The sequence below is a fragment of the Aurantimonas marina genome, assembly GCF_017183135.1.
Lineage (GTDB): Bacteria > Pseudomonadota > Alphaproteobacteria > Rhizobiales > Rhizobiaceae > Aurantimonas > Aurantimonas marina.
Genome location: NZ_JADDXW010000004.1, coordinates 228370 through 285130, shown reverse-complemented (window position 1 = coordinate 285130; position 56761 = coordinate 228370). Strand labels below are relative to the sequence as shown.

Annotated in this window: 55 protein-coding genes (2 of these 55 running past the window's edge); 27 read left to right on the top strand and 28 right to left on the bottom strand. The window is 63.4% G+C overall.

Annotation, left to right across the window (positions count from 1 at the left end; genetic code table 11):
* From ING15_RS07230 to mazG, 8 genes are all read left to right on the top strand, one after another.
* A protein-coding gene (locus ING15_RS07230) for a septal ring lytic transglycosylase RlpA family protein (RefSeq protein ID WP_232845615.1) crosses the window boundary here: on the top strand, positions 1–269 show its 3' portion. The gene continues 838 nt to the left of window position 1, outside the view; only the last 269 of its 1107 coding nucleotides appear in the window; its start codon lies off the left edge, out of view; the stop codon is at positions 267–269.
* A gap of 124 nt (positions 270–393) precedes the next feature.
* Entirely contained in the window at positions 394–1590 is a 1197-nt protein-coding gene (locus ING15_RS07225) for a D-alanyl-D-alanine carboxypeptidase family protein (protein WP_206454105.1), read from the top strand.
* Positions 1591–1611: 21 nt separating this feature from the next.
* Positions 1612–2295, top strand: coding sequence for a dTMP kinase (gene tmk / locus ING15_RS07220; protein WP_206454104.1), 684 nt, complete (start codon positions 1612–1614; stop codon positions 2293–2295).
* Positions 2292–3356, top strand: a complete 1065-nt coding sequence (locus ING15_RS07215) for a DNA polymerase III subunit delta' (RefSeq protein ID WP_206454103.1) — start codon at positions 2292–2294, stop codon at positions 3354–3356. Before tmk ends, ING15_RS07215 begins: the two co-directional genes overlap by 4 nt.
* Before the next feature lie 114 nt (positions 3357–3470).
* Positions 3471–5015 (top strand): methionine--tRNA ligase, encoded by a 1545-nt coding sequence (gene metG, locus ING15_RS07210; protein WP_206454102.1) that lies wholly within the window; start codon positions 3471–3473, stop codon positions 5013–5015.
* Positions 5016–5017: 2 nt separating this feature from the next.
* Positions 5018–5812, top strand: a complete 795-nt coding sequence (locus ING15_RS07205) for a TatD family hydrolase (RefSeq protein WP_206454138.1) — start codon at positions 5018–5020, stop codon at positions 5810–5812.
* Positions 5813–5830: 18 nt separating this feature from the next.
* Positions 5831–6640, top strand: coding sequence for an MBL fold metallo-hydrolase (locus ING15_RS07200; RefSeq protein ID WP_206454101.1), 810 nt, complete (start codon positions 5831–5833; stop codon positions 6638–6640).
* A 263-nt stretch (positions 6641–6903) separates the two neighbouring features.
* Positions 6904–7764, top strand: a complete 861-nt coding sequence (gene mazG / locus ING15_RS07195; protein WP_206454100.1) for a nucleoside triphosphate pyrophosphohydrolase — start codon at positions 6904–6906, stop codon at positions 7762–7764.
* Between the two features lie 22 nt (positions 7765–7786).
* Here the strand turns inward: mazG and ING15_RS07190 are convergent, their stop codons facing one another.
* From ING15_RS07190 to ING15_RS07145, 10 genes are all read right to left on the bottom strand, one after another.
* On the bottom strand, positions 7787–8143 hold the full coding sequence (locus tag ING15_RS07190; RefSeq protein ID WP_206454099.1) for a TfoX/Sxy family protein: 357 nt from the start codon (positions 8141–8143) through the stop codon (positions 7787–7789).
* 17 nt (positions 8144–8160) lie between these two features.
* Complete coding sequence (gene sufA, locus ING15_RS07185) at positions 8161–8538, bottom strand: Fe-S cluster assembly scaffold SufA (RefSeq protein WP_206454098.1); 378 nt, start codon at positions 8536–8538, stop codon at positions 8161–8163.
* Positions 8539–8659: 121 nt separating this feature from the next.
* Complete coding sequence (locus tag ING15_RS07180) at positions 8660–9079, bottom strand: VOC family protein (RefSeq protein ID WP_206454097.1); 420 nt, start codon at positions 9077–9079, stop codon at positions 8660–8662.
* Positions 9080–9099: 20 nt separating this feature from the next.
* The gene (locus ING15_RS07175) at positions 9100–9516 is read right to left on the bottom strand and encodes an SUF system Fe-S cluster assembly protein (protein ID WP_232845614.1); all 417 of its coding nucleotides are present in this window, start codon (positions 9514–9516) and stop codon (positions 9100–9102) included.
* 23 nt (positions 9517–9539) lie between these two features.
* Positions 9540–10790, bottom strand: a complete 1251-nt coding sequence (locus ING15_RS07170; RefSeq protein ID WP_206454096.1) for a cysteine desulfurase — start codon at positions 10788–10790, stop codon at positions 9540–9542.
* A gap of 96 nt (positions 10791–10886) precedes the next feature.
* The gene (gene sufD, locus ING15_RS07165) at positions 10887–12137 is read right to left on the bottom strand and encodes a Fe-S cluster assembly protein SufD (protein WP_206454136.1); all 1251 of its coding nucleotides are present in this window, start codon (positions 12135–12137) and stop codon (positions 10887–10889) included.
* Positions 12138–12139: 2 nt separating this feature from the next.
* A complete protein-coding gene (gene sufC, locus ING15_RS07160) occupies positions 12140–12895 on the bottom strand; it encodes a Fe-S cluster assembly ATPase SufC (protein ID WP_206454095.1) in 756 nt (251 codons plus the stop codon).
* Positions 12896–12906: 11 nt separating this feature from the next.
* Positions 12907–13122, bottom strand: coding sequence for a hypothetical protein (locus tag ING15_RS07155; RefSeq protein ID WP_206454094.1), 216 nt, complete (start codon positions 13120–13122; stop codon positions 12907–12909).
* A complete protein-coding gene (gene sufB / locus ING15_RS07150; RefSeq protein ID WP_206454093.1) occupies positions 13122–14651 on the bottom strand; it encodes a Fe-S cluster assembly protein SufB in 1530 nt (509 codons plus the stop codon). Before sufB ends, ING15_RS07155 begins: the two co-directional genes overlap by 1 nt.
* A gap of 138 nt (positions 14652–14789) precedes the next feature.
* Positions 14790–15983, bottom strand: a complete 1194-nt coding sequence (locus ING15_RS07145) for a cysteine desulfurase family protein (RefSeq protein WP_206454092.1) — start codon at positions 15981–15983, stop codon at positions 14790–14792.
* Between the two features lie 192 nt (positions 15984–16175).
* Here ING15_RS07145 and ING15_RS07140 point away from each other — a divergent pair, with 192 nt between their 5' ends.
* On the top strand, positions 16176–16850 hold the full coding sequence (locus ING15_RS07140; RefSeq protein WP_206454091.1) for an alpha/beta hydrolase: 675 nt from the start codon (positions 16176–16178) through the stop codon (positions 16848–16850).
* Positions 16851–16882: 32 nt separating this feature from the next.
* Here the strand turns inward: ING15_RS07140 and ING15_RS07135 are convergent, their stop codons facing one another.
* Positions 16883–18037 carry an anhydro-N-acetylmuramic acid kinase gene (locus ING15_RS07135; RefSeq protein WP_408628683.1) on the bottom strand — a complete coding sequence of 385 codons (1155 nt, stop codon included), beginning with the start codon at positions 18035–18037 and terminating at the stop codon, positions 16883–16885.
* Positions 18038–18135: 98 nt separating this feature from the next.
* On the opposite strand from ING15_RS07135, the gene tyrS reads away from it, so the two are divergent.
* Positions 18136–19389 (top strand): tyrosine--tRNA ligase, encoded by a 1254-nt coding sequence (tyrS, locus tag ING15_RS07130; protein WP_206454090.1) that lies wholly within the window; start codon positions 18136–18138, stop codon positions 19387–19389.
* Positions 19390–19431: 42 nt separating this feature from the next.
* Here tyrS and ING15_RS07125 read toward each other — a convergent pair whose 3' ends face one another.
* Positions 19432–22071 (bottom strand): hypothetical protein, encoded by a 2640-nt coding sequence (locus ING15_RS07125; protein WP_206454089.1) that lies wholly within the window; start codon positions 22069–22071, stop codon positions 19432–19434.
* On the opposite strand from ING15_RS07125, the gene ING15_RS07120 reads away from it, so the two are divergent.
* The 4 genes from ING15_RS07120 to ING15_RS07105 all read left to right on the top strand — a co-directional run bounded on the left by ING15_RS07120 (position 22042) and on the right by ING15_RS07105 (position 25588).
* On the top strand, positions 22042–22848 hold the full coding sequence (locus tag ING15_RS07120; RefSeq protein ID WP_206454088.1) for a hypothetical protein: 807 nt from the start codon (positions 22042–22044) through the stop codon (positions 22846–22848). The two genes, ING15_RS07125 and ING15_RS07120, sit on opposite strands and share 30 nt — an antisense overlap.
* Complete coding sequence (locus ING15_RS07115) at positions 22845–23324, top strand: peroxiredoxin (protein ID WP_232845613.1); 480 nt, start codon at positions 22845–22847, stop codon at positions 23322–23324. Before ING15_RS07120 ends, ING15_RS07115 begins: the two co-directional genes overlap by 4 nt.
* Complete coding sequence (locus ING15_RS07110; protein ID WP_206454086.1) at positions 23321–24148, top strand: ferritin-like domain-containing protein; 828 nt, start codon at positions 23321–23323, stop codon at positions 24146–24148. The genes ING15_RS07115 and ING15_RS07110 overlap by 4 nt, the downstream gene beginning before the upstream one ends.
* A gap of 102 nt (positions 24149–24250) precedes the next feature.
* The gene (locus ING15_RS07105; RefSeq protein ID WP_206454085.1) at positions 24251–25588 is read left to right on the top strand and encodes a M23 family metallopeptidase; all 1338 of its coding nucleotides are present in this window, start codon (positions 24251–24253) and stop codon (positions 25586–25588) included.
* A gap of 33 nt (positions 25589–25621) precedes the next feature.
* On the opposite strand, the gene prfB is transcribed toward ING15_RS07105, so the two are convergent.
* From prfB to ING15_RS07090, 3 genes are all read right to left on the bottom strand, one after another.
* A protein-coding gene (prfB, locus tag ING15_RS07100; protein WP_206454084.1) for a peptide chain release factor 2 occupies positions 25622–26750 on the bottom strand; the annotation gives its coding sequence in 2 pieces (ribosomal slippage) (positions 25622–26680 and positions 26682–26750; 1128 coding nt in all).
* 126 nt (positions 26751–26876) lie between these two features.
* Complete coding sequence (locus ING15_RS07095; RefSeq protein WP_206454083.1) at positions 26877–29321, bottom strand: penicillin-binding protein 1A; 2445 nt, start codon at positions 29319–29321, stop codon at positions 26877–26879.
* A 167-nt stretch (positions 29322–29488) separates the two neighbouring features.
* Positions 29489–30772: an N-acetylmuramoyl-L-alanine amidase gene (locus tag ING15_RS07090; protein WP_206454082.1), complete on the bottom strand. Its 1284-nt coding sequence runs from the start codon at positions 30770–30772 to the stop codon at positions 29489–29491.
* Positions 30773–31540: 768 nt separating this feature from the next.
* Between ING15_RS07090 and ING15_RS07085 the strand changes: the two genes are divergently transcribed.
* A complete protein-coding gene (locus ING15_RS07085) occupies positions 31541–34375 on the top strand; it encodes an Rne/Rng family ribonuclease (protein ID WP_206454081.1) in 2835 nt (944 codons plus the stop codon).
* 114 nt (positions 34376–34489) lie between these two features.
* Here ING15_RS07085 and ING15_RS07080 read toward each other — a convergent pair whose 3' ends face one another.
* Positions 34490–35641: a pyridoxal phosphate-dependent aminotransferase gene (locus tag ING15_RS07080; RefSeq protein ID WP_206454134.1), complete on the bottom strand. Its 1152-nt coding sequence runs from the start codon at positions 35639–35641 to the stop codon at positions 34490–34492.
* 136 nt (positions 35642–35777) lie between these two features.
* Between ING15_RS07080 and ING15_RS07075 the strand changes: the two genes are divergently transcribed.
* From ING15_RS07075 to aat, 6 genes are all read left to right on the top strand, one after another.
* Positions 35778–37160: a M48 family metalloprotease gene (locus ING15_RS07075; RefSeq protein ID WP_206454080.1), complete on the top strand. Its 1383-nt coding sequence runs from the start codon at positions 35778–35780 to the stop codon at positions 37158–37160.
* A complete protein-coding gene (locus ING15_RS07070; RefSeq protein WP_232845612.1) occupies positions 37118–37969 on the top strand; it encodes a DsbA family protein in 852 nt (283 codons plus the stop codon). The genes ING15_RS07075 and ING15_RS07070 overlap by 43 nt, the downstream gene beginning before the upstream one ends.
* Positions 37970–38087: 118 nt before the next feature.
* Positions 38088–38525, top strand: a complete 438-nt coding sequence (gene aroQ / locus ING15_RS07065; protein ID WP_206454079.1) for a type II 3-dehydroquinate dehydratase — start codon at positions 38088–38090, stop codon at positions 38523–38525.
* 29 nt (positions 38526–38554) lie between these two features.
* On the top strand, positions 38555–39043 hold the full coding sequence (gene accB / locus ING15_RS07060; protein ID WP_206454078.1) for an acetyl-CoA carboxylase biotin carboxyl carrier protein: 489 nt from the start codon (positions 38555–38557) through the stop codon (positions 39041–39043).
* A gap of 10 nt (positions 39044–39053) precedes the next feature.
* Positions 39054–40403 (top strand): acetyl-CoA carboxylase biotin carboxylase subunit, encoded by a 1350-nt coding sequence (accC, locus tag ING15_RS07055; RefSeq protein WP_206454077.1) that lies wholly within the window; start codon positions 39054–39056, stop codon positions 40401–40403.
* A gap of 4 nt (positions 40404–40407) precedes the next feature.
* Complete coding sequence (gene aat, locus ING15_RS07050) at positions 40408–41076, top strand: leucyl/phenylalanyl-tRNA--protein transferase (RefSeq protein WP_206454076.1); 669 nt, start codon at positions 40408–40410, stop codon at positions 41074–41076.
* Here aat and ING15_RS07045 read toward each other — a convergent pair.
* The 9 genes from ING15_RS07045 to ING15_RS07005 all read right to left on the bottom strand — a co-directional run bounded on the left by ING15_RS07045 (position 41016) and on the right by ING15_RS07005 (position 47612).
* On the bottom strand, positions 41016–41423 hold the full coding sequence (locus tag ING15_RS07045; protein WP_206454075.1) for a DUF2155 domain-containing protein: 408 nt from the start codon (positions 41421–41423) through the stop codon (positions 41016–41018). The two genes, aat and ING15_RS07045, sit on opposite strands and share 61 nt — an antisense overlap.
* A 185-nt stretch (positions 41424–41608) precedes the next feature.
* Positions 41609–41989: an NADH:ubiquinone oxidoreductase subunit NDUFA12 gene (locus ING15_RS07040; protein ID WP_206454074.1), complete on the bottom strand. Its 381-nt coding sequence runs from the start codon at positions 41987–41989 to the stop codon at positions 41609–41611.
* 103 nt (positions 41990–42092) lie between these two features.
* Positions 42093–42596: a GNAT family N-acetyltransferase gene (locus ING15_RS07035; RefSeq protein ID WP_206454073.1), complete on the bottom strand. Its 504-nt coding sequence runs from the start codon at positions 42594–42596 to the stop codon at positions 42093–42095.
* Positions 42593–44092: an Asp-tRNA(Asn)/Glu-tRNA(Gln) amidotransferase subunit GatB gene (gene gatB, locus ING15_RS07030; protein WP_206454072.1), complete on the bottom strand. Its 1500-nt coding sequence runs from the start codon at positions 44090–44092 to the stop codon at positions 42593–42595. Before gatB ends, ING15_RS07035 begins: the two co-directional genes overlap by 4 nt.
* Before the next feature lie 106 nt (positions 44093–44198).
* Positions 44199–44465 carry a chorismate mutase gene (locus ING15_RS07025; protein WP_408628682.1) on the bottom strand — a complete coding sequence of 89 codons (267 nt, stop codon included), beginning with the start codon at positions 44463–44465 and terminating at the stop codon, positions 44199–44201.
* A 75-nt stretch (positions 44466–44540) separates the two neighbouring features.
* Positions 44541–46022, bottom strand: coding sequence for an Asp-tRNA(Asn)/Glu-tRNA(Gln) amidotransferase subunit GatA (gatA, locus tag ING15_RS07020; protein WP_206454070.1), 1482 nt, complete (start codon positions 46020–46022; stop codon positions 44541–44543).
* A gap of 4 nt (positions 46023–46026) precedes the next feature.
* Entirely contained in the window at positions 46027–46488 is a 462-nt protein-coding gene (locus tag ING15_RS07015) for a GNAT family N-acetyltransferase (RefSeq protein WP_408628681.1), read from the bottom strand.
* A 6-nt stretch (positions 46489–46494) separates the two neighbouring features.
* Positions 46495–46782, bottom strand: a complete 288-nt coding sequence (gatC, locus tag ING15_RS07010; RefSeq protein ID WP_206454069.1) for an Asp-tRNA(Asn)/Glu-tRNA(Gln) amidotransferase subunit GatC — start codon at positions 46780–46782, stop codon at positions 46495–46497.
* 128 nt (positions 46783–46910) lie between these two features.
* Positions 46911–47612 carry a metal-dependent hydrolase gene (locus ING15_RS07005; protein ID WP_206454068.1) on the bottom strand — a complete coding sequence of 234 codons (702 nt, stop codon included), beginning with the start codon at positions 47610–47612 and terminating at the stop codon, positions 46911–46913.
* A 99-nt stretch (positions 47613–47711) separates the two neighbouring features.
* Here ING15_RS07005 and ruvX point away from each other — a divergent pair, with 99 nt between their 5' ends.
* The gene (ruvX, locus tag ING15_RS07000; RefSeq protein ID WP_206454067.1) at positions 47712–48182 is read left to right on the top strand and encodes a Holliday junction resolvase RuvX; all 471 of its coding nucleotides are present in this window, start codon (positions 47712–47714) and stop codon (positions 48180–48182) included.
* On the opposite strand, the gene ING15_RS06995 is transcribed toward ruvX, so the two are convergent.
* The 3 genes from ING15_RS06995 to ING15_RS06985 form a co-directional block, all read right to left on the bottom strand.
* Positions 48143–48481 carry a DUF6105 family protein gene (locus ING15_RS06995; RefSeq protein ID WP_206454066.1) on the bottom strand — a complete coding sequence of 113 codons (339 nt, stop codon included), beginning with the start codon at positions 48479–48481 and terminating at the stop codon, positions 48143–48145. The two genes, ruvX and ING15_RS06995, sit on opposite strands and share 40 nt — an antisense overlap.
* A complete protein-coding gene (locus ING15_RS06990; protein WP_206454065.1) occupies positions 48481–49038 on the bottom strand; it encodes a hypothetical protein in 558 nt (185 codons plus the stop codon). Before ING15_RS06990 ends, ING15_RS06995 begins: the two co-directional genes overlap by 1 nt.
* A 184-nt stretch (positions 49039–49222) precedes the next feature.
* Positions 49223–50908 (bottom strand): acyl-CoA dehydrogenase family protein, encoded by a 1686-nt coding sequence (locus ING15_RS06985; protein ID WP_206454064.1) that lies wholly within the window; start codon positions 50906–50908, stop codon positions 49223–49225.
* Positions 50909–50955: 47 nt separating this feature from the next.
* On the opposite strand from ING15_RS06985, the gene ING15_RS06980 reads away from it, so the two are divergent.
* From ING15_RS06980 to topA, 5 genes are all read left to right on the top strand, one after another.
* Positions 50956–51909: an aspartate carbamoyltransferase catalytic subunit gene (locus ING15_RS06980; RefSeq protein ID WP_206454063.1), complete on the top strand. Its 954-nt coding sequence runs from the start codon at positions 50956–50958 to the stop codon at positions 51907–51909.
* Positions 51906–53222: a dihydroorotase gene (locus ING15_RS06975; protein ID WP_206454062.1), complete on the top strand. Its 1317-nt coding sequence runs from the start codon at positions 51906–51908 to the stop codon at positions 53220–53222. Before ING15_RS06980 ends, ING15_RS06975 begins: the two co-directional genes overlap by 4 nt.
* A gap of 2 nt (positions 53223–53224) precedes the next feature.
* A complete protein-coding gene (gene plsY, locus ING15_RS06970) occupies positions 53225–53833 on the top strand; it encodes a glycerol-3-phosphate 1-O-acyltransferase PlsY (RefSeq protein ID WP_206454061.1) in 609 nt (202 codons plus the stop codon).
* Positions 53830–54966: a DNA-processing protein DprA gene (gene dprA, locus ING15_RS06965; protein ID WP_206454060.1), complete on the top strand. Its 1137-nt coding sequence runs from the start codon at positions 53830–53832 to the stop codon at positions 54964–54966. The genes plsY and dprA overlap by 4 nt, the downstream gene beginning before the upstream one ends.
* Positions 54967–55382: 416 nt before the next feature.
* Positions 55383–56761, top strand: partial view of a type I DNA topoisomerase gene (gene topA / locus ING15_RS06960; protein WP_206454059.1) — the 5' portion only. Its footprint extends 1372 nt past the window's final position; the window shows 1379 of its 2751 coding nt (coding positions 1–1379); the start codon lies at positions 55383–55385; its stop codon lies off the right edge, out of view.

Here is a 56761-nt window from a genome sequence, read left to right as displayed (position 1 = left end):
CGTCGTCGCCGGCGGCGGCGGGCGCCGCAATGGCGATGGAGGGAATAGCCGACACGTCCGAGCGCATCGTGATCGGTGTCGTGGATGGCCCCCTTGTGGAGCGGTTTCGTCGCCTCGGCCGTGCACACGGCCGTTTGAGCGAAGAGACGGTGCCTGAAACCGACCTGGTTTCGATGAGCCTTGTGGTCGCACCCGGGCAGGACACCGACACCGTCCTTCGGCAGCTCTGGCAAGCCGGCGCCGACGAGGCCTTCGTCGTTCGGAACTGATCGCGGCCGGCATCCACTGGCCATCCGGCGCGAATTCTTGCGATCGAAACACCCGATAGCCTAGTTTGGGGTCGAGCGCGGCGTCGGGGCGCGTTCGCGACGGCCTCTGGGGAAGATGGTGTCCATGATTCGATCAGGTTTCCTCAAGACGCGAATTCTGTTCGCCGCATGTATTCTGGCGGCGACGGTCGCATCGAATCCGGCATTTTCGCAGGAACCGGCGGCGGAATCGCGGATCGAAACGGCGGCAAAGCAGGCGCTCCTGGTCGACGGCGAAACGGAGACGGTGCTGTTCCAGAAAGATCCCGACGCGCCGTTTCCCCCCGCATCCCTCGCCAAGATGATGACGATGGAGATCGTGTTCGCGGCATTGCGTGCCGGCGAGTTGCGCCTGGATACGGAGTTTCCGATCAGCGAACACGCCTGGCGCACCGGCGGCGCCCCGTCGGGGTCTTCCACCATGTTTGCCAAGCTGAACTCCCGCGTTCCGGTCGAGGCGTTGATCCGCGGCACCATCGTCCAGTCGGCGAACGACGCGGCAATCGCCATTGCGGAGGGGATGGAGGGGTCCGAGGAGGCCTTTGCGCAGAGGATGAACGAGCGCGCCCGCGAATTGGGAATGACCGCCTCGCGTTTCGTCAATCCGACCGGGCTTCCGGCTGACGGCCAAGAGGTCACGGTGCGCGACCTACTGACTTTGGCGCGCCATATCCGGGCGACATATCCCGAGTTATACAAGATCTATGCCGAGCCCGCCTTCGAATGGAACGGGATTTTCCAGCGCAATCGCAATCCGCTTCTGGCGATGGAACTCGGCGCCGACGGCATGGGAACCGGCTATACGGAAGCGTCGGGTTATGCCCTCGTCGGTGTGACGCAGAAGGGCGGCCGGGTGACCTTGCTGGCTATGAGCGGCCTCGAGACCTCCAAGGAGCGCGCCGAGGAGGCACGAAGGTTGCTGACCTGGGCCGAGGAGGCCTTCGAGCCCCGCACCCTGTTCGAGAGCGGCGCGAGCATTGGCGCCGCAAACGTCTTCGGGGGCAGTTCGGGCAGCGTCCCGCTCGCCGTCCGCCAACCCGTCACGCTGATGGTTCCGGTTGATGCGCCGGATCGTGTCTCGGCCCAAATCCGCTACAATGGACCGCTGATCGCGCCGATCGAGGAAGGCGACAGGGTTGCTTCGCTGGAAATCCGCGTCGATGAGGACATAGTGCTGACCCAGGCTCTTTATGCTGGCACGTCCGTCTTCGCCGGGGACTTTGCCGACCGCGCGATGGGAGCGGTCAAGGAACTGGCCGTCGGCTGGCTCCGCGCCTTTTGATCTGAAAGATTCGGACGCCCATTGACCAGTTTTTTCATCACATTCGAAGGCGGCGAGGGCAGCGGCAAGACGACGCAGATCGCCCGTCTTGCCCGCCACCTGGAAGCCCAGGGCCGCATCGTGGTGACCACACGCGAACCCGGCGGTTCGCCCGGCGCCGATGCGATCCGGCACGTCATTCTGTCTGGCGCGGCCGAGGAACTCGGGCCAGAAGTTGAGGCCATTCTGTTCGCCGCGGCGCGAGCCGATCATGTGGCGGCCGTGGTGCGACCGGCGCTCGAGCGCGGCGAAGTCGTTCTGTGCGATCGGTTTCATGATTCCACGCGCGTCTATCAATTCCTCGACTCCCCGCTCGACCGTCACCTGATGAAACGTCTCGAACAGGCGGCGACGGCGGGGCTTTATCCGGATTTGACGATCATCCTCGACGTTCCCGCCGGCATCGGTGCGGAGCGCGCCCGCGAGCGACGACAAGGCGACAAGGCCGACCGGTTCGAGAAGGAGGACGAGGCGCTGCACGAAAGACGACGGCAGGCCTTCCTGGATATCGCCGCCGAGGAGCCGGATCGCGTCGTCGTCGTCGATGGAACCCGTCCGGAGGGTGTGGTCGCCGCGGAAATCGCCGGCATCGTCGACGATCGGCTGGAAGCGGCGCGGTTTGACGCAATTTGCCAATCTCTGAATGCGGGGCAGGGCACGTCATGAACGACCTGTCGCTTGAAACGCCGGAAGCCCACGACGATCTCGACGGCGTGCCGCCGCCGCCGGCAACGCTGACACTGTCGGGCCATGAGAACGAATGGCGGGAACTCGTCGCGGCCGGGGCCAGCGGACGTCTGCACCACGCATGGCTTTTCCAAGGACCGCGAGGCATCGGTAAGGCCACGACAGCCTTCGCTTTCGCGCGGCATCTGCTGGCCGGGCCGCAGCCGGGCCAGCCGGAAGCGGCCACGCCGGTGTTCTCGCCTGACGACGCAACCATCCGCCAGATCGCCCTCGGCACGCATCCCAACCTGATCCACATCGCCCGGCCACCGATCGAAAAAGGCACAGGCTTCAGGACGCAGATCACCGTCGATGAGGTTCGCAAGCTCAACCGCTTCTTTCACGCCACGGCATCGGGTTCCAATTGGCGGATCGCGTTGATCGATCCGGCCGACGACATGAACCGCAGCGCGGCCAATGCGCTTCTCAAGATCCTGGAGGAGCCGCCGCCGCGGTCGCTCTTCCTGATCACCAACCACACTCCCGGCCGGCTGCTTCCGACGATACGCTCCCGTTGCCGGCTGTTGCAGTTCAAGCCGCTGGATGAGGACAACCTTGCGGCGACACTCGCCCGTTGCCTGCCGAGCGCCGACGCGGAGGAAATTCGCGCCGCGGCAAGGATTGCCGAGGGCAGCGTCCGTGAGGCGATCTCGCTGATCGCCCACGGCGGGATCGAGATTCGCGCCGCCCTGGACCAGCTGCTCCAAGCCGACAGGCCCGACTGGAATGCCATCCATTCCCTGGCCGACGCCATGACACCCAAGGGGCGGGAATCGGCTTATGAGCTGCTTGTCGCGGCGCTGCTCTCCGCGATCGCCGAAGCCAGCGAGACCTGCCTTCGGGCCGGCGACGGGGAGGGGGCGGCGGCGCTCGCCTCGCTGTGGCAGGACGAAACCACGCGGCTTCGCGAAGCCGCCGCCTATAATCTGGACCGCAAGCAGGCCCTTCTCACGCTGTTCGATGGGTTCTATCACCGGCGCGCCCGGCACCGGGCCGCCTGATACCAGGCCCGTGTCCGTCCCGATCACGCGACGCGGCCGATTGAGCCGTTTGGCGCAATGCTCTATGTCGCGGGAACGACATTGCTTCCCGCACCGGAATTGACGAAAGCCCCGATGGCCGAACGCTTCTATCTGACCACCGCGATCTCCTATCCGAACGGTCGCCCGCATATCGGCCACGCGTATGAGTTGATCGCGACCGACGCGCTGGCGCGTTTCAAGCGGCTCGACGGCTACGACGTGTTCTTTCTGACCGGCACCGACGAGCACGGCATCAAGATGCTGCAGAGCGCGCGCGACCAGGGGGTGACGCCGCGCGAGCTGGCCAAGCGCAATTCCGCTGAGTTCGAGCGCATGGCCAAGGCGCTCGGCGGCACGAACAACGACTTCATCCGCACCAGCGAGAAGCGGCACGTTGCAGCGAGCCAGGCGATCTGGACGAAGATGGCGGCGGCCGGCGACATCTACAAAGGCGCCTATTCTGGCTGGTACTCGGTGCGCGACGAGGCCTATTACGGCGCCGACGAAACCACCGTCGGCGAGGACGGCAAGCGCCGCGGTCCGCAAGGCTCGCCCGTCGAGTGGGTCGAGGAGGAAAGCTATTTCTTCCGGCTCTCGAATTTCCAGGAGCGTCTTTTGGCGCACTACGAGGCTCATCCGGACTTCGTCGGCCCGGCCGAACGGCGCAACGAGGTCGTCTCCTTCGTTCGTTCCGGCCTGAAGGACCTTTCGGTTTCCCGCACGACCTTCGATTGGGGCATTCCGGTGCCGGACGACGAAAAGCACGTCATGTATGTGTGGGTCGACGCGCTGACGAACTATCTGACGGCGACGGGATTTCCGGGTGAGGGGGAGCGGACATCCTTCTGGCCCGCCGATCTGCATGTGATCGGCAAGGACATCGTGCGGTTTCACGCGGTCTATTGGCCGGCCTTTCTGATGTCGGCGGGGATACCACTGCCGCGGCGCGTCTTTGCCCACGGCTTTCTGTTCAACCGCGGTGAGAAGATGTCGAAATCGGTCGGCAACGTCATCGATCCGTTCGCGCTGATCGACGTCTACGGCCTTGATCGGCTGCGCTATTTCCTCTTGCGCGAAGTGCCGTTTGGCCAGGATGGAAATTACTCGCATGACGCCATCGTCAACAGGACGAATTCCGAGCTCGCCAACGATCTGGGGAATCTGGCCCAGCGCTCGCTGTCGATGGTCGCCAAGCACTGCGCCGGCGCGGTGCCGACGCCAGGTCCTTTGAGCGAAGCCGATGAAGCCATCCTGTCAGCCGCGAGCGGCCTTTTGCCGAAGGCGCGCGAGGCGATCGACCGGCAGGAACTGCACGTGGTCCTTGCCGCGATCATTGCGGTCGTCAGCGAGGCGAACCGATATTTCGCTGGACAGACGCCTTGGGCGTTGCGCAAGAGCGACCCGGCGCGCATGGAGACCGTCCTCTATGTCACGGCCGAGGTAATCCGACGAGTGGCGATCCTGCTGCAGCCCTTCGTGCCGGAGAGCGCCGCCAAGCTGCTCGACACACTCGGCGTGGCCGAAGACGAACGAAGCTTCACCGAGCTGACGCCGGACGTCGCGCTGACGCCGGGCCAATCCCTTCCGGCGCCGCAACCGGTATTTCCGCGTTTTGTCGAGGCGGAGACGCCCGCGTGACGATGCCGTTTCTGGTCGACAGCCATTGCCACCTCGATTTCCCTGATTTTGACGGTGAGCACGTCGAATTGCTCACTCGCGCAAAGGCAGAAGGTGTTGGTTTGTTCGTGACGATCTCGACCCATGTGGCGCGGATCGAGCGATTGAAACAGTTGACCCGCGCGCACGCGCAAATCTTCGCCTCGGTGGGAACCCATCCGCACAACGCCGCCGCAGAGCCCGATACGCCCGTGGCGGAGTTGGTGCGGCTGAGCCAGGACGAAAAGATCGTGGCCATCGGCGAAGCCGGCCTCGATTACTTCTACGACAAGGCCCCGCGAGACATCCAGGAGACAGTTTTTCGGCGCCATATCGAAGCTGCGCGCGAAACGTGTCTGCCGCTCGTCATTCACTCGCGCGATGCCGACGCCGACATGATCGGTATTCTGGAGGACGAAAGCGGGAAGGGGGCCTTCCCCTTCATTCTCCACTGCTTTTCCTCCGGCCGCGGGCTCGCCGAGGCCGGAATCGCGCTCGGCGGCTATGTGTCGTTTTCCGGAATTCTCGCGTTCAAGAAATCCGAGGAGATCCGCGCCATCGCCGCTGATATGCCGATGAACCGGCTGCTCGTCGAGACGGACGCGCCATATCTCGCACCGCCGCCGTATCGCGGCAAGCGAAACGAACCAGCTTACGTGCGTCACACAGCAGAGGTTCTAGCCGAAACTAAGGGCGTTGATCTCAGCGAAATCGCGCAACAAACGTCGGACAACTTCTTTGCCTTGTTCCAGAAAATTCCCGATCCGCGCAGCGGCTGAGCGGCGGAGGCATTCTCAGTGAGTGACATGCTGCGATTGACGGTCCTCGGCTGCGCATCCTCGCCGGGCGTGCCCCGGATCAATGGTGATTGGGGCGCCTGCGACCCGACCAACCCCAGAAATCGGCGCACCCGCAGCGCCGCTCTCATCGAACGCATTGGCGTCGCCGGTCGAACCGTCGTCGCAATCGATTGCGGGCCGGATTTTCACCAGCAAATGCTCAGTTCATCCGTTAGACGTCTCGACGCCGTCGCCCTGACGCATCCACATGCAGATCATATTCACGGCATCGACGATCTGCGCGGCTATATGCTCGCACAGCAGACGCGGATCCCGGTCTATGCCGACGCCGCGACCCACGATCGCGTGCTCGAGGCGTTTCGCTACTGTTTCGAGACACCGTCGGGCAGCAACTATCCGCCAGTTGCCCGACACATCGCCATCACTGCCGGCGAGAGCTTCGAGATCGACGGCCCCGGCGGGTTGCTGACGCTGACGCCGTTTCGGCAAGAGCATGGTTCGATCCACTCGCTCGGGTTCCGCGTCGGGCCGATCGCTTACTGCAGCGACGTTAGCGAATTCCCCGATGAAGCGCTCGCGGCGATCGACGGCGTCCGGCACGTCGTCATCGACGCACTCCAATACAAGCCGCATCCGAGCCATCTGACCGTTGCGCAGGCGCTCGCATGGATCGACCGCTTCAGTGTCGAGGGCGCAACGCTGACACACATGCACACGCCGCTCGACTACGACACGCTCTGCGGCGAACTGCCGGCGCATGTACGGCCGGGATATGACGGCCTGACAATTGAATTCCCGCTGGACTGAGGTCTGTCCCGATACGGACCGACCCAGTCATCCGGCGGTGGTGTGTCCGCCGCCACCGCTACGCCAAACATCTATCGCTCATCGATTTGGTTCCATAATATATCTTATGCCACTCATGAATCAGCCCAACTGAGTCATTGCCTCACCCATAGCGTGGTGTTCCGACCGTCGGAGCGCGGAAGTTGCGGCGGCCCTTCCCCCTTGCGTTCGTCGTCGCTACTGCGGGATCAGTGAAAGGACAACATGAGTCGGGAGTCGGAGCCATGACGCCATCCAAGGACATCGCGCGTCTGATCGAGATCATGGAAGCGCTGCGCGACCCAGAAACCGGGTGTCCGTGGGATATCGAGCAGAATTTCGCGACGATCGCGCCCTATACGGTCGAGGAAGCCTATGAGGTCGCCGACGCGATCGAGCGCGACGACATGGTCGATTTACGTGAGGAATTGGGCGACCTACTGCTTCAGGTCGTCTATCACGCCCAGCTCGCTGCCGAACAAGGTCTGTTCGATTTCGGCGACGTCGTCGAGACGATCACGCGAAAGATGGTCCGCCGGCATCCACGTGTGTTTGGTGACGCCGTCGCGCGCTCGGCCCGCTCGGCCAAGGGCCAGTGGGAAAGGATCAAGGCGGAGGAAAAGGCCGAGAGAGCAGCATTGCGGGCAAAACTTGCCGGCGACGCAAACCTACCCACCGGTGCGAACGGCGCCGACCGGCCCCGGCATCTCGACGGGATTCCCGCCGCGTTCCCAGCGCTGACGCTGGCGCTCAAGGTGCAGAAGAAGGCTGCCGACACCGGCTTCGACTGGGACCGGCCGGAGCCGATCCTCGAGAAGATCGACGAGGAACTGGGCGAATTTGCAGAGGCGATCGCAGCCCATGACCGAGATGCAAGCGAGGCGGAACTCGGCGACCTTTTGTTCAGCGTCGTTAATCTCGCCCGCTTCCACGAGATCGATCCGGAACTGGCGCTGAGACGCTGCGTGCGCAAATTCCGGGACCGGTTCGGCTTTATCGAGGAGCAGCTCGAAACGACCAACCGATCGCTGAATTCGGCGAGTCTCGACGAGATGGAGGCCTTGTGGGTGGCGGCGAAGCGCCGATCGGCTCCCTCGCCAGACTGAGGCGCCAGGCGACGGAAGTCTTCTATTTTGCCTTGGCTGCTCGTTTTGGACGTAGCGACTGCTGGGAGGCGCGCCGCGAAGCCGCATTGGCGATGGCGATCCAACCGCCGGCCTCGTCCTGATCGTCTAGTGCGGACTCCGGCATGCGGTAATAGGGCATGCGGGTCGGCGCCCGGCCCTCGCGCGCATAGGTCCAGCGCGCCAGATCGGCCGCCTCGTAGATGGGCTCACTGACCGCATCGCTCTTCAAATAGAGTTCGCCCCGCACCACGACGGCGACGATCCGATCTCCGGAGTAGACCCCCTGCCCGCCGAACATCCTGCGAACGCGAACATCAGCAAGCGAGACGAAGAGGTCCCGCAGGAAATCCTCGTCCATCCGATTGCCTTTCGCCGTTAGCCAGCGTGACCGGCAAGCGCCGCCAGATCCGCCTGCTTTAGTTCGACCGACTCGCCGCACCCGCAGGCCGAGGTCTGATTGGGATTGCGGAAGGTGAAACCGGAGCGCAGCACGGTCTCCTCGTAATCCATCTCGGTGCCGAGCAGGAACAGGACGGCCTCCGGGGCGATGAACACCCGCGCCCCGTCCTTTTCGATGGAGTCTTCGCCCGGTTTCGCTTCTGTCGCCAGATCGACCGTGTATTCCATGCCGGCGCAGCCGCCCTTCTTGATGCCAACGCGAAGGCCAAGGGCATCCTCGCCTTTGGTGGCCAGAACCGCCTTGACGCGGTCGGCGGCGGTGTCTGTCATGCTCATGACGGTGAAACGGCCCATGGCGGTTTCCTTTTCGGCTGTCCAAGTGTCGGGCGGAGTCTACACCAAAGATGGGAGGTCTGGCGACAGCGCGCAAGCTGAACGCAATGTCCGCAGTCGAGGTGTGAAATCAACACCCTGCCTATGTCCGCGCCCATAGCTCGCGCGTGGCGAGTTCCGCTGCATGGCCGTCGGGATCGCGGAAATAAAGACTGTGCCCCCGCCCCTTCGACCACGTCACTTCGCTTTCGATCGAGACGCCACATGCCGACAGATGCTCGCGCCATGTATCGAGTGAGCCATCCGGTATCGCCAGCGCGAAATGGATGGGGCCGCTGCCGTCATGCGGCGGGATCGTACCGCCGGGCGTCGTTACGGCTTCGCGCGTCGACCCGCGCGCGAAAAGGATCAGAACCGTTCCGTCCGGCATACGGAAGACACTGATCCGATCTTCCGCGAACAATGGCGACAGGCCCAGAACGCGCCCGTAGAAATCACGCGATCGCTCCATGTCGTCGACATAGAGGCAGGTTTCCAGAAGCCCTGCGAGTGGAGGAGCCATCGGGGCGCTCGTGTCGCTGCTCAGAACCAGCCGACGGCGACCTGCGCCTCTTCGCTCATGCGCTCCGGCGTCCACGGCGGGTCGAAGACGAGGTCGACCCGGACCTGGCCAACGCCGGCGACGGAAGCGACGGCGTTCTCGACCCAGATCGGCATTTCGCCGGCGACGGGGCAACCGGGCGCCGTCAGCGTCATCTCGACATCGACATTGCGCTCGTCGTCGATGTCGATCTTGTAGATCAGGCCGAGTTCGTAGATATCGGCCGGAATCTCCGGATCATAGACGGTCTTCAGCGCGCCGACGATGTCGTCGGTGAGGCGTGTCAACTCCTCCGCGGGCAGCGCCGACACGGGCGCCGCGTCCTCGGGGGCCACCGCACCGTTCGCGTTCGGAGTGTCGTCGTTCGCCGGCATCTTGATCTCGGCTTCGTCGGTCATGAATTGATCCTCAGGCCCGGTCGTCAGGCAAAGAAGCGCCTGGCTTTTTCGAGGGCTTCCGCGAGGCGGTCGATTTCCGCCAGCGTGTTGTACATACCAAATGATGCCCGGCATGTGGAGGTCGCGCCGAAACGCTTCAAGAGCGGCTGGGCGCAGTGGGTCCCGGCCCTGACCGCGACGCCCTCGCGGTCGATCACCATCGACACGTCATGGGCGTGGATGCCTTCCAGATCGAAGGAGACGATCGCCCCCTTGTCCGGCGCATCGCCATAGATCCGGACCGAATTCACCGCCTTCAGCCGCTCATGCGCGTAATCCCTGAGGCTTTCCTCATGGGCCGCGATCTTCTCGCGCCCGATCATGTTCATGTAGTCGATCGCGGCGCCGAGCCCGATCGCCTGGACGATCGGTGGCGTGCCGGCCTCAAAGCGGTGCGGCGGCGCATTGTAGGTCACGGTCTCCTCGGTGACCTCGACGATCATCTCGCCGCCGCCGTTGAACGGCCGTGTGCGCTCGAGCATCTCGCGCCGACCGTAAAGAATTCCGATCCCGGTCGGGCCATAGAGTTTGTGACCAGTGAGCACATAGAAATCGCACCCGATGTCCTGGACGTCGACCGGCATGTGGACGGCGGCCTGGCTGCCGTCGACAAGAACCGGAATGCCCTTGGCGTGAGCGAGCGCGGTCACCGCCTTCACGTCGACGACCGTGCCCAGCACATTCGACATATGGGTCGTCGCCACCAGCTTGGTGCGCGGTGTGATCGCCTTTTCAAAGGCCTCGATGTCGATCGATCCGTCGTCTTCCACCGGCACGAAGACGAGCTTGGCGCCATTCCTCTCGCGAATGAAGTGCCAGGGCACGATATTGGAGTGGTGTTCCATGATGGTCAGGACGATCTCATCGCCCTCGCCGATCTCGTTCATCCCGTAGCCATAGGCGACGACGTTGATCGCCTCGGTCGCCGAGCGGGTGAAGACGATTTCCTCGCTGCTCGCGGCGTTGAGGAAGTCGCGCACCTTGTCCCGCGCGCCTTCGAATTCCTCGGTCGCCTTGTTCGACAGGAAATGCAGCCCGCGATGGACGTTGGAATAGTCTTCGCTATAGGCCTTCTGGATTGCGTCGAGAACGGCGCGCGGCTTCTGCGCCGAGGCGCCGTTATCGAGATAGACCAGCGGCTTGCCGTAGACCTGTTTCGACAGGATGGGAAAATCCCGGCGCACGGCTTCGACGTCGTAAGCCCCGATGTCAGCGGCTATCGCTTCGGCCTTCATGGAAACGAACTCCCGTGGCGAACCCGGAGGCTCGCGAAACTAGGCTGGATCTGATCAGGGCCGCCCAATTGCGACCGGATGAAAAAGCAGCGACGATCAGTGGCTCCGTTCGAGCCAGGTGTCGATGCGTTGCATCAGTGCATCCTCGGCGGCCTCGTGTTCCAATTCCTCGACGATTTCGGCGACGAAAGCCTTCACCAGAAGTGCTCGGGCCGACTGTTCGGGGATGCCGCGCGACATCAGGTAGAACAGATGGTCTGCGTTGATCTCGCCGGCGGTCGCGCCATGACCGCACTGCACGTCGTCGGCGAAGATCTCCAGTTCCGGCTTGGCCGAGAAATCGCCGTCGTCCGACAGGAGCAGCGTGTTGCAGGCCATCTTGGCGTCGGTCTTCTGCGCCTCCTTGGCCACCTTGATCATGCCTTGGAATACGCCGTGACCGCCGGTGACGACATTGCGGAACGTCTCGGTTGCCGTCGTATGCGGAGCGGTGTGCCTCAAGGTGGTCGTCACGTCGATATGCTGGCCTTTCTCGATGAGATTGACGCCGCGGATCTTGATCTCGCCGCCCTCGCCCATGGTCTCGGCATGCACCTCATAGCGCACCAGCGCGCCGCCCGTGTTGAGCACGAACATCCGGAACGAGGCGTCGGTGCCGAGTTCGACATTGAGCTGGCCGAGATGCGCGGCCGACGGGCCCTTGGCCTGATCGACGATCCAGAGCACATCGGCGCCCTCGCCGATCGCCAGATGCGAGATGCCTGTGGATGGCGTCGACGACGCCGTGCCCTCGATCCGTTCGACGAACACCGCTTTCGCGCCGTCGCCGACGGTGCAGCGCGCCAGGCCATGCGAGCGATCACCTGCCTGGGAACGCAGTTCCAGCGGCGTGGTCACGTCGGTATTCGGCGCGACCTCGATGGCGACGGCCGCCGCGCCGAAGGACGCGTTCAAAAGCCGGATCGTATCGACCGGCCGGTCGAGGTGGTTCGGCGATCGGCTCCAATCCGCCGATTCCGTAATCGCCGAAACCGTGACGCCCGCCGGTGCCGCGCCATTGTCAGGCGCGCCGATCTCGACGACATGGCTGTTCGGCAGGAGCGGCGACAGCAGCGTCCCTCCCTCGCCCGACGGGACCGCGGCTGTTGTGCACTTGTCGTCCAAACGACTCATCAACAAGCGAAGATCCGTGTAGTGCCACGCTTCGACGCGCCGGTTCGGTAGGCCATCGCGGCGCAGCGCCTCGACCGCCGGATCCTTGGCGTCAGCGACAACGCCGGTGCTTTCGGCACGCTCGATCAGCGCCGTTTCCGCCGGCGTCCGCGGGTTCATCTGATGCACATTCATCGTCACGCCGCCTCGTCGATGATCTGGCTGTAGCCCTCGTTTTCGAGCTGCAGCGCCAGTTCCTTGTCGCCGCTCTTGATGATCCGTCCCTTGTAGAGGACATGCACCGTGTCCGGCACGATGTAATCGAGCAGACGCTGATAGTGAGTGATCACGAGGAAGGACCGCTCCGGCGAACGCAACGCGTTGACCCCGTCGGCGACGATTTTCAACGCATCGATGTCGAGGCCGGAATCGGTCTCGTCCATGACGCAGAGCTTGGGCTCCAGCAACGCCATCTGCAGGATTTCGGCGCGCTTCTTCTCGCCGCCGGAAAATCCGACATTGAGCGGGCGCTTCAGCATCGCCGCGTCGATCTTGAGATCGGCCGCCGCCGCCTTCACCCGGCGCATCAGGTCCGGCGTCGTCAACTCGCCCTCGCCGCGCGCCTTGCGCTGGGAATTGAGCGCCGTCTTGAGAAACGTCATCGTGGCGACGCCCGGTATCTCCAGCGGATACTGGAAGGCGAGGAAAACGCCGGCGGCAGCACGCTCGGCCGGGTCCATCTCGAGGATCGATTCGCCGTTGTAGAGGATGTCGCCCTCGGTCACTTCGTAATCGCTGCGACCGGCGAGAATGTAGGACAGGGTCGATTTGCCGGAGCCGTTCGGCCCCATGATCGCGGCCACCTCGCCGGCTTGGACCGTCAGGTCGACGCCACGCAGGATTTCAGTCTCGTCGTCCGCCACGCGGGCATGAAGGTTCTTGATTTCAAGCATCGGTCTTTTCTTCAACGTTCGGTTTTATCGGCGACGTCGGCCGATTGGATTTCTGTCAGAAGACGATCGCGCTCGTTCTGAAGCGCTTCAAGTTCATCGGCGACGGTCGAGTCGGTAGCATTTCCCCGCGCCATCCCGATCGCCTCCTGGGCCTGCTCGATCTCATCTTCGATGGCGCGCAGCTGTTCGTCGCGGGCGACATCCTGCGGCGCGTTGGGGCGCGACATTATCCGACCGAGCCCTCGAGGCTAATGCCGATCAGCTTTTGCGCCTCGACGGCGAATTCCATCGGCAATTGCTGGATCACGTCACGGACGAAGCCGTTGACGATCAGCGCCACCGCCTCCTCCTCCGGGATACCGCGCTGCATGCAGTAGAACAGCTGGTCGTCGGAGATCTTCGACGTGGTCGCCTCGTGCTCGAACTGCGCGGTGGCGTTCTTGGTCTCGATATAGGGGACCGTGTGCGCGCCGCACTCGTTGCCGATCAGAAGCGAGTCGCACTGGGTGAAGTTGCGCGCGTCGGCCGCCTTGCGGTGGGCCGAGACCTGGCCGCGATAGGTGTTGTTCGAGCGCCCGGCGGAAATCCCCTTCGAGATGATGCGGCTGGTGGTGTTCTGGCCGAGATGCAGCATCTTGGTGCCGCTGTCGATCTGCTGGCGACCGTTGGAGACGGCGATCGAGTAGAACTCGCCCTGCGAGTGGTCGCCGCGCAGGATGCAGGACGGGTACTTCCAGGTGATCGCCGAGCCGGTCTCGACTTGCGTCCACGAAATCTTCGACCGCTTGCCGCGACAATCGCCACGCTTGGTGACGAAATTGTAGATGCCGCCCTTGCCGTCCTTGTCGCCCGGATACCAGTTCTGGACCGTTGAATATTTGATCTCGGCGTCGTCGAGCGCGATCAGTTCGACCACGGCGGCGTGGAGCTGGTTCTCGTCACGCTGGGGCGCGGTGCAGCCCTCCAGATAGGAAACGTACGAGCCCTCGTCGGCGATGATCAGCGTGCGCTCGAACTGGCCTGTATTCTTTTCGTTGATCCGGAAATAGGTCGACAGCTCCATCGGGCAGCGAACGCCCTTGGGGATGTATACGAAGGACCCGTCGGTGAAGACCGCCGAATTCATCGTCGCGAAGAAGTTGTCCGAGACCGGGACCACCGAACCAAGATATTTCTGGACCAGGTCGGGATGCTCGCGGATCGCCTCGGAGATCGGCATGAAGATCACGCCGGCCTTCTGCAGCTCCTTCTTGAACGTCGTAGCGACCGACACCGAATCGAACACCGCATCGACCGCGACGCGCGAGGAGCCGTTTGCGCCCGGCGGTGTCAACGCATTCTCGTCGTACTCCGATGGTTCCGCCGGCTTCACGACACCAGCCAGAATCTCCTGTTCGCGCAGGGGAATACCCAGCTTTTCGTAAGTGCGCAGGATTTCCGGATCTACTTCGTCCAACGAGGCCGGCCCCGACATCGACTTGGGCGCAGCGTAATAATGAATGTCCTGAAAGTCGATTTCCGGATATTCGAGCCGCGCCCAGCTTGGGCTTTCCATCGTCTTCCAGCGCTCGAAAGCCTGGAGACGCCAATCCAGCATCCATTGCGGTTCGTTCTTCTTGGCCGAGATCAGCCTGATCGTGTCTTCGGTGAGGCCCTTCGGGGCGACATCCATCTCGATCAGCGTCTCGAAGCCGTATTTGTATTGATCGACGTCGATCTTTCGGACCTGATCGATGGTCTCCTGGACTGCAGGCATTCCAATTCTCCATACTCGCCGGATTCAAGGTCCGGTGGTTGGGCGTGTGCCGCGGCGATATTATCGACGCGGCACTTAACATAGCAACGATGCGTCCTGCTTTTTAGGCTCCCGGAGCCGCAGTGCAAGATTGAATCCTCATGCCGCGTGATCTTGTCGGTGCGCGAGCGTGACGCGATTGGCCAATCCGGCGTATTCCCTGACGAACCGGTCGAGATCGTCCGCGCTCGTTTCGTAACCGAAACTGACGCGGATGGCCCCCTCCTCGGCCGAGATGGCAAGGCCTGCACTGACCATAGCGGCAACGACGTGGCTGCGGCCGACCTTGCCCGACGAACACGCCGACCCCGCCGAAATCGCAATACCGGCGAGGTCAAGTGCCATCTGCGCCGTTTCGCTGCGAAGCCCTGGCGCCGCGATTGCTACCGTGTTCGGCAGCCGTTCCGCCTCCGCGCCGAGCACGACGGCGCCCGGAAGCGCTTTACGAATGGCCGCTTCGAGATGACGGCGCAGTGTCGCGAGTTTGTGCGGCATGGACTCGATGATACGTTCGCGAGCCACGTCGGCGGCCACGCCAAAGCTTGCGATCGCCGGAACCGGTTCGGTGCCGGCCCGCCGCCCCGTCTCCTGTCCGCCACCACGCATCAACGGAAACGGACGCGTCGTGGAATGACGAAGAACCAGAGCGCCGACGCCCTTGGCCGCGCCGAGCTTGTGGCCGGAGACCAGCAACACGTCGGCTCCCGTCTCGGCGAGGTCGATCGGTATGCGTCCGACCGCCTGCACGGCGTCGATCACCAGCCGGACGGGACGGCCCGCGATCGCCGCATGGATGCGATCCAGAGGCTGCAGGACGCCGGTTTCGGAATTGGCCAGGGTCAGCGCCAGCTGGCCGACATTGTCCTCGCCGAGCCCGACGACCCAGGCCGCAAGCGCCTCGCAATCAACGATGCCATTCGCATCCACCGGCAAACGAGTCACTTGATCCGCCGCGAAGCTGCCGCCTTCGCGTATGCAGTGGTGGTCGGTGTCGATGACGGCGAGCTTTTGGATCGCCGTCTCCCGCCCGTCGATCAACCATCGTGGTGTGAGGGCTGTCATGGCCGCCTCGCTCGCTCCGCTGGTGAAGACGAGGTTGGCCGGATCGCAGGACAGGAGCCGGGCGACCGCCCGGCGCGCATCCTCCACGAGGGCCCGCGCATGGCGCCCCTCGCTATGGACCGACGACGGATTGGCGGCCTCGAGTGCCGACAACAGCGCGTCCCGCGCCTCCTCGAGCAGGGGCGCCGTCGCGTTGTAATCCAGATAGAGGCGTCGCTGGCTTGCGGTCATTCGCTCTCGCAGCGGTTCGATTTCGTGATCCGTCGGCGCAAAATTCTTGAATTTTCGGCAGCGCTTGGACTAAAAGACGCCTTCGACGTCGGCCGGTAGTTTTGAATCATTCTAAACTAGAGCTTACGAGGCCGCTTGGGCTTCGTCAAGAAGCGTCCCGCCGAGCAATCCTGCTCGCCAAGGAAGACAATTATGCCCGAAGTGATCTTCAATGGCCCAGCCGGCCGCCTTGAAGGCCGGTACCAGGCCGCCAAGGAGAAGAACGCCCCGATCGCCATCGTGCTGCATCCGCATCCGCGGTTTGGCGGTACGATGAACAATCAGATCGTTTATCAGCTTTTCTATATGTTCGTCGAACGCGGCTTCACGACGCTGCGCTTCAACTTCCGCGGTATCGGCCGCAGCCAGGGGGAATTCGATCATGGCGCCGGCGAACTGTCGGACGCCGCTTCGGCACTCGACTGGGTGCAGAGCCTGCATCCCGATTCCAAGCAGTGCTGGGTGGCCGGCTATTCCTTCGGCGCCTGGATCGGCATGCAGCTGTTGATGCGGCGTCCGGAGATCGAGGGCTTCTTCTCGATCGCCCCGCAGCCGAACTCCTACGATTTCTCGTTCCTCGCGCCCTGCCCGTCGTCTGGTCTGATCATTCATGGTGATCAGGACCGTGTCGCACCGCCCAAGGACGTGCAGACGCTCGTCGACAAGCTGAAGACGCAAAAAGGTATCGTCATCACACAGAATACGATGGAGGGTGCGAACCACTTCTTCAGCGAACATACCGACCAGCTGCTCGCCGAATGCGCCGATTATCTCGATCGACGGCTGGCCGGCGAATTGTCGGACCCCAGACCCAAACGACTGAGATAGGCAGAGGCCTCCGCCCAAAGCGTCTTGCAATGTCAAACCGACGCGGCACGCCTTGAATCGGGCCGCACGAGGCTGCCCCCGCTCGATGGCTCGCGGCAGCCGGTCGTCGTCGGCCATGTCAGCGGGCGCCCGTCGAGCGAGCGGACCGCCAGATAGGCCCAGGCCTCGGCCTCCATCGCGTCGCCGTCGAAGCCGGCCTCCTCGGCCGTGACGACCCGAGCATGCGGCGCGGCGCCATCGCGAAGATCATCCATGATCGCCGGGTGCCGCCGTCCACCGCCGCAGACGATCCAGAGTTTCGGCGGCTCGGGAAAATGTGCCGCCGCTTTGAGGATGGCCTGTGCGCTGACGAAGCAAAGGGTGCGGGCGACATCCTCCAACGAGCCGGTGCGGGGCGGCGGAACGGCAAAATCGAAGCGGTCGAGTGACTTCGGCGCCGCCCGGGCGAAGAAATCGGCGGACAGATAGCGTTCGGAAAGCGCGGTCAGGATACCGCCCTCGCTGGCGATCGCGCCGTTCTGATCGAAGGGAATCCCCGCCTCGCGGTCTAGCCACTGGTCGAGCAAGGCGTTGCCGGGACCAGAATCGAAAGCGATCGGGTCATGCTCGCCGTCCAGATAGGTGACGTTGGAAATGCCGCCGATATTGACGAAGACGACCGGAAGGTCCCGGTATTCGGCCAGCAGATTCTTCGCCAGCGACGCATGATAGGCGGGAACCAGGGGGGCGCCCTGCCCGCCCTGGGTCATGTCGTTCGCGCGCATGTCGAAGACGACCGGCAGATGAAGCAGATCTGCAAGCAGCCCACCGTCCCCGAGTTGCACCGTCAGCGCCTTGTCGGGACGATGCAGCACGGTCTGGCCATGGAAACCGATGATGTCGACCGTTGCCGGGTCGATCCCGCAATCAGCGAAGAAGCGCCGCACCGCCTCCGCGTGGCGCCGGGTCACTTCGGCCTCCAAGACTTGCAGATCACCGGGACGATCGGTCTGGCGGATGATCGACTTCGCGGTTTCGAGCCCTTCGGCCAGACGGCGCCGGAATCCGACGTCGTAGTTATAGACCCGCGCCGGCCCACGTTTCACGAGGCCGTCTCCGTCGGTGTCGAGGAGCGCCACGTCGATCCCGTCGAGCGAGGTTCCGCTCATCAGGCCGATCGCGCGGCGTTGGGGCGTATCCGTCAAAATCGGCTCCGCATCTGGAATTGTTGGTCAGGGCTGTTAAACGGCTTTCGACGAACGGAGGAACCTCAGCGTTCCCACGAACCTCTCAGGATCACTATCCCATGACCGGTTTCAAGTCCGAGTTTCTGGCGACCCTCTGCGAACGCGGTTTCATTCACCAGACATCCGGCGACTCCGCCCTCGATGAGCTGTTCCGCACCGAAACAGTCACCGGCTATATCGGTTTCGATCCGACGGCAGCCAGCCTCCATGTCGGATCGCTGATGCAGATCATGATGCTGCACTGGATGCAAAAGACCGGCCATCGCCCGATCGCGTTGATGGGCGGCGGCACCGGCATGATCGGCGACCCGTCCTTCAAGGACGAAGCGCGCAAGCTTCAGACCGAAGAGGGGATCCAGCGGAATCTTGCCGGGATCAGGCGCTCCTTCGAGCGCTATATCCGCTTCGGCGAGGGTCCGAACGATGCCGTCATGGTCGACAATGCCGACTGGCTTCTCGACCTCAACTACGTGTCGTTCCTGAGAGACGTCGGACGCCACTTCTCGGTCAACCGGATGCTCTCCTTCGATTCGGTCAAGCTTCGGCTCGGTCGGGAGCAATCGCTGTCCTTCCTCGAATTCAACTACATGATCCTGCAGGCCTACGATTTCGTCGAGCTTTATCGCCGCTTTGGCTGCCGGCTGCAGATGGGCGGCTCGGACCAATGGGGCAATATCGTCAACGGCATCGACCTTGGCCGGCGCATGGATGGCGCGGAGCTGTTTGCCCTCACCTCGCCGCTCCTGACCACGGCCTCGGGCGCCAAGATGGGCAAGACCGCCAGCGGCGCGATCTGGCTCAATGCCGACATGCTCTCGCCTTACGACTTCTGGCAGTATTGGCGAAACACCGAGGACGCCGACGTCGGCCGCTTCCTCAAGCTGTACACGACACTGCCGATGGACGAGATCGCGCGACTGGAAGCGCTTGGCGGCTCGGAAATCAACGAGGCGAAGAAGCGCCTCGCCAACGAAGTCACGGCGATGCTGCATGGGCGCGAGGCCGCCGACGAGGCGTCCGAGACGGCCCGCAAGACCTTCGAGGAAGGCTCACTTGCGGAGACCCTGCCGACGATCGAGGTGCCGGCGGCGTCCTTTGAATCCGGTATCGGGCTTCTGTCGCTCCTCGTGTCGGCTGGGCTTGCGGCATCGAATGGCGAGGCGCGCCGGCATGTGAAGGGCGGCGCCGTCCGTCTCAACGATGAGCCTGTATCTGACGAACGGCTCATGGTGGGATCGCGGAATCTCGCCGAAGGCGTCGCCAAACTGTCGGTCGGGCGTAAGAAGCACGTTCTCGTGCGGCCCGTCGCCTGATCCCGGAAAGAGGACACAGTGCTCCGTCTGGCAGCGTAACGGCTAATATTCGAAGATCCGGCGGAATATCCCCGGCGCGATCGCCGAAATCGGATTGACCGTCAAAGTCGGATCGCCGAAGGCGCCGGCTAGCCGGTAGGTGATGCCGATCAGCGCGCCCTCTGCCCCGTTGCCGAGGATGCCCCCGACAAACGGCAGGGCCCCGAACAAACGGTTGATTGAGTAGGCCGGCATAAACGAGCCTGATATGTCGATCTGTTCGCTGGAATTATAGATGGTGCCTTCGAAGCTCGAGCCGAAGATCGGCCCGCGCACGATGCCCTCGCGCGCCAGCAGTTGACGGCCGTCCCAGGCAAGGCCGACGGACGCGGAGTCGAAATAGGCGCGCGACACTTCGAGCTCGCGGCCGAGGGCACCTGCCAAACTTTCGTTTCCTGTTCGCGTGGTCCCCACCAGGTTTGCCAATCTCGGTTCGTCCACCAAGGTAAAATCTTGCAGCGTCAAAGGGCCGCTGAAACCGCCCGACGCTGTTCCCGAGAGCTGCAAGCGTGCGGCGCCACCCTGCATGCGCCCATAAAGCCCGCCGAAGCGGAGCACCGATCCGGCGTCGTCAGTGGCAAGACTGACCAACCGATCCGCGCCGCGTGGCCGGAACGAGAGGTCGATCGGACGGCCGGCACTCGTGCTGGCTGAAAGCGAGATCGCTCCCCCGGCCTTGTAGCGAATTGTTGCATCGCGAAACTCCTCACCGTCGAACCCCAGCAAGCGGTCGAGCACGATCGTGGCGTCGACGGCCTTGCGGTTGCTCGCTTGGTCCGGTTTCGACGCGAGTCCGTCCCGGCGAAGCCGATCGAGCATCGCCCGCGCGTCCAGGCTGCGGCCGGTCAGGTCGAGCACATATCGACCGTCGTTGCGGACGAGCTGTCCGGAGATGTCGTCCCCCCGATTCAGAGCCGCACTATCCAGCGTCACGCTTCTGAGGCCAGAGCCGTCCGCTTCGATGCTGCCTCGGGCCGAAAACCCCTCCCCGGACAATTCGACATTGCGCATCGAGATCTGCTTGCCTGATATGCTCAGATCAAAGGCGAGCGTTGCAGGGACACCTGGACCTTTGCTCCAGCCGACCGCCGGCATGTCAAGTCGCGCCGCCCCGAGGTCGAGCCGGGCGCGAAATTCGCTTCCGACCCGCGTAAAGCGCGCCGACAGCGGGCCATCGACGATCTCGCCAAGCATCGGCAACGCCGTGCGAACCTCTTCGTCGGTCAATCGCGCGGTCACGTCGAGCGTCGCCTCGCCGATCGGATTCGGTCCGATCGGCTGAGAAAACTCCACCCTGGCGGGAATCCCGTCGATCGCAGCCGCGACGTCCCCGATAGCCGCGCCGGGGGCGATGGTGACCATCCCGGATACGGCCTTGATCTCGCGTCCATCGATCTGGCGGTTGAGGCCAACCCCATCGAGTTCGGCGAAGACCGACCAGCTCTCCAACCTGTTTTGTTCCGGCGCCAGCTGCCCAAGAAGAAATGCAACGCCAACCCCGACGCTGGCTCGGCCCGTTACGTCGTCGCTCCGCCAGCCGAGCTTCCGGGACGCCCCCACCGGCTCGCGGTCAGCCAGCCGAAGCAGCGTCGGCGCATCGCCGGCGAGATTGAGCGACAGCGACGCGGCCACGCCATGTTCCGCCCGGACGAAATCCAACGAGGACGGCATGATCTCGAGACTCGGAAAGCCGGTGATGCCGCCGGTCGTGACCGTGATCAGCGTCGCGCCGTCACGATAGTCCAGCGTTCCGGAAACGGTTTCGACAGCGGGCATGTTGCCGATCGTCGCGAAGGTCCCATTCTCGAAATCGAGCGCAAGCCGCACTTCGTCCCCGGTCGGCCCCTCGCCTGGCACGGCGATCTCGGCGAGCCGCGCAAGACTGGTATCCAGAGCGAGCGAACCCGTCGGTATTGATCCGGTCTCGGCGACATGACCCAGCACCCAGTCGCGGGCCTTGCCGGCAATGAAAAACGGCCAGAACGCTCTGATGTCCGTGGCCGTCAGCGCCGTTGCGTTGAGGTCCAGCCGGACGCGATCCGCGGAATGCAAACCTGTGAGTTCGCCGGTACCGGACAGTTCGCCGCGAGCGGTCTTCAGGGACAACTGGTCGAATGTCGCACGCGCCGAGCGGAAATCAACAGCTCCCACCGCCTTGAGCGACGCCGAGACCGCACCAACGCCTCCTGCCGTCGAGTCCAGTCGGGTGGTGCGAAGTTCCAGGCGATGGCGCCCGGAACCGTCCGGAATCAGAGCGACCCGGCCAGCGAACTCTGCTTCGGCCGTCCCGAAATCGACCCGCCCACCGCTGATCCTCAGGTCGTCCTCGCCTTCGGCAAGGCTGATGCTGCCCCTTGCCGTGGCCACAGGTTGCGTGGCTTTTCCAACGATTCTGCCGTCGTGACCCTTCACGCTCGCGGCGATACGGCGGCCGGACGTCGTCGTGGTGAGCGAAACGACGAAGCTTGCCGGCAGCACGAGCCTGAGCGCGTCGTCATCACCGTTGGCGGCTCCCCCGCCCCACTGCAATTCCTGCTCGGAGGTTCTCGCCGCGAGTTCGACAATTCGCTGCCGGTTCGGATCGAGCTTGGCTGTCCCGGACAAGGCAAGTGCGTGATCGGCGACAATGCCCTTGGCGTCCATCGTAAGTTCACCCGAGGCATCGGCCGCGATCTCGAAGTTCTCAAGTCGGTATGCGTCATGGCCGAGCACGACGAGATCGCTAATTGCGATACGGCGCAACCCGATAGCCTCGATAGCGACGAATGGGCGGTCGATAGAGGCAAAGAGATCTTCCGCAGCGAATTCCTTGTCCGACCGCAAATGGTCGCGGATGGACGGATCGAGACGCACGGTCTCGACGGACAGGCGATCGACGGAAAGCTTTCCACCAAGGAGCGCGCCCAGACTGACGCCGGCACGCACGCTGCCGGCGGTTCCAACTGCCCGACCGGTTCGCCGATCCTTGATCACGATGTCGGAAAAGCGGATACCGAGAGTTCCCGCCGGACCGAATCCGACCTGCTGGCGACCGAATTCGACCCAAAAGTCCGGCCCGACGAACGCCGAGGCGATCCGTTCGATCTGCCAACGCAGCAAGTTTTCGCCTCGATCGGTCCACAGCAGTGCGCTGATGGCAATGCCGATCGCCAGGACAATGAATATGGCGAGACTGCCCAGCCCCGCGCCAATCCGAATCGCTGTTTTCATGGGCCGATCACCCGCGCGCCGAACGCTGCGCGCACTGTCTCCATGCCATCTCACGCGAAAAGATGCTCATTCTCGCTCCTGAAGATGCGCCGGGGGCGGCATGGCTGCTCCAACACGATAGAGATATTGATTAAAAACTTTGGCAGCAAAGGTTCACAAAACATCCCGAGGCTGATTTCTCAGGCCCCTGATCTCAAAAGGACTACATGATGGCACTTTCAGCCGGCGATACCTGCCCCGAATTCCGCTTGCCGGATGACAAGGGGAAAATCGTCTCTCGCGATAACCTGAAGGGCACGCCATTCGTCCTTTATTTCTATCCAAAGGACGATACCTCCGGTTGCACGGTTGAAGCTGTCGATTTCTCGCGGCTGAAGGGCGAATTCGATTCCCTTGGTGTCCCGGTGTTCGGGGTTTCGCCCGATACGGTCAAAAAGCATGGCAAATTCAAGGACAAGCACGATCTAACCGTCCGTCTCCTGTCGGATGAGGAAAAGTTACTGCTCGACGCCTGCGGGGTTTGGGTCGAGAAGAGCATGTATGGCCGCCGTTACATGGGTGTCGAACGCACCACCGCGCTGGTCGGGCCGGACGGCACGATCATTCGGCTCTGGCAGAAGGTGAAAGTGCCCGGTCACGCCGAGGAGGTGCTGGAGGCCGCGCGCCAATTCGCATCCGCCACATGAGCGAAGCCAGCGGGGAGCCGTCGACACTGCGGCAAGCAACCATCGAAGCGCTGCGCGAAAGCGACCTCGACGCCAAGGTGGAGCGCACCAACCTCGCCTGCCGCTTATGGTTCGGCCGGCGCATCGGCATGCACGCGCATGGAGATCCTGCGCTGCCAGATCGGCCCGGCCGCCCGGCAGAACCGATTCTCGTTTCGCCGCGTAAGGTCAAGCGGCGCTCCGTGCACACGATCGAGGGCCGCATTGCCCTGATCCACGCGCTCGCCCACATCGAGTTGAACGCCATCGATCTCGCGCTCGACATCGTTGCCCGCTTTACCAGCGAATCGGTGCCGCGCTCATTCTTCGATGGCTGGATGACCGTCGCCCTGGAAGAGGCTAAGCACTTCCGCCTGTTGGCGCACAGGCTGGAAGCCCTTGGCACCCACTACGGCGCCCTGTCCGCCCATGACGGATTGTGGGAGGCCGTGGAAGCGACGGCGCACGACCTCGGCGCGCGTCTTGCCGTCGTTCCGCTGATCCTCGAGGCGCGGGGCCTGGATGTGACCCCCTCGCTTCTGGAAAAGCTGGAAGGCGTCGGCGACGCCGACACCGCGGCAATCCTGGAAATCATCTATCGCGACGAGAAAAAGCACGTTGCGATCGGCGCCAAGTGGTTCCGGTTCCTCTGCGCGCGGGAGCAGCGCGATCCCGCCGAACGCTTTCAAGAACTCGTTCGCGCCAGTTTCCGCGGCCAGGTAAAAGCGCCCTTCAACGATCGCGCCCGGTCCGAGGCCGGATTGACCCCGACTTTTTATCGCTCGCTCTCGCCGCTTTCCAGCTGAGCATCGCAATGACGCGCAACGAGGCAAAGGATCATTAACCCTAATGGGGTGTAATCGGTTCGTCGATGAAGGGGCTTTCACCCCGTCAACGAGGAGCGGGAAATGGCTGCGAGCAAACACAGACGGACCTTTGGGGAGTACCGCGAGCCTCACACCATCATCATCGCCCGCGGTGAACAGGTTCGACATTTCACGATTGGGCAACGGTCGCTTCTGCTCGGAACGGCCTTTGCGTCTCTGATCGTGCTGACCATGGTCGCGGCACCGACCTGGTTCGTCATGCAGGACGATATAGCGGCGCGGCTGACCGCGCGACAAGCCCAGATACGCCAGGGTTACGAACAGCGGATCGCATCGCTGCGGTCGCAACTCGACACGGTCACCAGCCGGCAGATGATTTCGCAGAAGATGGTCGAGACCAAGGTCGACGTCCTTCTCGATCAGCAGGAAGAACTCACTGCACGCTACGACAAGTTGCGCCCCTTGTATGAGCGCGCCCAGGAAGTTGGAGTCGCCCCCGCACCGATTCCTCTGCCGACGCCCAATCCCCGGCTCGCAATGGCAGCCCTGCCGATAGGGACGCTCGACTCGCCCGTCGATGGCGAGGTCAGCCAGCCGGTTTTGCAGTCACCGGCAGCAATCGTCGATCCGATCCGTACTGGCTCGGTTGGTGAGCGGGCCGCTTTCACAATCGAACTGCGCCCATCCTCGACGGTGCCTGTCGCGCCAGCCGGAAAAACCTGGATCGCCGACGCGATGCTTCGCGAGGTCGGACGCTCGATCGACATTGTCGAACTTCGCCAAATCGAGCATCTACAGAGTATGGCGGAGACGGCCCGGACGCGAACGCTCAAGATCGCGGCAGCGCTGAAGGCCGCCGGGATTGATCTGCCCGAGCTCGATGAGCACACCGCCACGGGCGGTCCGTTCGAGCCGGTGCCAGTGGACTATAATTTCGACGAATCCTATGCCGAACTCGATACAGCCCTGGCATCCTTGCAAAAGATTCACTCGGTGGCGGCAACCCTTCCGATTTCGGAGCCGCTGCCCGGAAGCCGCCTCTCCAGCTCGTTCGGAATTCGCTCCGATCCCTTTCTCGGACGGCGCGGATTGCACTCCGGCGACGATTATGCGGCGGCGAGCGGCACGCCGGTTCCGGCCACCGCGCCCGGCACTATCACCAAAGCCGGTCGCGCCGGCGGCTACGGCAACCTCGTCGAAATCGACCACGGCAACGGCATCACCACGCGCTACGCCCACATGTTGCGGGTCGACGTCGCCGTGGGCCAGACCGTGGCGAAAGGCACCAAGATCGGCGAGGTCGGCAGCACCGGCCGCAGTACCGGCCCCCATCTTCACTACGAAGTGCGGCGCAACGGCCGCGCCGTCGACCCGGCGCGATTTCGCCGCATCGGCCTAAGGATCAACGCGTTCAGCTGAAGGGTGGCCATACGCCGCCCACCCATCCTGATCTCAGGCGATATCCTCGACTTCCAGGTCGCCGCCATGCACACGATGGGCCAATGCCGCTTCCATGAACTCGTCGAGGTAACCGTCCAGAACGTCCTGGGGTGACGTACTCTCCACCCCGGTCCGCAAGTCCTTCACCAGTTGATACGGCTGCAGGACGTAGGATCGAATCTGGTGACCCCAGCCAATATCGGTCTTCGACGCGGCCTCGGCACTCGCCTCTTCCTCGCGCCGCTCGAGTTCCGCCTCGTACAGGCGCGCGCGCAACATGTTCCATGCTGTTGCACGGTTCTTGTGCTGTGAGCGCTCGGCCTGACACTGGACGACGATGCCGGTGGCGATATGCGTGATCCGCACGGCCGAATCCGTCGTATTGACGTGCTGACCGCCAGCGCCGGAGGCGCGATAGGTGTCGATGCGCACGTCGGACTCGGACACGTCGATCTGGATCGTATCGTCGATCACCGGATACACCCATACGGAGGCAAAGGACGTGTGCCGTCGCGCTTGGCTGTCATACGGCGAAATCCGCACGAGGCGATGCACGCCCGATTCGGTTTTCATCCAGCCATAGGCGTTGTGGCCCTTGATCAGCAGCGTCGCGGATTTGATGCCCGCCTCTTCGCCGGCATGCTCCTCGAGAACCTCCACCTTCATCTTGGAGCGGTCGGCCCAGCGCATATACATGCGCAAAAGCATGGCCGCCCAGTCCTGGCTCTCAGTCCCACCGGCACCGGAATGGACCTCGACATAGGTGTCGTTGGCATCGGCCTCGCCTGCCAGCAACGCCTCGATCTGCCGTTTGTCGACGTCCGCCCGAATTCCGCGGATCGCCGTTTCGGCTTCCGTCACGATCTCCGAATCGCCCTCCTCCTCGCCCATGGCGATGAGTTCGACGTTGTCACTGAGCGACTGATCGAGGCGCTTAATGGAGCTGACCGCTTCGTCGAGATGCTGGCGCTCGCGCATCAGCTTCTGCGCCTCCGCAGCATCCTCCCAGATCGACGGATCTTCCGCCTTCTGGTTCAGATGATCGAGGCGCTTGAGGGATTGATCCCAGTCAAAGATGCCTCCTCAGCAGGCTTATGGCCTGCTTGATTTCGTCGACCATTGTCTCGATCTCGGCACGCATGCCGCAATCTCCTGATTCGCTGGTGATTTGAATGCGGCCTCGACGACCGCCGGGACGCTTTGCGCAAGGAAAAGGGCGGTGAGCCCGCCCCTGTCGCGCGTCTATAACGCCGATGGCGGCTCTTGGCTAGAACAGCCCACCGGCGCCCTGGACGATCGCCTGTTCGGCTTCCTGCGAGACTTCGCCAGAACCGAAACCCGACGCGACTTCATCCATGCCGATGACTTCGTAGGCATCGGACGGGCCGGTTCCGGGCTTGAACGCCTCCATGATCACATCGGGTCCAGAGCCGCTCGCGCGCATGCCGGTTTTGCGGTTGACGGCGATGAGTTCCATGCCCTCCGGAGGCTGGAATTCAATCGGCTTGCGGTCTTTCAAAGCCTCACGCATGAAATCGATGAAGACGGGGGCAGCCATGCCGCCGCCGGTCGCCCCACGGCCCATCGGCTTCGGATTATCGTAGCCGAGGAAGACACCGGTGACGATGTCCGGCGTAAATCCGACGAACCAGACGTCCTTCTCCTCATTGGTCGTCCCGGTCTTACCGGCGATCGGAACGCCGAGTTCCCTCACCTTGGTCGCCGTGCCGCGCTGCACGACGCCCTCCATCATCGAGGTGATCTGGTAGGCCGTCATCGGATCCAGGATCTGATCCCGCTCATCGATCAGCTCCGGCTCGGGCTGGCCGTCATATTGGGTCGCATCGCACGACTGGCACTGGCGCTGATCATGCTTGTAGATCGTGCGTCCGTACCGGTCCTGAACGCGATCGATCAGCGAGGGCTCGAGCGAACGCCCGCCATTGGCGATCGTCGAAAAGGCCGACACCATCCGCAGGACCGTCGTTTCGCCCGCGCCGAGCGCCATGGGAAGATAGGGCAAGAGCTTGTCGTAAACGCCGAACCGTTCCGCGTATTCGGCGACAAGCTTCATGCCCATATCCTTGGCCAGACGGACTGTCATGAGGTTGCGGCTCTTTTCAATTCCGAGCCGCAGGGTCGACGGGCCGGCGGAGCCGCCTCCATAATTGGATGGCTCCCAGAACCCACCATTGCCGTCGGGCAGTGAAATCGGCGCGTCAAGAATGACAGACGCGGGGGTGTAGCCATTGTCGAGTGCCGCCGCGTAGACGAATGGCTTGAATGATGAGCCGGGCTGCCGATAGGCCTGCGAAGCCCGATTAAATTCCGATTCAGCGAAGGAGAAGCCGCCGACCATGGCCAATACGCGGCCGGTCTGCGGCTCCATGGCGACCAGCGCCCCCTGGATCTCTGGCGGCTGGCGGAGCCGGTAACCCTCGCCCTCCTCCACTTTCTCCACATAGATAACGTCGCCGCGCGAGACGACATCCGAGGCAGATTTTACAGTGCCCTTGCGCTGCTTGGTATTCAGCCTCAGCGCCCACTTCATGTTGGCGAACGCAATCGTGCCGACTTCCCGCTTCGCTCCGAGTGCACCAGAGACCTGGCGCTCCGGCTGAAGGCCGATACTGATCCGGTCGCTTGCAGTGCCGAGAACGACGGCCAAGCGCCACTCGGGCACGTCCGCAAGGGGGTCGACCTTGCCGAGCGCCGGACCCCAGTCGCTGCCGATGTCGATTCGCGTCACCGCGCCCCGAAATCCACGCGCCTCGTCATATTTGACAAGCCCACGCTGCAGCGCGGAGCGCGCCTCGGCCTGCAGTTGAGGATCGAGGGTCGTGCGGACCGACAACCCGCCTTCGTAGAGGGCATCGACGCCGTAGCGCTGGATGATTTCGCGCCGGACATCCTCGGTGAAATATTCTGCCGCTGTCAGATAAGTGTCGGACGAGCGCGGATTGACGCCCAGCGGCTTTTGTTGAGCCTCGGCGGCCTCGGCGTCGGTGATGACCTGGTTCGTGGCCATCTGGTCGATGACCCAGTTCCGGCGCTCGAGCGCCTTGTCCGGATCGCGGAACGGATTGTAGTTCTCCGGCGCCTTGGGCAGCGCCGCGAGGTAAGCCGCTTCCTCAATCGTCAGCTCGCTGACCGGCTTGTCGAAATAGGCCAGCGACGCCGCGGCGATGCCGTAGGAGCCAAGTCCGAGATAAATCTCGTTGAGATACAACTCGAAGATCTTGTCCTTCGAATAGGCCTGCTCGATGCGCAGCGAAAGAATCGCTTCCTTCACCTTGCGATCCAACGTGCGTTCGTTCGTCAGCAGGAAATTCTTGGCGACCTGCTGGGTGATTGTCGAAGCACCCTGCATGCGCCCCCCCTTGGCCAGGACCACGACGGCACGGGCGACACCTTCGATGTCAACACCCGGATGCTGGTAGAAGTTCTTGTCCTCGGCAGACAAAAACGCGTTCTTGACGAGATCTGGAATCGCCTGGATCGGCAGGAACAAGCGACGTTGGCGCGCATATTCTGCCATGAGCGAGCCGTCCGAAGCGTGAACCCGTGTCGTCACCGGCGGCTCGTACTTGGCCAACACCTGATAGTCCGGCAAATCCTGCGCCATCTTCTCAACGTACCAGGCAAATCCACCCGCCACGATCAGGAAGAAGATGGCCCCGATTCCGAAGAAATAGCCGAGCAGTCTAATCATAAAAACTCCGTCCGCCCCAGGTGCGACACTCCGGTTCGGTCTCCTACCCGATGATAGCGCCGATTGGCCATCCAGCAGGTCTATAAATACGGCCTGGGCAAACGATTGCCCATATCCGCATTCAGTCCATGAACCTTGTTGTCGGCAATTGCGGCAAGGCCGTGAACTCAATCGACTTTCGGTGGATCAATTGCCTTCGTCGTTGTCGATTTACCACATTCGCCGGATGGGGTGCACCGTCCTCGGTCCTCCTCCTGCTTTCCTCCGAAAAAATTCATCACCGCTTCCGCTGTGGCCGCGGCCACCACTCCGCGCCAGGCATCATCCTGCAAGAGCTTTTCGTCCTGACGATTGGAAAGGAAACCGAATTCGACCAGGACAGAGGGAACATCCGGCGCTTTCAGAACCTTGAACCCCGCCGACCGCTTGGGTCGATTGATCAACCGGATGTCGCGCATGGCCAGATCCTCCACAAGCGATGACGCAAAGTGCTCCGAAAAGCTGACCGTCTCCCGACGCGTCAGATCGAGGAGGATGTCGACGACATCCGGTTTTTCCTGCTGCCAATCCTCACCGGCAAAGCGGTCGGAGGCATTTTCCGCAGCGGCGACCTGCCGAGACAACTCGTCCGACGCCGTCTCCGAAAGCGTATAGACCGTCGCGCCGCGCAAGGCGGATTGGCGAATCGAATCGGCGTGGATCGAGATGAAAAGATCGGCCCGCTCCCGACGGCCGACGGCAGCCCGCTCGTCCAGCGGAATGAAGGTGTCGTCCTCGCGTGTCAAAACCACTCTGACGCCGCCCTTTGCGAGCAGCGAATCCCTCAGGGCGAACGCCAGTTCGAGATTGATGTCCTTCTCGTGGGTGCCGGAGCGCGACACCGCGCCGTTGTCGATTCCGCCGTGGCCGGGATCGAGCACGATCGTTAACTGTCGTTCGGGCTTCGCCGCGTTCCGTTTCGAATTGGCGTCGTCGGGCCGTGCGCCCAGCATTTCAACGGGTGCGACGTGCTCGTGCGACGCATCCGATGGCTGAACCGACAAGACGATCACCTGCCCATCCGGTCGTTCCTCGCTTCGGATCGCGGCGAAGGCCTTTCGCTTGAGCCGAAAGATGAAACGATAGCGGTCGTTGGAGACAAGCCCATGGCGGATGCTCTCGACGAGACCGTTGTCAGGCGGCGGCGCGATCGCCGCGGCCGAAAGTGTATCGATGAAGTCGACCGCGATCCGGTCGGGATTGGCAAGTCGCAGAATGCGGGTTTGAGGTTTGCCTCGCAGGACGAAGGACGCAGTGTATTCGCCCTTTCCGACACTTTGGTTCACGCTGGTAATGACCAGGTCTCGAGCGCTCGCCTCCCCCCGCCAGGCCAAGATCGCAAGCAGCGCTAATGCCGCGACTGGTGGCAATCCCCGGCAGCCGGAAACCAGTGTTTGGACGAAGCGTCTCATGCCCCTCGATCCAGCCCCTGCTCCCATCCGATGATCCTCGTTGCACTTAGCCGATGCGGAGCCGATCTTCGACACCGCCCTCTCCGGGTCGAACGCCATAAAGTCGAACGCCATAAAGGTGATCAGACTGGGGCGGAAGTCGCATCGGGTTCGACCATCCTCCTGCGCGCACCATCGCCTGTCCCTGAAGGCCGGGACAGGCTTTTCTTGTCCTTGCCGTCGGCTAGCGTCCAAAGCTTGCGTTGGCCTTGGCAGACAGGTGTCGCGCTACGGCACGTTGCGAACGTCCCCTTGTTTCTTGCCCCGGGCCAGCATAAAAGCACAGACGAGGCTGACTATGACGGGAGACCGTGTCGTCGTCGGGTCGAAAGCTGAACCGCCATTGGACGCCAGCGTCTGGTTGCGGCGCTTGGATCCTTGGCGGCATCGACACCGGTCATCAGCTTCTCGGAAGATTTTCAATCGATACTGGAGTACAGCTCCAGGCGATTTTCCAACGATGCGGATGCGCCCTGTTCGAAACAGCAGCCGATCCGCGCGTTTCGTCGGCCGCTACAGCGGCCATCTAATTGTTGCAGGTCGTGATTTTGTCGTCAGCCTCCGCTTATAGCCCGACGTTCATCGCCAGCCCTTCACGGGCCGGACGGTCGTCGCCGCGTGGAGAGGAACGGCAGCGAATCACGTCCCTTACGGGCTCGCGCCCCTCGGTCGTCCCGCAGGCTTCACACGCCTCGTCACGGCCCTGCGCGAGCGCCCGGGAGTCCATTCATGGCAAACAAAATGCTGATCGATGCGTCCCACCAGGAGGAGACGCGGGTCGTCGTCGTCCGCGGTAGTCGGATCGAGGAATTCGATTTCGAATCGGAGCACAAGAAGCAGCTCAAGGGAAATATCTATCTGGCGAAGGTGACACGGGTCGAGCCGTCGCTGCAGGCCGCATTCGTCGAATATGGCGGCAACCGCCACGGCTTTCTTGCCTTCAGCGAAATCCATCCGGACTATTACCAGATCCCCAAGGCCGACCGGCAGGCGTTGATTGAGGAAGAACTCGCCCGCGTCCAGGAAGAAGAGGACGCGGCCGACGAGCCCCGCCCCAGCCGTGGCCGAAACCGGAGAGGGTCGCGGAACAAGGCGACCGAGCGCAGCGACGAGGAAAGCATCTCCGAAATCGTCGAGACGGAGGGTCGCGAATCGGCGTCTGGTGACACAGGGAAACCGTCAGAAGACCGGGATCAGCCGGACACGGAAGGTGCCCAGGCGCCGCAAGACGAGTCGGACGATGATTCCGCGGCTGAAGCAGGCATCGATGCCTCCGCGGAGACCGACGACGGCGAAGCCGACGGCAACGACGAGACCACGTCGGGGCGTTCGCAACGCGGTCGTCGCAGCGGCAGGACCCGGCGTGGTCGCGGCCGCTCGTCCAGCGACGACGACGTTAATGACGAAGCAAACGGCGACGAAGCCGAGCAGATCGACGAAATCGGCTCCGAGGATGCGATGGAGGAGGTTCCGGTTCGCCAGAGCCGACCGCGCCGCCAATACAAGATCCAGGAAGTGATCAAGCGGCGCCAGATTCTACTGGTTCAGGTGGTAAAGGAGGAACGCGGCAACAAGGGCGCGGCGCTGACGACTTACCTGTCCCTCGCCGGGCGCTATTCCGTTTTGATGCCGAATACGGCGCGCGGCGGCGGCATTTCCCGCAAGATCACCAACGCGTCCGACCGCAAGCGTCTGAAGGACGTCGTGCGCGATCTCGACGTGCCGAAGGGCATGGGCATTATCCTGCGCACCGCCGGCGCGAACCGGACGAAGCCGGAGGTCAAGCGCGACTACGAATATCTCATGCGGCTGTGGGAGACCGTACGCAATCTGACCTTATCATCGATCGCGCCGGCCTTGGTCTATGAAGAGGGCAGCCTGATCAAGCGATCGATCCGCGACCTCTATAACAAGGACATCGACCAGATCCTCGTCGCCGGCGAAGCCGGCTACCGTGAAGCCAAGGACTTCATGCGGATGCTGATGCCGAGCCAGGCGAAGGTCGTGCAGCCCTACCGGGACCCGACGCCGATCTTCGCGCGCCAAGGTATCGAGTCGCAGCTGGAAAAGATGGTGCATCCCCATGTCACGCTGAAGTCCGGCGGGTACATCATCATCAACCAGACCGAGGCATTGGTCGCCATCGACGTCAACTCGGGCCGCTCGACGCGCGAGCATTCGATCGAGGATACGGCGTTCCAGACCAACTTGGAGGCCGCCGAGGAAGTTGCGCGGCAACTCCGTCTGCGCGATCTCGCGGGCCTGATCGTCATCGACTTCATTGACATGGAGGAAAAGCGCAACAACCGGACGGTCGAAAAGAAGATCAAGGATTGCCTGAAGAGCGATCGGGCGCGCATCCAGGTCGGCAGCATCTCGCATTTCGGTCTTCTGGAAATGAGTCGCCAGCGCATCCGCGCCAGCGTGCTCGAATCCACCATGCAGCCCTGCCCGGTCTGCGAAGGCGCCGGCCACATCCGTTCGGCTTCCTCCTCGGCGCTGCATGTCCTGCGTACCATCGAGGAACACCTCCAGAAGCATTCGAGCCACGACCTGATCGTCAAAGTTCCGACTGCGACCGCCCTCTATGTGCTCAATGAAAAGCGCCAGCGGATCGAAGAGCTGGAACGCCATTACGGCCTGCGCATCGTCGTCGCCGCGGATGAGAGCGCCGGTCATCAAAGCATCGCTATCGAGCATGGCGGCGAGGCGGTGAAACCGGAGATGTCCTCCGACGTCGTCAACCCCGAATCGGTGGCAGCGGCCGAGATCGACGCTTTGGACGAAGTGGCTGACGAGGAAGCTGCCCGCAAATCGCCTGAACTGATCGAGGAGACAGGCGAGCAGACCGACTCCGATAGTTCCGACGGCGGCAAGCGCAGACGCCGCAGGCGGCGCAAGCGGCGGGGTGAGGGCGACGACGAGACGGTTTCCACCGAAAGCGACCAGTCGGAGACGGAGACCGACAGCGACGCCGATGAGGAAACGTCGGGCGAGGACCATTCCGCCGGTCGCAGCGACGATGATTCAGATCGGGGACGCAAACGTCGGCGCCGCGGACGGCGCGGCGGTCGTCGCAACCGTGACGACACTGGCGGCGCGGACGATGGGACCGAAGCGGGTGACGACGCTCCGCAGGAGATCCAGCCTGTAACCGCCAGGGGATCCGGTGATACCGTTGCCGTGCCGCACGTCGAGCCCGCACCTGCGGCCGCGCTCCAGCCGGCGGTTGCGACGGATGCGGCCGGAGAGCCGGACGCAGCGTCCGAAACGCCGGTGGCGACATCCGGCGACGATGTTGGAGAAGCGGCGGGGTCAGTTGCGCCGGAGTCTGCTCCGGCTGCGGAATCCGCTTCACATGGAACGCCAGAAGCCGGGCCGGGCGAGATGGGGGACCAGGAGACGGTCTCGCTCGCCGCCGCGGCCAATGACGACGTACGCGAAACTCAGGGCGAAGAGGCGGGTGAGCCGGTGGTGACGTCCAGCGGCGCGGCGAAGGAAACCAGCGACACTGCGGAAAAGCCGCGGCGCACCGGCTGGTGGGCGCGACGCTCGTTCTTCTGAGCTCTGGCGGCGCGCAGGCCGGTCGCATTTCCGCCTCCACGGCAAGGCATCAAGACAACGGGTGGCCCCGCAAGGGGCCGCCCGTTTCTGTTGGCAAGGGAGGCTGGCGGGTATCTACCGGACGGAATTCGCCGCGATTCGATCCAGGGCTTCGGCCAGCGTCGCGTGGTCGCAGGCGTAGGATAGCCGAACGAATCTCTCGCCGCGGCGCGGATCGAAGTCCGTGCCGGGCGTGATCGCGACATGGCAGTTTTCGAGGATGGCCTTGGCGAAAGCGCTCGAACTCGCCTCGCCCTCCGGGATGGCCGCATAGGCATAGAAAGCGCCGTCGATCGGGGCGATGTCGCGGAAACCGAGCGAGGGAAGACGGTCGATCAGAAGGTCACGGTTGCGCACATAACCATCGCGAGCCCGGTCCAACTCGTCTCTCGCGTCGAACACGGCCGTTGCGGCAACCTGCGAAAGCTCGGGCGCCGAGATATAAAGGCTCTGGCCGATCCGCTCGGCCGCACGCATCAGATCCGGCGGCAGCACCAGCCAGCCGATCCGCCAACCGGTCATGCAGTAGTATTTCGAAAAGGAGTTGACCACGATCGGCCGCTGCGAAAATTCGAGCGCCGTCGCCTCTGCCTTGCCGTAGGCCAGGCCATGGTAGATCTCGTCCGAAACGAACCGGATTCCCTGGGCGTCCGCGTATTCGACCAGCCGACGCAATTCCTCGCGCGGCGTCATGGTGCCTGTTGGATTCGCCGGGCTTGCCACGAGGACGCCGGCAATTGTACCAGCCTCGTGCGCGCAGCGCAGATGCTCTGCCGTGAACACGTACTCGGTTGATCGATCGACTTCGATTTCGACCGGAACCAGACCGAGCGTGCGAAGGATGTTGCGATAGGCGGGATAGCCAGGGGCGGCGATGGCGATTCGATCGCCCGGGTCGAAGGCGGCGAGAAAGGCCAGGTTGAAACCGGCCGAGGAGCCGGTCGTGACCATGATACGGTCCGCGTCGAGCGACTGGTCATAAGCCTCGCCATAATGCCGTGCGATCCGCTCGCGCAAATCACGTCGGCCGAGAGCGTCCGTATAGGCGATGCGGCCATGATCGAGCATACGCCGCGCCGCGGCGCGCGCGATCTCCGGTGCGGGCGCCGCCGGTTGTCCGACGGCCAGTGAGAGAACCGAATCTCCTTGCGCGATCATACGGTTGGCCTCGGCGAGTACGTCCATCGCGCGAAACGGATCGATGTCCGATCGCCGGGATGCCGTCATTGTGAGTAGATCGGACACTGTTTCATTCCTGTTTCGCCTCGAATTCGCCGGATTGGAATGCCGGAACGGCGGGACCTCGGCTCTTTGACACGGCGAGGATATCCGCTTGAATGGCCGGGTTTGGAAGAGGACTAGCATGAATTTGTCGCCCCGCCGCCTGTCGGCCCGTTTGACCGCGATCGCCGTCGCCCTTTCCGTCGCACTGGCCCCGGTCGCGGCCCAGGCCGCACAGAGCGAAAAAGCCAGCCTTCCCGTGGTCCGTGACGCGGAAATCGAAGCACTCATCGTCGATTACGCGAAGCCGATCCTCAAGGCGGCGGGATTGTCCCGTTCGGGCATAGAGATCGTCCTGGTCAACTCCGGCAGCTTCAACGCCTTCGTCGCCGGCCGACGGATTTTCGTCAACACCGGGGCAATCATAGCGACCGAGCGTCCCAACCAGCTGATCGGCATTCTCGCCCACGAGATCGGGCATCTGGCGGGCGGCCACCAGCAGCGACTGCGCCAGCAGTTGGAACGCGCCAAGACGATCGCCATCGTCGCCGGACTGCTCGGCGCTGGCGTCGCGGTGGCCGGTGCGTCGTCGGGCGCGCGCGGGGCGGCTCAAGCCGGCGCGGGCCTGATGGCCGGTGGCGGCGATCTCGCGCGACGGGGGATGCTCAGCTATCAGCGCGGCGAGGAATCGACCGCGGACCGGGCTGCACTGGCCTATCTACGAAAGACAGGTCAATCGGGAAAAGGGCTCCTGGAGACCTTCGAGACCCTCGATCGAAACAACCTTTTCGCCAGCGGACGTTCGGGCAACTATCTGTCGTCGCATCCATTGCCGCGCGAACGCATCGCGGCCTTGAAGCAGGTCGCGCAGGAAAGCCCCGCTTTCGGCCGCCAGGATTCGCCGGCCCTGGCTCAGCGACACGATCTCGCAAGAGCCAAGATCGCCGCCTACAATGGAGGAGCCTCCGATGTTCGACGGCTGTTCGCGCGCAATCCGCGCGGCTTGGCCGCACTGTACGGCGACGCCATCGCGACTCATCTGTCTGGTTCGCCTACGACCGCCCTGCAGAAGATGGATGCGCTGATCGCGGCGCAGCCGAACAGCCCGTGGTTTCAGGAGATGCGCGGCGAGATTTTGATGAATGCCGGCCGCTGGCAGGAAGCGGCAGCCTCGTTCTCCAGAGCCGTCAAGCTCGACAAGAGCGGCTCGGGCATCCTCCAGGCCGAGGTCGGGCAGGCGCTCGTCACTGGCGGGGATCGCTCGCAAATGGACAAGGCTGTGGGTTTGATCCAGTCTGGCCTGCAGAGTGACCCGGTCAACTCCGTCGCTTACCGGTTTCTCGCCATGGCCTATGGCCATCTCGGTGATGTCGGTCGCGCTGAGCTTGCCACCGCGGAGGGCTACTGGCACGCTGGATCATTCCGCCAGGCGAAGATTTTCGCCACGCGGGCACAGCAGAAACTGAAGCCAGGCTCCCCGGCATGGCTGCAGGCCCAGGACATAATCAAGACCAAGATCCGCTGACGATCGGAAGGAACCGCCCCCTCGTGACCAAAATCAAGCTCCTCACTGCCGCCGCACTGGCGATCGCATTCGTCGCGCCTGCCAGCGCCCAGCAAACGATGACCGCACAGCCGGCACGGACATCCTTCGATGAGGCCGAGAGCCGCGCCATCGAGGAGATCGTTCACGACTACCTGGTGACCAACCCGGAGGTTTTGCTCGAGGTGATGGATGCGCTTGAGACCAAACGATCAGCGCAGCAGTTGGCCTCCCAGAAGAAGGCGATTGCCGACACCGGGCCGGCGCTGTTCGAAACGCCCGAAGGCACCGCTCTGGGCAATCCCGACGGCGATGTCACGGTGGTCGAATTCTTCGACTACAATTGCAGTTTCTGCAGGAAGGCGATGGCGGACATGGACGCGCTCATCGAGACCGACTCGGATGTGCGTTTCATCCTTAAGGAGATTCCGGTCCTCGGCCCACCATCGGTTGGAGCGGCCACGGTCAGTCTGGCGTTCCGTGAACTCGCTCCCGAAAAATATGCCGAGTTCCACCGAATTTTGCTCGGTGCGCGGGGCGTCGCGGACGAAGCAAAAGCGCTTGCGGTAGCGGAGGACTTCGGCATCAGCGAAGAACAGCTGCGGCCGATGATGGAGTCTCCGGCCGTTAAGGCTGCCCTGCAGGAAGCGGATCAACTCGCCAACAGTCTCGCGATCAATGGCACGCCCTCCTACGTCATCGCGGACAAGGTGCTGCCTGGGGCCGTCGGCATGGCGGATCTGGCCGCCACCGTCGCCAATGTTAGAAAATGCGGCAGTGCCAACTGCTGAATCCTTGGGATGACCAGGAAACCCGATAGGTGGCGCTTTCCCCGCGTCACCTATCGCACTATAGGGGTTTCCAATCCGTGCGGGCGCCGTACGTGATTGTTGAACCCACCGAGGATCGATGACCCCGACGATCTACATCCTCAACGGACCCAATTTGAACACGCTTGGCCTCAGAGAGCCGGAGATCTATGGGTCCGCGACACTTGCGGACGTGCAGACCCGGTGCGAGGCGGCGGGATCGGAAGCCGGATTCGACATCGTGTTCCGGCAATCGAACCATGAAGGCGTATTGGTCGAGTGGATTCATGAAGCGCGGGACGCCGCCGTCGCGATCATCATCAATGCCGGCGCCTATACGCACACGTCCCTGGCGATTCACGATGCGCTCCGTTTTTTTGGCAAACCTATCGTCGAGGTCCATATCTCCAACATCCATGCGCGCGAGGAAATCAGGCACAAGAGCCTGATCGCCCCAATCGCGGCTGGGATGATCGTGGGGTTCGGGTCAATCGGTTACGAGCTAGCCATCACCGCACTCAAAGCACGTCTTAGATAAAGCGAGCCCGAAGGGGCCGAAGGACCGGAATGTCGAACGCAGAAAACAATGTGGACCCCGCCCTCGTTCGCGAACTGGCGACAATCCTGGACGACACGGACCTCACCGAGATCGAGGTCGAGCATGGTACGCTTCGTGTCCGGGTGTCGCGTCAAAAGGACTACGGGGTCGGTCATGCACAGCCATTGACCTACGCTCCAGCTCCCGAGCACGGGCAGCCGGCGCCTGCCGCTTCACAATCCGGAGCCTCCCCAGCCAACGCGCCCGCATCCACCGGCCCGGAAGCCGGCACCGTCCCCTCGCCCATGGTCGGGACGGTCTATCTCTCATCGGCGCCTGGCGCCCGGCATTTCATCGAAGTCGGCCAGCAGGTCGCGGAAGGCGAAACGCTGCTGATCATCGAAGCAATGAAGACGATGAACCAGATTCCGGCGCCGCGGGCCGGCAAAGTCGCCAAAATCCTAGTCGAGAATGCCCAGCCTGTAGAATACGGCGAGCCGCTCGTCGTGATCGCTTGAGGGGCAAGGGATGGTCAAGAAGGTTCTGATTGCCAATCGCGGCGAGATCGCGCTGCGAGTCTTGCGCGCCTGCAAGGAACTCGGCATCTCAACTGTCGCGGTGCATTCGACCGCAGACAACGCGGCGATGCATGTGCGTCTTGCTGACGAAAGCGTGTGCATTGGACCGCCGCCAGCGCGCGACAGCTATCTCAACATTCCCCAGATCGTTGCCGCCTGCGAAATATCGGGAGCCGACGCGGTTCACCCCGGTTACGGTTTCTTGTCCGAAAACGCCCGCTTCGCCGACATTCTCGAGGCACACAACATCACCTTCATCGGCCCCACCGCCGACCATATCCGAATCATGGGCGACAAGATCGAGGCCAAGCGAACCGCCAAGCGCCTCGGCATCCCGGTCGTTCCCGGCTCGCCGGGTGCGGTGACCGACGACGACCAAGCGCTGAAAATCGCCAACAACATCGGCTTTCCCGTGCTGGTGAAGGCATCCGCGGGAGGCGGCGGGCGTGGCATGAAAGTCGCCCACTCGGCCGGCGACCTTTCCAACGCGCTCGCGACCGCTCGCGCCGAAGCGGGATCGGCCTTCGGCGACGACGCGGTCTATCTCGAGAAGTATCTGGAAAAGCCGCGCCATATCGAAGTGCAGGTTTTCGGCGACGGCGCAGGCAACGCCATCCATCTGGGCGAACGCGACTGCTCGCTGCAGCGTCGCCATCAAAAGGTCTGGGAAGAGGCGAACTCGCCCGCGCTGGACGATGTGCAGCGCGCTAGGATTGGCACCGTCTGCGCGAACGCCATGTCCGAGCTTCGGTACCGGGGCGCGGGAACGATCGAATTTCTCTATGAGAACGGCGAGTTCTATTTCATCGAAATGAACACCCGTCTCCAGGTCGAGCACCCCGTGACCGAGGCCATCACCGGTCTCGACCTCGTGCATGAACAGATTCGTGTGGCCAGCGGTCAGGGCCTGTCCATCAAACAGTCGGAGATCCAGTTCGCCGGCCACGCCATCGAATGCCGCATCAACGCCGAGGACCCGAAGACCTTCGCCCCCTCGCCCGGCAAGATCACTCATTACCATATGCCCGGCGGACTTGGCGTTCGGGTCGATTCCGGCGTCTATCAAGGCTACTCGATACCGCCCTTCTACGACAGCCTGATCGGCAAGCTGATCGTGCATGGTCGCAACCGCGTCGAATGCATGATGCGGCTGCGCCGGGCACTGGACGAGATCGTCGTCGATGGCGTCAAGACGACGCTGCCGCTGTTCCGCGACCTCGTGAACAACCCCGACATCGGCACCGGCGACTACGACATCCATTGGCTGGAAAACCATCTCGCCGCCAAGGCAACGGATTGACGCCATGGTTCGGCGCGGCGGACAGCGGTTCGAGATCACGCCGAGCATCCTCCTGAAGGCCTATGCCTGCGGGATCTTTCCGATGGCGGAAACCGCCGAGGATCCCGGCATTTTCTGGATCGACCCGACCGAGCGCGGGATTTTGCCGCTGGATCGCTTTCATCTGTCCCGGAGCCTGCGCAAGACGATCCGGCGCGCTCCGTTCGATATCCGCGTGGACACCGCCTTTCCGGCCGTCGTCGACGGTTGTGCCGAGGCGGCCCCCGGCCGATCGCAAACCTGGATCAACTCCCAGATTCGGTCGCTGATCCTGTCGCTGTTTCGCGAGGGCTTCGCGCATTCCGTCGAAGCTTGGGAAGGTGAGGAGTTGGTCGGGGGACTCTATGGCGTTTCGCTCGGCGCGGCCTTCTTTGGTGAGAGCATGTTCTCACGCCGGACCGACGCCTCAAAGATTGCGCTCGCCTATCTGTGGGAGCGCCTTAGCCGCGGCGATTACCGCCTTCTCGACACGCAATTCCTCACCGATCATCTCGCCTCGTTCGGCGCGATCGAGGTGCATCGCGATGCCTATCAGGTGCTTCTGGCGGAGGCGGTCTCCGATGACGCGACCTTCTACCCCTCCGGAGCGGGAACCGCCGAATCGGTCTTGCAGCTCTTCAACCAAACATCGTAGACTGGATGCTCGACGGCGTTGAGACCGGGGGAATCGGCGAACATCCAGCCGGAAAAAATCTGCCGGATATCGCGTTGCAACGTGATCTCGTCGACCTGCACGAACGCGTCGGTCTTGGCGACCTGCCCCTCGGCGCTGCTGTAGCAGACTTTCGGCGTGACCTGCAGCGCGCCGAACTGGACCGTCTCATCGATATAGACATCGAAGCTGGTGATCCGGCCGGTGATCTTGTCGAGACCAGAAAACACCGCGACCGGGTTTGAGACGCGTTCCTGCGCCGCTGCCGGCGAGGAACCCAAGCCTAGGGTCGCGGCGAACAAGATCGAACCCAGAATGCGGTTGTTCATCAAATCTTCCTCGACGTGTCGAAATCCACCGTCCCGACATGACAGCACCACTCTGTGGCAGACCATTGCGGCAGATAATTGAGCGGATGGAACCGCCGCCATTTTTCCGACGCAGGGGTAGATCGGGAAATTCGGCCGGTGGCGGTCCATAGACGGTCGCGATAAACGAGGTACCTTGCCGCCGATTACGGCGTCCAAGCGTCGTAATCTCCGGTGACACGCGGACGCTTCGCCGGATTGAGCAGCGAACCTTTGGGCCGGTAGGCCAAGGCGGTGCCGGTTTGGTTCGGCTGGTGCGGCTTCTGCCAGGTGCGAGGGACGTAGTCTTCTTGCGACGGCGGCGTCTCGACGCGGTGATGCATCCAGCCATGCCAGCCAGGGGGAATGGCCGAGGCCTCCGCCGGTCCGTTGTAGATCACCCAGCGCTTGGAGCCGTCCGCGTTCTGGTAGTAGACATTGCCCAGATGATCCTCGCCGACGCTCTGGCCGAACCGCCAGGTGAAAAACCGGGTGCCGATGGTCTGACCGTTCCACCAGGTGAAAATCTGAAGCAGCCATTCCTTCATGGGATATCAATCCGTCTCGATGCTGGCCGTCTCGATGCGGGCCGTCGCGATGCCGGCTCGTTATGCTGCCGCAAGGGAGAAATGTCCACCCGGCCGCGAGCGGTCAGGTCAGGCCCTTTTCATAGACCGCGGCGGGGATTCCCGATGTGTCGTCGCAGCAATTGGCAGTCGATCCCGCACACGCGAATCCTGCGCTCCGGTAGAAGCGAATCGCCGGTTCGTTGGCCTCCTCGACTTCGAGCCGCAGCCGGTTCGCTTGTGGGAAACAGCCCTCGATTTCGGCGAGCAGGCTCCGGCCGATGCCGGCCCGCTGACAGCCGGGCCGAACGTAGAGCTGGTGCAGGATCACCGTCCTGCCACTTCCTTCGGTCGCGGCGGCGAAGGCCATTCCGCCTAGCCGCTCACCGTCGTCGGCGACCAGAAACTCGGAATTCAGACGCCCGAGCCGGGGCTTCAGTGCGTCGACGGAGTGCCATGAGGCGGTGAGTTCCGACACCCTCGCCGCGCCGTAGATGCCGTCATAGGTCGCGTGCCAGGTTTCGCGAAGAAGGTCGCTGATCGACTGCAGATCGCGCGGTCCGGCCGTGCGGATGTAAAACGGCGTCATTCGAGCCCGAGCTTCGCCTTCACCAGCGCGTTCACCGCCTGGGGATTGGCCTTGCCGCCCGTCGCCTTCATCACCTGGCCGACGAACCAGCCGGCCATCGTCGGCTTCGCCATGGCTTGGCTGACCTTGTCGGGATTGGCGGCAATCACCTCGTCCACCGCCTTTTCGATCGCTCCGGTGTCGGTCACCTGCTTCATGCCCCGCTCTTCGACGAGCTGCTGGGGATTACCCCCCTCGTTCCAGACGATCTCGAAGAGGTCCTTGGCGATCTTGCCGGAGATCGTGCCTTCGCGGATCAGGTCGAGGATCGCGCCGAGTTGCTCGGCCGAGACAGGCGATTCGTCGATCCCCTTGCCGGCCTTGTTCAGCGCCCCGAGCAGGTCGTTGATGGTCCAGTTGGCGGCCTGCTTGGCGTCGCGGCCGTCGGCGACCTTCTCGAAGAAGTCGGCGATCGCCTTTTCGGAAACGAGGATGGAAGCGTCGTAGGGCGACAGCCCGGCGTCTTTGATCAACCGGTTCTTCTTGTCGTCGGGGAGCTCCGGTAGTTCCTTCAGCAGCGCGTCGATATAGGCCTGGTCGAATTCCAGCGGCAACAGGTCCGGATCGGGGAAATAGCGGTAGTCATGCGCGTCTTCCTTGGTGCGCATCGCCCGCGTCTCGCCCTTGACCGGATCGAACAGCCGCGTCTCCTGGTCGATGGTGCCGCCGTCCTCGATGATCGCGATCTGACGCCGGGCCTCCGCTTCGATCGACTGGCCGACGAAGCGGATCGAGTTGACGTTCTTGATCTCGCAGCGGGTACCGAAGGCGCCCCCCGGACGGCGCACCGAGACGTTGACATCGGCGCGCATCGAGCCTTCGTCCATGTTGCCGTCGCAGGTGCCGAGATAGCGCAGGATCGTGCGCAGCTTGGTCAGATAGGCCTTCGCCTCGTCGGCCGAACGCATATCGGGCTTCGACACGATCTCCATCAGCGCGACGCCCGAGCGGTTGAGATCGACGAACGACATGGTCGGATGCTGATCGTGCATCGACTTGCCCGCGTCCTGTTCCAGATGCAGTCGCTCGATTCCAACCTCGATTTCCTCGAAGTCGCCTTTCGAGTTCGGTCCGATCGAGACGCTGACGACCCCCTCGCCCACGATCGGGTCCTTGAACTGCGAGATCTGGTAGCCCTGCGGCAGATCCGGATAGAAGTAGTTCTTCCGGTCGAACACCGAGCGGTGCTTGATCTCTGCCTTGAGGCCAAGCCCCGTGCGGACTGCCTGGCGCACGCACTCCTCGTTGATCACCGGCAGCATGCCGGGCATCGCCGCGTCGACGAGGCTGACGTGGTCATTGGCCTCGCCGCCATATGCGGCGGACGCGCCGGAAAACAGCTTGGCCTCCGACGATACCTGGGCGTGAACCTCCATGCCGATGACGATCTCCCAGTCGCCAGCGGCACCGGAGATGAAGTTCTTTGGATCGGGGGTGCGGGTATCGACAAGGGTCATAGTCGGCTTTCACAAGGATGCGCGGGTCGCGAACTGGCTAGAACAATCGTTTGTGCGGTTCAAGCTTGGCTGGGATTCAACGGCTCGCGGTTCCTATCCGCTTCCATCATCGTCCAAGCAATGATTTTTCAACGGCGATCGCGGCCCGCACCAGACGTTCCCAGAATGTACCATAGAGGTCGGGGTCGAGGCCGCGCTCGGCCGCATGGGTTCGGGCGTTGAATATCACTTCATCCACTCGCTCCGGCACATCCGCCGGAATGTTCGCTTCGCGCTTGATATCGGCCGCCCGGCGGATGTAGCGCATCCGTTCGGCGAACAAGTCAAAGATTTCGCCGTCAAGCCGGTCGATTTCGGCTCTCAACTCTGCCATCGAGCCACAGTTAGTTGGTTGACGCCGCATCGTCGGTCCGCGCCTTTCCCTCAACCGCCAATCTCGCACTCAAATTCACCACCATCTCGCCGGCTCGAACCGTCCGGCCGCCTGCTCGATCACCGATCCGAGCGCGAACAGGGTCTCCTCATCGAAGGGCCGGCCGATCAGTTGCAGCCCCAGCGGCAGCCCGTCGCCCGTCAGCCCGGCCGGCACTGCGATCCCCGGCAAGCCGGCCATATTCACCGTCACCGTAAAGATGTCGTTGAGATACATCTTCACAGGATCCGAGGCCATGTCCTGGTCGGCGATGCCGAAGGCCGCCGAGGGCGTCGCCGGCGTCAGCAGCGCGTCGATGCCCTCGGCATAGACGGTCTCGAAATCGCGCTTGATCAAGGTCCGGACTTTTTGCGCGCGGAGATAGTACGCATCGTAATAGCCGGACGACAGCACATAGGTGCCGATCATGACGCGGCGCTTGACCTCGCGGCCGAAACCCTCGGCGCGGGTCTTCTCGTACATATCCGCGATGTCCTTGCCCGGCACCCGCAGCCCGTAGCGCACACCGTCATAGCGCGCCAGATTGGACGACGCTTCGGCAGGCGCGACGATGTAATAGGCCGGCAGCGCATACTTCGTGTGCGGCAGCGAGACATCGACGATCTCGGCGCCAGCGTCCTTCAGCCAGGCGATGCCCTGCTGCCACAGGGTTTCGATCTCGCCCGGCATGCCCTCGACCCGGTATTCCTTCGGGATGCCGATCCTGAGCCCCTTCACCGAACGGCCGATGGCCGCCGCGTAGTCCGGCACCTCTCGGTCGACCGAGGTCGTGTCCTTCGGATCGACGGAGGCCATCGACCTCAACAGGATCGCCGCGTCGCGAACGTCGCGGGCGATCGGGCCGGCCTGGTCGAGCGAGGAAGCAAAGGCAACGGTGCCCCAGCGCGAGCAGCGCCCATAGGTCGGCTTGATGCCGACGGTGCCGGTGAAGGCGGCCGGCTGGCGGATCGAGCCGCCGGTGTCCGTCGCTGTCGCGCCGGCGCAAAGATGCGCCGCCACCGCCGCGGCCGAGCCGCCGGACGAGCCGCCGGGCACGAGGTCGAGATTGGAGCCCTTCTTCCGCCAGGGGTTCTTGACCGGGCCGTAATAGGACGTCTCGTTCGACGAGCCCATGGCGAACTCGTCCATGTTGAGTTTGCCGAGCATCACCGCGCCATCGGCCCACAGATGGGCCGTGACGGTGGATTCGTAGCGTGGCTTGAAGCCGTCGAGAATGTGGCTGCAGGCCTGGGTATGGACACCTTCGGTCGCGAACAGATCCTTGATGCCGAGCGGAATGCCCTCGAGCGCCCCGCCCTCGCCCCTGGCAAGGCGCGTCTCGGACGCCTTTGCCATGTCGCGCGCCTTGTCGGCCGTCACCGCGACATAGGCATTGAGCGCGCCATTGGCTTGGTCGATCGCCGTCAGATAGGCGTCGGTCAACTCGACGGCACCGATGTCCTTGGACGCCAGCTTGCCGCGCGCTTCCGCAATGGTCAGTGAAGTCAGATCATTCATCAGGTCAGGGTCTTTTCGTAAAAGCAATTGTAGGCGGAATCCGGATAGTCGAGGACGGGGCCGCAGCGTGTGAAGCCCGAGCGCTCCTAGAGCGCCCAGGCTGTTCGAAGTCCGTGGTCGACCCGGTTTCGAAAACCAGCCGGGCAAGACCGAGATCGTGTGCCCTGGTTTCGATCGCCCGCAGAATTTTCCAACCCGCACCACTGCCGCGTACAGCTGGTGTCGTGAACATTCGCTTGACCTCGCCAAGCGCCGCATCATGCACTTTCAACGCGCCAATGCCGGCAGCTTCGCCAGTGTCGTCGCGCACGACAAACACGGTGGTATCCTCATCCGCCATCTGTTCGGCCGTCAGCTGGAACTGAAACTCCGGGGGCGAGAGCGGTTTCAGATAGCCATTGAGGCTGGCGACCAGTATCCGCACCTCATCCTGGAGCGCCGATTCCACCGCGATCGTAACGGCCATCGCCCCCTATTCCACCACCTTTGGCACGACGAAGAAATGGTCGTCGCTCACCGGCGCATTGGCCATGATGTCATCGGCCTTTGCCCCGTCAGTAACGACATCGGCGCGCTTCTTCATCGTTATCGGGATCACGGAGGTCATCGGCTCGACGCCTTCGACGTCGACCTCGCCGAGATGCTCCACGAAACCGAGGATGGCATTGAGGTCGCCCTCCATAGCCGCGACGTCGTCTTCGGTAACGGCGATTCGGGCCAGCCGGGCGACCCGACGGACAGTATTGGCATCGACGGACATTGCGGCCCTATGGTTGTGACAAGATTTTCGCGAGCTATAGCGGCGTGGCCGGCACGAGGCAACGGCGCGGGCGCATCCCGTCCATCATCCTCACGCCGGCCCGACGGACGGTCTGGCGGCAAAACCGCTCAGACCGCAAAGGCTTCGCCGATCGTGGGATTGCGGATCTTGCCCGCGTCGCCTTCCATCGCTTCCGCAAATTTGTCCGGCGTCGCGTCCAGAATAGGGAATGTACCCCAGTGGATCGGCACGATCGTATCGAAGTTGAAGTAGCGTCGGCAGGCCAGGGCCGCCACCGCCGCGCCCATGGTGAAGCGATCGCCGACGGGCACCATCGCGATCTTCGGCGCGTGCAACTCCTCGATCAGCGCCATGTCGGCGAAAATGTCGGTGTCGCCCATATGATAGACCGTCGGGCCGTCGTCGAAGTGGAAGACGAGCCCGTTCGGCATACCGAGATAGGTCACGGTCCCATTCTCCTCGACATGGCCTGAGGAATGGAACGCCTGGGTGAAGGTCACGGTGAAATCGTCGAAAGCGATCGTGCCGCCGGTGTTTCCCCCTTCGCCGTTCCCGGCGCCCTGCTTGCCCAGCCAGTTCACCAGCTCGAAATTGCCGACGACTTTGCAGCCGTGGCGTTTGGCCAGTTCCACCGTGTCGCCGACATGATCGGCGTGGCCATGGCTAAGAACGATATGCGTCACGCCTTCGGTTGCAGCGGCCACATCGCCCTTGAAATGCGGATTCCCCGTCAGGAACGGGTCGATCAGGATAACCGAAGCGCCCGTCTCGATTCGAAATGCGGAATGGCCGAAATAGGTGATCTTCATGAAGCTGCTCCTTGCCGTGGAGAGAAAACCGGGAGGTTTGCCATCGTCTGCGCTCGCCGTGCTAACTGCGCGTGAAGGCGGAACGGTCAAGGATTTGCAATGCCCATCCTCGCAATCGATGAGTTTGCCGCAAATGTGCCGGAAGGCGCAACGATCGCCGGGATCGACCTCGGGACCAAGACCATCGGGCTCGCCGTCTCGGATCTCGGACAGGGCTTCGCCACGCCGCGCAAGGTGATCCGGCGGGTCAAGTTCACGATCGACGCCAAGACACTGCTAGCAGCTCTGGATAGCGACCGCGTCGCCGGAATCGTGACCGGCTTGCCCCTCAATATGGACGGTTCCGAGGGACCTCGGGCCCAGTCGACCCGAGCTTTCGTGCGCAATTACGCGCAGTTCGATCCGCGTCCGGTGCTCCTGTGGGATGAGCGGCTGTCGACGGTGGCGGCGGAACGCGGCTTGCTGGAAGCGGACGTCTCGCGCCGCAAACGCGCCGAGCGGATCGATTCGGCTGCGGCGGCCTTCATCCTTCAGGGCGCGCTCGACAGACTTTCGTCGCTGCGGGCGTAGGCCATCCCCGCAAGCGCGGCGGGCTCGGATGTCCGGCGCCGCTCCCACCAGGCGGCGATCTTGCGGCGCCTGCGGAATGCCACGATCGCCCCGAGAATCAAACTGTCGACGACGAGGGCCTCAGCGATCATGCCGGGAATGGCGGCCGGATCGAGACCCAGCATCGCCCCATACATGCCGAAGACCTGATCATGCAGCGCGCGGGAGAAGAACACTCCGCCCAGATCGTTGAGCGACAGGAAATACCAGCCCCAGAAGAATGCCAGCGGGCCGAGCCAAAGGGCAAGAAGTTTACGCATCAGCGGTCATCGCTTTCTTCTAATGTCGACGACCGCTGATTCTCGATCAACGCCCTGCGCTCAGCTGCTCGGATGGACTGGAGGATCGCCTCGAACGTCGCGTCGTCGGCGCCATCTTCCTCGACTTCCATCAGATGGTCGAAGAGCAATGCCCCGAAAGTGAACGCCACCGAGACGAGGAAGCCCGGCCCCTCTCCGAAGACCGCGGCGAGCGGCGAACCCGTCAGTGCCGCCGATGCACATAGTGCGACGAGCGCGACAAGCACGGCGCCAGCGACCGGCTCGGCCCGGCGCGCAGCAGCTGCCGAAGATGCGTTCAAGCCGGCGATCCCCATGCCGAAACCGATCGCCAACGCGGCGAACACCGCGGCGAAGGCGAGCGCCTGATGCGGAAGTAGGCCGAACTCGAGAGGAATGGGCATCAGGGCCAGCAAACCGCCCCACCCGTCGCCCGCGAGACTGTCCAGCATCCCTGCCTCTTGAGCGAGGCGCAGGCCTGTGAGAGCGGTGAACCCCGTCCAGGCACTCAGTGTCAGGGTCGTCGCCAGACGGCGCATGGGTGCCTCCCTACATCATGGTTACCAGTTCATTAATGCCCAGTCTCACGATCCGCTCCCACCGCCGCAACCGATACCGGACGTTAACCTTAATGGTTCCGGACCTCGTCCCCGATTTCTCCCCGGTTCTGGAACAACTCTCCACGCCGCCAGCGGGTTGCCGGAAGCCCGAAGGATTTCGTCGTCAGCGGATCGGCGGATAAAGTGCGTCGACGATGGCGCGGGAGTCGTGACGCAGATCGAGCATCCCGTAGGTGTGGCGGAACACGCCGCCCAGCCGTGTATCGGCGAAGGCATCGGCGGCGCGCGCAGCGCTCAGACGACGCAACGCGGCGGTCGCCCCGGCGAGCGCCAGTTGCTCGGCAAGCAGCCGGCACGCGCCTTCGTCCGACAGGGCCATCGACAGCGCCGCGCGCAGGACGCCTGGCGTCCCGCCCGCCGTGGCGCCCATATCCGTTTCAATCATCCCGATCACCGTCTCGAAGGCGTCCGGGTCCTGCCGCAGCACCCGCGCGAGGTCGAGCGCCATGACATTGCCCGAGCCTTCCCAGATGGCGTTCACCGGCGCCTCCCGATAGGCTCTGGCGAGCCGCCCGTCCTCGACATAGCCATTGCCGCCGAGACACTCCATCGCTTCGTAGGTGAGCGCGGGCGCCATCTTGCACACCCAGTATTTCGTCACCGGCGTCATGACCCGCGCCCAGGCCGCCTCACCGGCGTTCTCTTCCTCCCCCGCCCGTCGGTCGAAGGCCTCGGCCAGGCGCAACGACAGCGCCGTCGCACCGGCAACGTCCAGAGCCATGTCGGCGAGCACCCGGATCATCTGGGGCTGATCGACCAGGACATTGCCGAACACCCGGCGTTCCCGACAATGATGCACCGCTTCGGCGAGCGCGCCACGCACCAGTCCGGCGGAGGCGAGTGCGCAGTCGAGGCGCGTCAGCGTGACCATGTCGATGATCGTGCGCACGCCCCTCCCGGAATCGCCGATCCGGATCGCCTCAGCGTCAACGAACTCGACCTCCGCCGAGGCATTGGAGCGATTGCCGAGCTTGTCCTTGAGCCGCTGAATGCAAAGGCCGTTGAGCGAACCGTCGTCGCGCCGCCGCGGCATCAGGAAACAGGTCAGACCGTCGCCGGTCTGTGCGAGGATAAGGAACGCATCCGACATCGGCGCGGACATGAACCATTTGTGGCCCGTGATGCGGTAGCGGCCGTCTCCGGCTTCGATCGCCCGCGAGGTGTTGGCGCGAACGTCCGTCCCGCCCTGCTTCTCCGTCATGCCCATGCCGAGCGTGACGCCAGCCTTCGTCAGCGGCGGCTTGATACCGGGGTCGTACTGCCGGGTCGCGATCACCGGCAGCCACGCATCCCGCACGCCCGGCGCCGCGGCCAGCGGTGCGACCGCGGCGCTGGTCATCGTTATCGGGCACAAATGACCGCATTCGACACCAGCCGTCATGTAGAAGCGCGCCGCACGCGCGCGGTGGCGAACGCCCTCCTCCTCGGCCGGACCGCTCCACAGCGACGCGTGCAAGCCGTCCGCGATCGATCGGCGCATCAACGCATGATAGGCAGGATGATAATCGACGAGTTCCAGCCGACGGCCCTTCTCGTCGAAACGACGCAACTTCGGCGGTTCGGTATTGGCGAGGCGGGCAAGGTCGTGGGCCTCGGCGGAACCGCAGAACCGTCCGTGCTGCTCGAGCGACAGGAGCGTCGCGTCGCCGAACTCGGCCGCGAGAAGCCGCAGCAGCGGGTCGCTTCGAAAGGCATTGAACCCGGCGTGATCGGAAGACTGGTTGACCACCTCATGGGTCTGAAATGTCGTTTCGGCCACATCAGCCTCCTCGTTCGATTGGCTCGCCATGACGATCCTTGCCGCAAAACCCACGATTGCCTATAGGCGTGGTTTTTATGAACGCGACCTCTTCCTTTCCCGCATTTGCCCAGCGGCACCTGCTCGGCATTGCCAGCCTGCAGCCGCATGAGATCGAGCAGTTGATCGATCTCGCCGAAGCGGAGGTCGCCGTCGGCCGCCGCCGAGACAAGAAAAAGTCGACCCTCAAGGGGCGGACCCAGATCAATCTCTTCTTCGAGGCATCGACTCGAACCCAGGCCTCGTTCGAACTCGCCGGCAAGCGTCTCGGTGCCGACGTCATGAACATGTCCGTCGCGAACTCGTCCGTCAAAAAAGGCGAGACACTGATCGACACGGCGATGACGCTGAACGCCATGCGACCTGATATTCTCGTCGTGCGGCACCACTCGGCGGGCGCCGTCGCGCTGCTCGCCCAGAAGGTGGCCTGTTCCGTGGTCAATGCCGGCGACGGAGCCCATGAGCACCCAACCCAGGCGTTGCTCGACGCCCTGACCATCCGGCGGCGAAAGGGGCGGATAGCGGGGCTCATCGTGACGATCTGCGGCGACGTCTTGCACAGCCGCGTCGCCCGCTCGAACATTCTCCTGCTGAACGCGCTGGGCGCTCAGGTCCGGATGGTCGCGCCCTCGACCCTTTTGCCGCGCGGCATCGAGCAGATGGGCGTCGAGGTTCACCGCCGGATGGCGGACGGCCTGAAAGATGCCGACGTGGTGATGATGCTGCGGCTCCAGCGCGAGCGCATGGCCGGCTCCTTCGTGCCGTCGGTGCGCGAGTATTTCCGCTATTTCGGCCTCGACTCAGACAAGCTGAAGATTGCCAAGCCGGATGCGCTGGTCATGCATCCGGGGCCGATGAATCGCGGGGTCGAGATCGCCTCGGAGATCGCCGACGGTCCGCAAAGCGTCATCGAGGAACAGGTCGAGATGGGCGTCGCCGTTCGCATGGCCGTCATGGAGGCCCTGATCGGCGGTCCGGAGGATACGGTATGAGCGACCCGCTTCGCCCCCTCCTCATCGAACGGGTTCGAATCGTCGATCCGGCGCGATCGCTCGACGCTGTCGGCTCCGTCATCGTTGCGGACGGCGTGATCATCGCCTGTGGCGCCGACGCACTGAACCAGGGACGACCGGATGGGGCGGAAGTCATCGACGGGCGTGGACTCGTGATCTTGCCGGGCCTCGTCGACGCCCGGGTGTTCATCGGCGAGCCTGGCGGCGAGCACCGTGAGACGATCGCGTCCGCCTCCGCGGCGGCGGCGGCCGGCGGCGTGACGTCGATCCTGACCATGCCCGACACCAATCCGGTGGTCGACGATGTCGCCATCGCCGAATTCGTCATGCGGACTGCGCGCGATACTGCATCCGTCAATGTCTTTCCCGCAGCGGCTTTGACCCGCGGTCTGAAGGGGGAGGAGATGACAGAGATCGGCCTACTGTCCAACGCGGGCGTCCGCGCGTTCACCGACGGCCGTCGAACCATCGCGAACCCGGCGCTGCTGCGCCGGATCATGACCTATGCGCGCGATTTCGACGCGCTTGTCATGCACGAAACCCAGGACGCCGCACTCAGCGGCGACGGCGTCATGAACGAAGGCCTTCTCGCCTCCTGGTTGGGTTTGCCGGGCGCGCCGGCCGAGGCCGAAATCATCCCGCTGGAGCGGGATTTGCGGCTCGCCGCCCTCACGGCGTGCCGCTATCATGCAGCCAAGATTTCGCTTGGCGAATCGGCCGACGTCATTAGGCGCGCCAAGCGGCGTGGCATCAGGGCGACTGCCGGCGTCTCGATCAACCATCTCTCGCTGAACGAAAACGACATCGGCGAGTACCGGACTTATTTCCGCCTGTCGCCGCCGTTGCGCAGCGAGGATGACCGCTCCGCGATGGTCGCAGCGCTGGCGGACGGAACGATCGACATCGTCGTCTCCTCCCACGACCCGCAGGACGCCGATGGCAAACGCCGTCCCTTCGCCGAGGCCGAGAGCGGCGCCATCGGGCTGGAAACCCTCCTGCCTGCAGCACTGCGGCTGTACCACGCCGGACAGGTCCCGCTGCTTCGGCTCGTCGAGACGCTAACCTTGGCGCCTGCGGTCTTGCTCGGTCTCGACCGCGGCACGCTCGTTCCCGGCCGGCCGGCGGACATGGTCCTCGTGGACCTAGACGCGCCCTTCATCTTCAGCGAGGATGCGATCCATTCGCGCTCGAAGAACACGGCGTTCGAAAACGCCCGCTTCCAGGGCCGGGTCTTGCGAACCTTCCTCGCGGGCCGCACAGTCTTCTCGGCAACGGAAGCAAGCGGGGGCTGAATTTGGGGAGTGACGGGGGGACGAGCCTGATCATCGCTGCGGCGCTTGTCGGTGGTTATCTCAGCGGCACGATTCCGTTCGGCCTCATCTTCGCGCAGCTGTTCGGCCTCGGCGACCTCCGCAAGATCGGCTCAGGCAATATCGGCGCGACCAACGCGCTGCGCACCGGCAACAAGAAAATGGCGGCGCTGACACTCGCGGGCGATATCCTCAAGGGGACGGTGCCCGTTGTCGTCGCCGCGACCGTCTGGGGAGAGGTGCCGGCAGCGTTCGCTGGCTTTGGCGCGTTCCTCGGCCACCTGTTTCCGGTCTGGCTGGGCTTCAAGGGCGGCAAGGGCGTCGCCACCTATCTCGGCATCTTGCTGGGCATCGCACCGATCGGCGTGCTGATCTTCGCGGCCGTCTGGCTGTCGGTCGCTTATCTCTCGCGCTATTCATCACTCGCCGCCCTCGCCGCGACGCTGGTGGTGCCGCCCGCCTATTTCGCGCTCGGCCTTGAGACGGCCGCGACGCTTACCGCAGTGCTGACGCTGCTGGTCTATATCAAGCACCATGCGAACATTCGCCGGCTGCTCTCCGGTAAGGAAGGCAAAATCGGAGCCAAGGGGTGAGTCCCGCGGACGCTCCGAAGGTCGGCGTCCCGCTCCCCTTGGCCACGCGTCTCGCATGGCTGCGCGTGATCCGCAGCGAGAATGTCGGCCCCGCGACGTTTCGCGCGCTCATCAATCGGTACGGCGGCGCCGAAGCGGCGCTGGAGACACTGCCGGAGTTGGCCGCGCGTGGCGGTCGAAAAATCAAGGTGGCCAGCCTTGCCGCCGTCGAAGACGAGATGGCGAGGGCCGAGCGGCTCGGCGCGCGGTTCGTCTGCCTCGGTGAGCCGGACTATCCGGTCCTGCTGCGTCGTACCGAGCAGGCGCCGCCGGTCTTGGCCGTGATGGGCGGCTCGGAGGTCCTGGCCCGCCCGGCGGTCGCCATCGTGGGCGCTCGCAACGCCTCACTCTCTGGTATCAAGTTGACCGGGCGGTTCGCTACCGGACTCGGTAGAGCCGGCTATGCGGTCGTTTCCGGCCTTGCACGCGGGATCGACGCCGCGGCGCATGAGGCATCGCTCTCGACCGGTACGATAGGAGTTTTCGCCGGTGGTCTTGACCGGCCCTATCCGAGCGAAAACCGACCGCTGATGCGACAGATCATCGATGCTGACGGCTGCCTCATCTCCGAAATGCCCTTCGGCTGGGAGCCGCGTGCCAGGGACTTTCCCCGTCGCAACCGTTTGGTTGCCGGGATGGCGCTTGGGCTTTTGGTGGTGGAAGCGGCAACGCGGTCCGGCTCCCTCATCAGTGCCCGCTTATCCGCAGAAATGGGCCGGCTCGTCTTCGCCGTTCCCGGATCGCCGCTCGATCCTCGCGCGGCGGGCACCAACGGCCTTCTCAAGGAGGGCGCGATCTTGGCGACCGATGCAGGCGATGTAATCGCCGCGCTGCGGCCGCTCGACGCCCGGATGACGCCGCCTGGCGACGACGTCGCGTTGGAAGAGCCCGCCGGAAGCGGACCGGCCGATGAACCGGCCGAAGGGGAACGCGAGCGCATCATCGAAACTCTCGGATCAACCCCCATCGAGATCGACGACATCATCATTCACACCGGATCGACGCCCGGCGCAGTTCAGTTGGTCTTGCTTGAACTCGATCTTGCTGGTCGCCTCGAACGGCATGCGAATGGCCGGGTGTCACTGCTTCTTTGATGTCTCGGCCGAAGAACCGATCTGTTGCTCGGCTTCGAGTCGGGCCATGTCCATCAAATATCCGAGGATCGACCCATCCCTGGCCCCAGATACAACTTTTAATTGCTCCAGCATATCCCGGACATATTGAAGATTCTCCCGTTGATTGGTTGGATTAGCTGACATGGATGACGAAACTCCCCGGGATCGAGCCGATTTCACCGACCAAGCCTCGGCGGCACTAAGCTTGGTCGAGATGTGCAACTATAGAGAATTACGCCCTGTGGTTGCAAGCCTGCCGTCCATGTTCCCGGCTGGGGTTGACCGTCCGCGCCGGACTGTCCATGTGACGGGACGGTCGACAGCCGGAATGCCGCCATCCTCCGCCGTGCATTCCTCCGCCGACACGCGTTTTCTCCTGCCAGGACATAATCTCTATGGATGTCGTCATCGTTGAATCGCCTGCTAAAGCGAAGACGATCAACAAATATCTCGGCGGAAACTACAAGGTTCTCGCTTCCTACGGCCATGTCCGCGATCTGCCGCCGAAAGACGGATCCGTGCGGCCGGACGAGGATTTCGAGATGAGCTGGGAGGTCGCAAAGCCCTCCCAAAAGCGGCTGACCGAGATCGCCCAGGCGGTCCGGGCTGCGGACGGCTTGGTTCTCGCCACCGATCCCGATCGCGAAGGCGAAGCGATCTCCTGGCATGTTCTGGAGGTGCTGCGGCAGAAGAAGGCGATCGGCAAGAAACCGGTCAGCCGCGTCGTTTTCAATGCCATCACGAAGAAGGCCGTGCTGGATGCGATGGCCAATCCGCGGCAAATCGACGAACCGCTGGTCGACGCCTACCTCGCGCGCCGGGCACTCGACTATCTGGTCGGCTTTACCCTGTCGCCGGTACTCTGGCGCAAGCTGCCGGGTGCCCGGTCCGCCGGCCGCGTCCAGTCGGTGGCGTTGCGGCTCATCTGCGACCGGGAAGCGGAGATCGAGCGCTTCAAGCCCGACGAATATTGGCAGATTTCAGCCCAGCTCGCGACGCCGCGCAGCGATGAATTCAAGGCGCGCCTGACCGTCTTCGAGGGCGAAAAGCTGCAGAAACTGTCGATCGGCAACGAGGAGCGTGCCTCGGTGGTCCGTTCGATGCTCGAAAGCGCGACCTACCGCGTCGACAGCGTCGAATCCAAGCCGACGAAACGCAATCCCGGGCCGCCCTTTACCACCTCGACATTGCAGCAAGCCGCCTCGGCCAAGCTCGGCTTTTCGGCCTCGCGAACCATGCAGGTCGCGCAGAAGCTCTACGAAGGCGTCGACGTCGGCGGCGAAACAGTCGGCCTGATCACCTATATGCGAACCGACGGCGTCCAGATGGCGCCGGAAGCGATTGCGGATGCCCGCAAATCCATCGGCGCCAATTTCGGCGAGCGCTATGTGCCGGAAAAGCCGCGCTACTATGCGACCAAGGCCAAGAACGCTCAGGAGGCCCACGAAGCCATTCGCCCGACGGAATTCGGCCGCGCGCCGAAGGATGTCGAGCGCTATCTCGATCGCGACCAGGCGCGCCTCTACGACCTGATCTGGAAACGCTGCATCGCCAGCCAGATGACGTCGGCCGAAATCGAACGCACGACCGTCGACATCCTCGCGACGGGGAGCGGCAAGAGTGCGACGTTGCGCGCGACCGGTCAGGTCATCAAGTTCGACGGCTTCATTGGCGCCTATGTCGACCATCGCGACGATAGTCGCGCTCCGGATGCCGGCGATGACGACGACGATTCGGCTCGGCTGCCGGAGATCCTGGCGAACGAAGACCTCGC

Bases quoted from the DNA above. Each gene is read 5' to 3' on its own strand.
- ING15_RS07225 (WP_206454105.1), top strand. From the start codon at position 394: ATGATTCGATCAGGTTTCCTCAAGACGCGAATTCTGTTCGCCGCATGT.
- ING15_RS07215 (WP_206454103.1), top strand. From the start codon at position 2,292: ATGAACGACCTGTCGCTTGAAACGCCGGAAGCCCACGACGATCTCGAC.
- metG (WP_206454102.1), top strand. From the start codon at position 3,471: ATGGCCGAACGCTTCTATCTGACCACCGCGATCTCCTATCCGAACGGT.
- ING15_RS07205 (WP_206454138.1), top strand. From the start codon at position 5,018: ATGCCGTTTCTGGTCGACAGCCATTGCCACCTCGATTTCCCTGATTTT.
- mazG (WP_206454100.1), top strand. From the start codon at position 6,904: ATGACGCCATCCAAGGACATCGCGCGTCTGATCGAGATCATGGAAGCG.
- ING15_RS07190 (WP_206454099.1), bottom strand. From the start codon at position 8,143: ATGGACGAGGATTTCCTGCGGGACCTCTTCGTCTCGCTTGCTGATGTT.
- sufA (WP_206454098.1), bottom strand. From the start codon at position 8,538: ATGGGCCGTTTCACCGTCATGAGCATGACAGACACCGCCGCCGACCGC.
- ING15_RS07180 (WP_206454097.1), bottom strand. From the start codon at position 9,079: ATGGCTCCTCCACTCGCAGGGCTTCTGGAAACCTGCCTCTATGTCGAC.
- ING15_RS07175 (WP_232845614.1), bottom strand. From the start codon at position 9,516: ATGACCGACGAAGCCGAGATCAAGATGCCGGCGAACGACGACACTCCG.
- ING15_RS07170 (WP_206454096.1), bottom strand. From the start codon at position 10,790: ATGAAGGCCGAAGCGATAGCCGCTGACATCGGGGCTTACGACGTCGAA.
- sufD (WP_206454136.1), bottom strand. From the start codon at position 12,137: ATGAATGTGCATCAGATGAACCCGCGGACGCCGGCGGAAACGGCGCTG.
- sufC (WP_206454095.1), bottom strand. From the start codon at position 12,895: ATGCTTGAAATCAAGAACCTTCATGCCCGCGTGGCGGACGACGAGACT.
- ING15_RS07155 (WP_206454094.1), bottom strand. From the start codon at position 13,122: ATGTCGCGCCCCAACGCGCCGCAGGATGTCGCCCGCGACGAACAGCTG.
- sufB (WP_206454093.1), bottom strand. From the start codon at position 14,651: ATGCCTGCAGTCCAGGAGACCATCGATCAGGTCCGAAAGATCGACGTC.
- ING15_RS07145 (WP_206454092.1), bottom strand. From the start codon at position 15,983: ATGACCGCAAGCCAGCGACGCCTCTATCTGGATTACAACGCGACGGCG.
- ING15_RS07140 (WP_206454091.1), top strand. From the start codon at position 16,176: ATGCCCGAAGTGATCTTCAATGGCCCAGCCGGCCGCCTTGAAGGCCGG.
- tyrS (WP_206454090.1), top strand. From the start codon at position 18,136: ATGACCGGTTTCAAGTCCGAGTTTCTGGCGACCCTCTGCGAACGCGGT.
- ING15_RS07125 (WP_206454089.1), bottom strand. From the start codon at position 22,071: ATGGACGCCAAGGGCATTGTCGCCGATCACGCACTTGCCTTGTCCGGG.
- ING15_RS07115 (WP_232845613.1), top strand. From the start codon at position 22,845: ATGATGGCACTTTCAGCCGGCGATACCTGCCCCGAATTCCGCTTGCCG.
- ING15_RS07110 (WP_206454086.1), top strand. From the start codon at position 23,321: ATGAGCGAAGCCAGCGGGGAGCCGTCGACACTGCGGCAAGCAACCATC.
- ING15_RS07105 (WP_206454085.1), top strand. From the start codon at position 24,251: ATGGCTGCGAGCAAACACAGACGGACCTTTGGGGAGTACCGCGAGCCT.
- ING15_RS07095 (WP_206454083.1), bottom strand. From the start codon at position 29,321: ATGATTAGACTGCTCGGCTATTTCTTCGGAATCGGGGCCATCTTCTTC.
- ING15_RS07090 (WP_206454082.1), bottom strand. From the start codon at position 30,772: ATGAGACGCTTCGTCCAAACACTGGTTTCCGGCTGCCGGGGATTGCCA.
- ING15_RS07085 (WP_206454081.1), top strand. From the start codon at position 31,541: ATGGCAAACAAAATGCTGATCGATGCGTCCCACCAGGAGGAGACGCGG.
- ING15_RS07080 (WP_206454134.1), bottom strand. From the start codon at position 35,641: ATGACGGCATCCCGGCGATCGGACATCGATCCGTTTCGCGCGATGGAC.
- ING15_RS07075 (WP_206454080.1), top strand. From the start codon at position 35,778: ATGAATTTGTCGCCCCGCCGCCTGTCGGCCCGTTTGACCGCGATCGCC.
- ING15_RS07070 (WP_232845612.1), top strand. From the start codon at position 37,118: ATGGCTGCAGGCCCAGGACATAATCAAGACCAAGATCCGCTGACGATC.
- aroQ (WP_206454079.1), top strand. From the start codon at position 38,088: ATGACCCCGACGATCTACATCCTCAACGGACCCAATTTGAACACGCTT.
- accB (WP_206454078.1), top strand. From the start codon at position 38,555: ATGTCGAACGCAGAAAACAATGTGGACCCCGCCCTCGTTCGCGAACTG.
- accC (WP_206454077.1), top strand. From the start codon at position 39,054: ATGGTCAAGAAGGTTCTGATTGCCAATCGCGGCGAGATCGCGCTGCGA.
- aat (WP_206454076.1), top strand. From the start codon at position 40,408: ATGGTTCGGCGCGGCGGACAGCGGTTCGAGATCACGCCGAGCATCCTC.
- ING15_RS07045 (WP_206454075.1), bottom strand. From the start codon at position 41,423: ATGAACAACCGCATTCTGGGTTCGATCTTGTTCGCCGCGACCCTAGGC.
- ING15_RS07040 (WP_206454074.1), bottom strand. From the start codon at position 41,989: ATGAAGGAATGGCTGCTTCAGATTTTCACCTGGTGGAACGGTCAGACC.
- ING15_RS07035 (WP_206454073.1), bottom strand. From the start codon at position 42,596: ATGACGCCGTTTTACATCCGCACGGCCGGACCGCGCGATCTGCAGTCG.
- gatB (WP_206454072.1), bottom strand. From the start codon at position 44,092: ATGACCCTTGTCGATACCCGCACCCCCGATCCAAAGAACTTCATCTCC.
- ING15_RS07025 (WP_408628682.1), bottom strand. From the start codon at position 44,465: ATGGCAGAGTTGAGAGCCGAAATCGACCGGCTTGACGGCGAAATCTTT.
- gatA (WP_206454070.1), bottom strand. From the start codon at position 46,022: ATGAATGATCTGACTTCACTGACCATTGCGGAAGCGCGCGGCAAGCTG.
- ING15_RS07015 (WP_408628681.1), bottom strand. From the start codon at position 46,488: ATGGCCGTTACGATCGCGGTGGAATCGGCGCTCCAGGATGAGGTGCGG.
- gatC (WP_206454069.1), bottom strand. From the start codon at position 46,782: ATGTCCGTCGATGCCAATACTGTCCGTCGGGTCGCCCGGCTGGCCCGA.
- ING15_RS07005 (WP_206454068.1), bottom strand. From the start codon at position 47,612: ATGAAGATCACCTATTTCGGCCATTCCGCATTTCGAATCGAGACGGGC.
- ruvX (WP_206454067.1), top strand. From the start codon at position 47,712: ATGCCCATCCTCGCAATCGATGAGTTTGCCGCAAATGTGCCGGAAGGC.
- ING15_RS06995 (WP_206454066.1), bottom strand. From the start codon at position 48,481: ATGCGTAAACTTCTTGCCCTTTGGCTCGGCCCGCTGGCATTCTTCTGG.
- ING15_RS06990 (WP_206454065.1), bottom strand. From the start codon at position 49,038: ATGCGCCGTCTGGCGACGACCCTGACACTGAGTGCCTGGACGGGGTTC.
- ING15_RS06985 (WP_206454064.1), bottom strand. From the start codon at position 50,908: ATGGCGAGCCAATCGAACGAGGAGGCTGATGTGGCCGAAACGACATTT.
- ING15_RS06980 (WP_206454063.1), top strand. From the start codon at position 50,956: ATGAACGCGACCTCTTCCTTTCCCGCATTTGCCCAGCGGCACCTGCTC.
- ING15_RS06975 (WP_206454062.1), top strand. From the start codon at position 51,906: ATGAGCGACCCGCTTCGCCCCCTCCTCATCGAACGGGTTCGAATCGTC.